Annotated in this window: 41 protein-coding genes (1 of these 41 only partly in view); 23 read left to right on the top strand and 18 right to left on the bottom strand. The window is 55.9% G+C overall.

Features of this window, described 5'->3' with window-relative positions; genetic code table 11:
• Both OSO_RS0128390 and OSO_RS0128385 read left to right on the top strand, forming a co-directional pair.
• On the top strand, window positions 1–343 hold the 3' portion of the coding sequence (locus OSO_RS0128390) for a LolA family protein (RefSeq protein ID WP_010586371.1). 1,049 nt of this gene lie to the left of the window's left edge; the window shows 343 of its 1,392 coding nt (coding positions 1,050–1,392); the start codon falls outside the window, past its left edge; the stop codon is at window positions 341–343.
• Between the two features lie 170 nt (window positions 344–513).
• Window positions 514–1,026, top strand: coding sequence for a hypothetical protein (locus tag OSO_RS0128385; protein ID WP_010586370.1), 513 nt, complete (start codon window positions 514–516; stop codon window positions 1,024–1,026).
• A 103-nt stretch (window positions 1,027–1,129) separates the two neighbouring features.
• Here the strand turns inward: OSO_RS0128385 and OSO_RS0128380 are convergent, their stop codons facing one another.
• Both OSO_RS0128380 and OSO_RS45500 read right to left on the bottom strand, forming a co-directional pair.
• Window positions 1,130–2,053, bottom strand: a complete 924-nt coding sequence (locus tag OSO_RS0128380; RefSeq protein WP_040593333.1) for a DUF1559 family PulG-like putative transporter — start codon at window positions 2,051–2,053, stop codon at window positions 1,130–1,132.
• A gap of 154 nt (window positions 2,054–2,207) precedes the next feature.
• The gene (locus OSO_RS45500; protein ID WP_157605498.1) at window positions 2,208–2,690 is read right to left on the bottom strand and encodes a leucine-rich repeat domain-containing protein; all 483 of its coding nucleotides are present in this window, start codon (window positions 2,688–2,690) and stop codon (window positions 2,208–2,210) included.
• A gap of 379 nt (window positions 2,691–3,069) precedes the next feature.
• Between OSO_RS45500 and OSO_RS48710 the strand changes: the two genes are divergently transcribed.
• Both OSO_RS48710 and OSO_RS0128360 read left to right on the top strand, forming a co-directional pair.
• Window positions 3,070–3,684, top strand: a complete 615-nt coding sequence (locus tag OSO_RS48710; RefSeq protein ID WP_010586366.1) for an SIS domain-containing protein — start codon at window positions 3,070–3,072, stop codon at window positions 3,682–3,684.
• Between the two features lie 220 nt (window positions 3,685–3,904).
• A complete protein-coding gene (locus OSO_RS0128360; RefSeq protein WP_157605497.1) occupies window positions 3,905–4,621 on the top strand; it encodes a DUF2334 domain-containing protein in 717 nt (238 codons plus the stop codon).
• 3 nt (window positions 4,622–4,624) lie between these two features.
• Here the strand turns inward: OSO_RS0128360 and OSO_RS48705 are convergent, their stop codons facing one another.
• Complete coding sequence (locus OSO_RS48705) at window positions 4,625–5,860, bottom strand: glycosyltransferase family 2 protein (RefSeq protein WP_010586364.1); 1,236 nt, start codon at window positions 5,858–5,860, stop codon at window positions 4,625–4,627.
• Between the two features lie 344 nt (window positions 5,861–6,204).
• Window positions 6,205–6,915, bottom strand: coding sequence for an ion channel (locus OSO_RS48700; protein WP_010586362.1), 711 nt, complete (start codon window positions 6,913–6,915; stop codon window positions 6,205–6,207).
• A gap of 321 nt (window positions 6,916–7,236) precedes the next feature.
• Here OSO_RS48700 and glpK point away from each other — a divergent pair, with 321 nt between their 5' ends.
• Entirely contained in the window at window positions 7,237–8,733 is a 1,497-nt protein-coding gene (glpK, locus tag OSO_RS0128340; RefSeq protein WP_029247573.1) for a glycerol kinase GlpK, read from the top strand.
• The gene (locus OSO_RS0128335; RefSeq protein ID WP_040592674.1) at window positions 8,733–10,313 is read left to right on the top strand and encodes a glycerol-3-phosphate dehydrogenase/oxidase; all 1,581 of its coding nucleotides are present in this window, start codon (window positions 8,733–8,735) and stop codon (window positions 10,311–10,313) included. Before glpK ends, OSO_RS0128335 begins: the two co-directional genes overlap by 1 nt.
• Before the next feature lie 162 nt (window positions 10,314–10,475).
• On the opposite strand, the gene OSO_RS0128330 is transcribed toward OSO_RS0128335, so the two are convergent.
• Window positions 10,476–11,657 carry a hypothetical protein gene (locus OSO_RS0128330; protein WP_010586359.1) on the bottom strand — a complete coding sequence of 394 codons (1,182 nt, stop codon included), beginning with the start codon at window positions 11,655–11,657 and terminating at the stop codon, window positions 10,476–10,478.
• A gap of 359 nt (window positions 11,658–12,016) precedes the next feature.
• Here OSO_RS0128330 and OSO_RS0128325 point away from each other — a divergent pair, with 359 nt between their 5' ends.
• Entirely contained in the window at window positions 12,017–12,292 is a 276-nt protein-coding gene (locus tag OSO_RS0128325; protein WP_010586358.1) for a hypothetical protein, read from the top strand.
• On the top strand, window positions 12,289–12,726 hold the full coding sequence (locus OSO_RS0128320; protein WP_010586357.1) for an STAS domain-containing protein: 438 nt from the start codon (window positions 12,289–12,291) through the stop codon (window positions 12,724–12,726). Before OSO_RS0128325 ends, OSO_RS0128320 begins: the two co-directional genes overlap by 4 nt.
• 54 nt (window positions 12,727–12,780) lie before the next feature.
• Here the strand turns inward: OSO_RS0128320 and OSO_RS45480 are convergent, their stop codons facing one another.
• From OSO_RS45480 to OSO_RS0128290, 5 genes are all read right to left on the bottom strand, one after another.
• Window positions 12,781–16,071 carry an efflux RND transporter permease subunit gene (locus OSO_RS45480; RefSeq protein ID WP_010586356.1) on the bottom strand — a complete coding sequence of 1,097 codons (3,291 nt, stop codon included), beginning with the start codon at window positions 16,069–16,071 and terminating at the stop codon, window positions 12,781–12,783.
• Between the two features lie 182 nt (window positions 16,072–16,253).
• Window positions 16,254–17,513 carry an efflux RND transporter periplasmic adaptor subunit gene (locus OSO_RS0128310; protein ID WP_157605496.1) on the bottom strand — a complete coding sequence of 420 codons (1,260 nt, stop codon included), beginning with the start codon at window positions 17,511–17,513 and terminating at the stop codon, window positions 16,254–16,256.
• Window positions 17,514–18,858: 1,345 nt separating this feature from the next.
• On the bottom strand, window positions 18,859–19,275 hold the full coding sequence (locus OSO_RS51035) for a hypothetical protein (protein ID WP_157605495.1): 417 nt from the start codon (window positions 19,273–19,275) through the stop codon (window positions 18,859–18,861).
• Between the two features lie 275 nt (window positions 19,276–19,550).
• Window positions 19,551–22,034: a secretin GspD/PilQ domain-containing protein gene (locus OSO_RS0128295; protein WP_010586354.1), complete on the bottom strand. Its 2,484-nt coding sequence runs from the start codon at window positions 22,032–22,034 to the stop codon at window positions 19,551–19,553.
• Between the two features lie 46 nt (window positions 22,035–22,080).
• Window positions 22,081–22,605 carry a hypothetical protein gene (locus tag OSO_RS0128290; protein ID WP_010586353.1) on the bottom strand — a complete coding sequence of 175 codons (525 nt, stop codon included), beginning with the start codon at window positions 22,603–22,605 and terminating at the stop codon, window positions 22,081–22,083.
• A gap of 592 nt (window positions 22,606–23,197) precedes the next feature.
• Between OSO_RS0128290 and OSO_RS0128280 the strand changes: the two genes are divergently transcribed.
• The 4 genes from OSO_RS0128280 to OSO_RS0128265 all read left to right on the top strand — a co-directional run bounded on the left by OSO_RS0128280 (window position 23,198) and on the right by OSO_RS0128265 (window position 25,586).
• Window positions 23,198–23,539, top strand: coding sequence for a DUF3467 domain-containing protein (locus OSO_RS0128280; protein WP_157605494.1), 342 nt, complete (start codon window positions 23,198–23,200; stop codon window positions 23,537–23,539).
• A gap of 98 nt (window positions 23,540–23,637) precedes the next feature.
• A complete protein-coding gene (locus tag OSO_RS0128275) occupies window positions 23,638–24,480 on the top strand; it encodes a hypothetical protein (RefSeq protein ID WP_010586351.1) in 843 nt (280 codons plus the stop codon).
• 15 nt (window positions 24,481–24,495) lie between these two features.
• On the top strand, window positions 24,496–24,789 hold the full coding sequence (locus tag OSO_RS0128270; protein ID WP_157605493.1) for a hypothetical protein: 294 nt from the start codon (window positions 24,496–24,498) through the stop codon (window positions 24,787–24,789).
• Window positions 24,786–25,586 carry a hypothetical protein gene (locus OSO_RS0128265; protein WP_010586349.1) on the top strand — a complete coding sequence of 267 codons (801 nt, stop codon included), beginning with the start codon at window positions 24,786–24,788 and terminating at the stop codon, window positions 25,584–25,586. The genes OSO_RS0128270 and OSO_RS0128265 overlap by 4 nt, the downstream gene beginning before the upstream one ends.
• Before the next feature lie 240 nt (window positions 25,587–25,826).
• Here OSO_RS0128265 and OSO_RS48695 read toward each other — a convergent pair whose 3' ends face one another.
• Window positions 25,827–30,464, bottom strand: coding sequence for an amidohydrolase family protein (locus OSO_RS48695; RefSeq protein WP_010586348.1), 4,638 nt, complete (start codon window positions 30,462–30,464; stop codon window positions 25,827–25,829).
• 971 nt (window positions 30,465–31,435) lie between these two features.
• Here OSO_RS48695 and rho point away from each other — a divergent pair.
• From rho to OSO_RS48690, 5 genes are all read left to right on the top strand, one after another.
• A complete protein-coding gene (rho, locus tag OSO_RS0128245; RefSeq protein ID WP_010586346.1) occupies window positions 31,436–33,481 on the top strand; it encodes a transcription termination factor Rho in 2,046 nt (681 codons plus the stop codon).
• A gap of 243 nt (window positions 33,482–33,724) precedes the next feature.
• On the top strand, window positions 33,725–34,372 hold the full coding sequence (locus tag OSO_RS0128240; protein ID WP_010586345.1) for a hypothetical protein: 648 nt from the start codon (window positions 33,725–33,727) through the stop codon (window positions 34,370–34,372).
• A 148-nt stretch (window positions 34,373–34,520) separates the two neighbouring features.
• Complete coding sequence (locus OSO_RS0128235) at window positions 34,521–35,681, top strand: S1C family serine protease (protein WP_010586344.1); 1,161 nt, start codon at window positions 34,521–34,523, stop codon at window positions 35,679–35,681.
• A 176-nt stretch (window positions 35,682–35,857) separates the two neighbouring features.
• A complete protein-coding gene (locus OSO_RS50435) occupies window positions 35,858–36,034 on the top strand; it encodes an RNA polymerase subunit sigma (RefSeq protein WP_086013398.1) in 177 nt (58 codons plus the stop codon).
• Between the two features lie 229 nt (window positions 36,035–36,263).
• On the top strand, window positions 36,264–37,862 hold the full coding sequence (locus OSO_RS48690; RefSeq protein WP_010586343.1) for a DUF6798 domain-containing protein: 1,599 nt from the start codon (window positions 36,264–36,266) through the stop codon (window positions 37,860–37,862).
• Between the two features lie 37 nt (window positions 37,863–37,899).
• Here the strand turns inward: OSO_RS48690 and OSO_RS0128220 are convergent, their stop codons facing one another.
• The 6 genes from OSO_RS0128220 to OSO_RS51030 form a co-directional block, all read right to left on the bottom strand.
• On the bottom strand, window positions 37,900–41,052 hold the full coding sequence (locus OSO_RS0128220) for an efflux RND transporter permease subunit (protein ID WP_010586342.1): 3,153 nt from the start codon (window positions 41,050–41,052) through the stop codon (window positions 37,900–37,902).
• Window positions 41,053–41,133: 81 nt separating this feature from the next.
• A complete protein-coding gene (locus OSO_RS0128215) occupies window positions 41,134–42,528 on the bottom strand; it encodes an efflux RND transporter periplasmic adaptor subunit (protein WP_010586341.1) in 1,395 nt (464 codons plus the stop codon).
• Window positions 42,529–43,166: 638 nt separating this feature from the next.
• Window positions 43,167–43,475, bottom strand: coding sequence for a hypothetical protein (locus OSO_RS0128205; RefSeq protein WP_010586340.1), 309 nt, complete (start codon window positions 43,473–43,475; stop codon window positions 43,167–43,169).
• Entirely contained in the window at window positions 43,476–44,306 is an 831-nt protein-coding gene (locus OSO_RS0128200) for an HAD-IIB family hydrolase (protein ID WP_083842980.1), read from the bottom strand.
• A 27-nt stretch (window positions 44,307–44,333) separates the two neighbouring features.
• Window positions 44,334–45,635 (bottom strand): glycosyltransferase, encoded by a 1,302-nt coding sequence (locus tag OSO_RS45465; RefSeq protein WP_010586338.1) that lies wholly within the window; start codon window positions 45,633–45,635, stop codon window positions 44,334–44,336.
• Window positions 45,636–45,840: 205 nt separating this feature from the next.
• Window positions 45,841–46,002, bottom strand: a complete 162-nt coding sequence (locus OSO_RS51030; protein ID WP_157605492.1) for a hypothetical protein — start codon at window positions 46,000–46,002, stop codon at window positions 45,841–45,843.
• Window positions 46,003–46,475: 473 nt separating this feature from the next.
• Here OSO_RS51030 and OSO_RS0128180 point away from each other — a divergent pair, with 473 nt between their 5' ends.
• Both OSO_RS0128180 and OSO_RS0128175 read left to right on the top strand, forming a co-directional pair.
• Complete coding sequence (locus tag OSO_RS0128180) at window positions 46,476–47,879, top strand: sensor histidine kinase (protein ID WP_010586337.1); 1,404 nt, start codon at window positions 46,476–46,478, stop codon at window positions 47,877–47,879.
• Window positions 47,876–49,225 (top strand): sigma-54-dependent transcriptional regulator, encoded by a 1,350-nt coding sequence (locus OSO_RS0128175; RefSeq protein WP_010586336.1) that lies wholly within the window; start codon window positions 47,876–47,878, stop codon window positions 49,223–49,225. Before OSO_RS0128180 ends, OSO_RS0128175 begins: the two co-directional genes overlap by 4 nt.
• 295 nt (window positions 49,226–49,520) lie before the next feature.
• Here the strand turns inward: OSO_RS0128175 and mfd are convergent, their stop codons facing one another.
• Complete coding sequence (mfd, locus tag OSO_RS48685; protein WP_010586335.1) at window positions 49,521–53,225, bottom strand: transcription-repair coupling factor; 3,705 nt, start codon at window positions 53,223–53,225, stop codon at window positions 49,521–49,523.
• A gap of 431 nt (window positions 53,226–53,656) precedes the next feature.
• Between mfd and OSO_RS0128155 the strand changes: the two genes are divergently transcribed.
• The 4 genes from OSO_RS0128155 (at window position 53,657) to OSO_RS0128140 (ending at window position 57,669) form a co-directional block, all read left to right on the top strand.
• Complete coding sequence (locus OSO_RS0128155; RefSeq protein ID WP_010586333.1) at window positions 53,657–54,271, top strand: sigma-70 family RNA polymerase sigma factor; 615 nt, start codon at window positions 53,657–53,659, stop codon at window positions 54,269–54,271.
• Complete coding sequence (locus OSO_RS0128150; protein WP_010586332.1) at window positions 54,261–55,736, top strand: serine/threonine-protein kinase; 1,476 nt, start codon at window positions 54,261–54,263, stop codon at window positions 55,734–55,736. The genes OSO_RS0128155 and OSO_RS0128150 overlap by 11 nt, the downstream gene beginning before the upstream one ends.
• A gap of 124 nt (window positions 55,737–55,860) precedes the next feature.
• Window positions 55,861–57,276, top strand: coding sequence for a hypothetical protein (locus tag OSO_RS0128145; RefSeq protein ID WP_029247567.1), 1,416 nt, complete (start codon window positions 55,861–55,863; stop codon window positions 57,274–57,276).
• A 99-nt stretch (window positions 57,277–57,375) separates the two neighbouring features.
• A complete protein-coding gene (locus OSO_RS0128140; protein WP_010582138.1) occupies window positions 57,376–57,669 on the top strand; it encodes an IS3 family transposase in 294 nt (97 codons plus the stop codon).
• The last annotated feature ends 2 nt before the right edge of the window (window positions 57,670–57,671 follow it).

The raw sequence follows: 57,671 nt of genomic DNA, 5'->3' as shown, positions 1-57,671 counted from the left end.
TGGAGATCGAAAGTGCGAATTGATTCCGCTGCAAACGCATCTTGATGATGGACATTTCTGGAGATGGTCTCTCGCGGTTCCCACCGATCGAGGGCCTGTGCGTGACGGCGAGTCTCTCGAATTGATCTTTAAGTCTGAAAATCGACGCGAGGTCACGTATTTAGCAAACGCTGCCTTAAAGCTGACTGATGATCGTCTCATCGCCATGATTGCGCACATGGAGGGATTGGGAAAACCGGTCGATAACTCGTCACCTCGTGTTTCGTTGAATCGCTTGCGTCGATTGGCGGAGCGATATGCGAACGGGGAAATCAGCGATGAGGGAACTTCCGACAAAAAGTGATCCACCGCGAATCGTCCACGCGCCGCGCGTTCGCCAGGAAATTGTCCGGATGGCGTTCGTTCGACTCTTCACCGCTTGGCACACGCGGGGGCTTTTGCCATCCGAACGAACGCTGCTAAGATTCCGTTGGAGAATCCTCTTTCGGCCCGACAGACGGTAGAAGAAAGTTCATGAAGCCACAGCAACTTTTGACCCCGACACAGCAGATTGCCAAGCGGCGCGTTCGACGACTGATCTTTGCGGTCACGATCACGATGACGGTGATGGTCAGTGTCTTCGTGTACGAGCAAAGTAAGAATGAAGTCTTGCTGGTAAACAATCGGGCGGAACCTGTCACGTTCGAAACGTCGGTGGTCGCTTATCCGATTCGCGATCAGGCGGTGCCGGGGATTTCCGTTGAAGGCGATGGCCGGCAAGTGCTGAGTCCGACGACGACGGTCGTTCCGGCCAAATCCAAGTCAACCTTGTCATTCGCTCGTGGCAATCACGAGATTCTTCGTGTTTCGACGATCGTTCGCGAAGAGGCGGGACCCCGCAGTCAGATTCTGTCTCGCGCGACGTGGGGGCTGCGGATGCGTTTCGTCCGTGGTGACGAATTGTCTCTCGCCGCTGAACCTGCGTCGTCGGCCTTACGACGCTGGTTCGACGAGAACCGGAAGTGGATTCCATTCATTGGAGCATGAGGCGTGAGCGTTGTGGCTCGTGTTCCATGGTGACGAGAGCAAGGAGGAGTCACGAGAGCAAGAAGGACCATCGAACGAAGTGCGAGTGTCGGCGCTGTCGTGTTCAATAGGAGCTGTCGGACACGATCTCGCCACCGGCGCGGGTGACCAGACCGTCGTAGACGACCGCACTCAAATTCTGAGACAGGTAACGCACGCTGCCGTCTCCGAACAGGTGGTGGGCTCCGCCGAAGTGCTGGCTGGAAGCGGCCCACAGGCAATCGATCCCCTGCCCCGCCGCGTTGTAGTACGGCGTATAGTTGATGGCGATTTCGGGGGCGGCATAGCTGGGGGCATTGCTATCGTCGTATCGTCGCGATGTTAATGCGGCGGTGCCGCCATCGATCCAGACAGCGGCATTTTCTTCGCGCGTTTCTGCGACCAGCACAGTCGATGACGTTCCATCGGTGATGTCTGCCATACGGGTTTTTGACTGGGCGTAAATCACGCCGTCAGGACTTTTCCACAGATTACCAACGGTCGTTGATCCAATGGCCACATAGTTTCGCAAGGCGTACGTCGGTGACAATGCGACGTAGAGCGGGTCTTGAGAATAGTCATTGCCGACGTAGGTCGGACATCGATAGCTGGCGATCTTTTTCGAGGCGGCGGTGACATTTTGCGGGTCGAGAGCCGAAAGATTGTAGTTCACCTGATTCTGCAGATTTGCCTGATCGAGGTACGGCAAAATCAGGCTGGCCCAACTGTGCAGATGATACTGGCTGGGATTCGAGCTCCAGACACCATAATCAATGATGCTCGTGCTGCCGGGGGGAAACGTCGTGAACGAACCGACGTAGTTGTGCAGTGCCAGACCGATTTGCTTGAGGTTGTTGCGGCACGTTGTCCGCCGGGCGGCCTCGCGTGCCTGTTGAACGGCAGGGAGCAGTAACGCAATCAAGACGGCGATGATGGCGATCACGCACAGCAATTCGATCAGAGTGAACGCGCGCTTGCGATTCGCGACACGTTGCAAGGCACGGGGCATGGCGAGTCCTTTGATGGATGCCTTCTGGGGTCTGTGTCGAACGGGATGGAACTCGTGGAAGTGCATTCGGTGCGATCGCTGAGGCGCCGACAGTAGCAAGCCGCGGGCCGACATTCCACAATTTTCTTGTGTCTCATTGCCGCTCACGTGTCGACTATCGAGCGATCGTGGTTTGGGGCAGCGCTTTACGCAGGGATGCAATTCCCGTTGTTGTTGTCGCGGTTTCCTGCAGATTCAGGGTCTTGAGCTGAGTCAGCGTTCGAAGCGATTTGAGGCCCGCGTCGGTGCTTTGTGTCGAGTTCAAACTTAACGTCTGCAATTCGGTGATGCTGCTGAGGTGTGCGAGTCCCTCGTCCGAAATCTTGGTCTTGCCCAAGAACAGATTTCTGAGTTTGGGAAGCGTCTTCAATGCCGTTAGATCGCTGTCCTGGACCGAAGTGCGATGCAGATAGACTTTCGTCACGCGCCGATCAGGCCCTGGGCCGTCGTATTCCACTTTTCCGCCCAACTTCTGAATCATCGCAACGGTATTGGCCTCGTCCGTGTGTCCCTTTGAATCCTGACTGCATCCGAACACGCCGAATGCGATGATCGTGAGGATCTGAAGTGGCGATCGCATGGCGCCTGCATGTGACATGAACGACATTTTCTGAAGAACGTGGAATCAATGGGGACGCACAATTATGAGCGTGGACCGCTTACCACGCCAATCGCTGGCATTCGGCAACGGGCGTTCTGCGCAATCTGTCGGCACGTCGTCCGTGAAACTGGTTGATCCAGTTGAGAAAACGTGACAGACTAGTGTGCTTCGCTCGCGTATGAACAACCACAGGACAAAGCGACGGTCTTGAGGCATTGATGTGACGGACCAAAGTCGCCAACAGACGTTCGCGCGATTTCCCGAACGAGGTTTGTGGAACGTCACGGTGACCGCTTGCGTTTTTGGCAATCTCCGCCACACTGCGGATCGCCACTTCATCTCATCCTACTTTTTGACACGAGGAATTCACAGACCGATGTACAGCCAGAAATATCTCCAGTCATTGTCGTCCGTTCTGGAGCAAACGGAATCGTCGTTGGGCACCGAGAAAACGGACCTGCAAACCGCTCTGGCTCAGTCGGTTGAGATTCTGAAAGCCGTTCAGGCCTCGAATGGAACCCAGTTCTTTCTGGGCAACGGCGCCAGTGCCGCGTTCGCTGAGCATATGGCTCTGGACTGGACGAAAAACGGGGGCGTACGTTCGCTGAATCCGTCGAGTGCCGTCTTGCTGACGGCGCTCGCGAATGACATTTCGTACCAGGATTCGTTCGCGACCTTTTTGGATCGATACGCGCGAGCGGGTGATCTGGTCGTGACGATCAGCAGCTCGGGAAATTCCGAGAACGTGTTGCGCGCGATCACGAAGGCCCGTGAGATTGGGATGAAGGTCATCACGCTGTCTGGTTTGAAACCAGACAATTCCAGCCGCAAGTCGGGCGATGTGAACTTTTATGTCCCGGGCCGGACCTATGGAATTGTCGAATGTGCGCATCAAGTCCTGCTGCACATGATGATCGACGCGTTCATGGGGATTGAAGAGTGGGCGCGGACCGGTTACCAGAACATGAACGTCTCACAATTTCAGCTGTAGTGACGGCTGTGCAGACAGGTTGAACATTGCGCGCAGGCTCGTTGGGCTGCGCGCCGCGGGATTCTGAAAATGCCTTTTGAAGTTGCAAACCGATTGCCGATTTGAGGGATGATGTCTGGGGATGAATCGTCGTCATCTTTGTTTTTTCAGAGACTGACGGATGTGGAATCCGTGATTCGCGAACGTGAAAAGGGATGACGTGAAAACTGGCGGCGTTCCTGTGTCATTCGATTCCACTCAGGTTTTTAGTGTCGTCCTGCACGATGTCACTCCACGATTTGAGAAGGAAGTCGATCTCTTCGTCGAGACGCTGTCGCCACGAATCGGAACGGCAATCGCTGGTGCCGTGGTGCCTTGCTGGGGCGGGGAACCGTTAACGGAACGCGACCGGCCTTTTCTTTCCAGGATTCAAGCCCGTTTCGGCAACCTGTTGCTGCATGGATTCACGCACACGCGAGCGCGAGGACGTGGTCTCGTCTCGCGTGTCGCCGCGGGTTTGGACGAAATGAACGGGCTGACCCCGGAAGAAACAGACCAGCGTTTGAGCGATGGTCAGGCAGAAATGCAGCGCTGGCTGGGATCTCGCGCCAAAGGATTCATTGCCCCGACGTTTCAAGTGGGACATGCCAGTCCACAGAGGTTGGCACGACACGGAATTGACTACACGATCGGCTACCGAAAACTCGTTCGTGCGGATGGAACTGCCGAGCGGTTGGCGACCTGGTGCTGGGACGTTTCTCCACGCCCAGTTTTGAATCACGCCGGGTACTGGCTGGGAGAACTGCAGTACCGATTACAGCGCGCTGCGATTCCGTGTCTTGCACTCCATCCGCTGGATGTTGGACGCGGCTTCTTGCCCCAGATCTGCCAAACGGTCGACAAGTTGCTGGACGCGGGTCGCAAACCGGTTCTGTTCGAAGGCACTCGCGCGGATTGATGGCTACGACAGGTTCTTTTCCGTCCACATCGCAAACGCAGGCCGTACGATCTGTCCGCGATGGAACACCGTTCCCCGCCATTGGAGTCGTGCCAGTCCGGCATGATTGAGCATCGCTCGAAACAGCATGGCGACCATAATCACATGGCCAATGGGAATCGTCAGCGACCACAACAGTCGGCTGCCTGTTGCTCGGAAGGCGATTGCCGCCTGAATCTGTTGGAACGCGACAATGACACAGAGCCCCGTAAGCCCGGCGTTCCAGACCACCTGCGTGTCAGGCGGCTGAAGGAAATTGCCGATGAGCGAAGATGCCAGAATCCAAGTTGGGATCATCGATAAGAGCAGCAGTCTCGCAATGGAAACAGCGATGACTGTGGGAGACAGCGTTCCATAGAAAATCCGCGACCAACCGTTCCAGGAGGCCCGAATGGAATCGTACATGCGCGTTTGGAACAAGCCATCACTTTGCATGACGAGCAGGCGGCAGCCATTCGACTTCGCAATTCGTGCAATGGCAACGTCTTCACCGATCTGCGTGCGAACGCTGGCCCATCCACCGACTCGATCAAAGCAGACGCGATTCATCAACATGAATGCGCCGTTGGCATATGCCGTCGCGACCGCCGGGTTGTTGACACGACCAGGTTGGAACCAAACCATCATCAGCCACGAACAGACGGGAACAGTGAGCTTTTCCCAAATCGACGTCATGGTGAACTGCGGTGTCAACGTGAGCATATCCGCGCCCTGATCAATCGCTTCACTGACGGCTACGGTCAGTGTCTGATCCGACGTCTGTTCGCAATCGGCGTCGGTAAAGCAGAACCATTCCCCTTGTGCGAACTGCATTCCGAGATGCATGGCGTGTGTCTTCCCGAACCAGCCCTCGGGCAATGACGGCACACGAATCACGCGTAGCCGTCCGGCGAACTCGCGTTCAAGGCGATCGAGAATCTGCCCCGTCGCATCCGTGCTGCGATCATTGATCGCGATCACTTCAAAATCAGGATAGTTTTGCAGGCACAATGATCGTACGCACTTCTCAATGCAGTCTTCCTCATTGCGTGCTGCGACGAGGACCGACAGCCGTGGAAGGCGGGCTGATTTGAGTGACGAATTGGCCTTCAGGAATTTTCGGTGTCGGAACCCCGCGAGTACCAGGCTCAACTGAATAATCCACAGGGCGACCAGACACCACGGGAGGAGTGGGGAAAAGGTCGAACTGGTAAGCCACATCTGTTGGGAATCCAGAATCAAGACAGTGGGGGGGGATTGAGTCGTCGCGGGTTGCATTCGCAGACTGTTGAAATCAAGAGAGAGGCAGAGGCACCTTGGTCTTCGCGATGCCTGACGTTCTTGTTCGGAGCCAGTCTCCGTGATTTCAGCAAACTGTTAGGCCGGAATCTTGTCGAAGATTCGGTATACGCCTGTGCGGCGTTCTCTGGCCTGATGGTCGATGTCGCCACGATTTCACGTGACCTAATGACTATCTAGTTTGAGAGATCGCGAACTCAATTCTTTTGTGCAGTCTACGGCGGTGATTCTGTGGTTCCGCTCGTCGACGTCCGGTGGTAGCGGTGTTAGCGAGTTTTCAGACGTTCGCTGCCGGAATCGAGAGACGAGACCATGCGTGATCCGCGCAGGTTGACCAGACCAGCAACGAGAACCGCAAGGTAGAACTGGCCACAGATGGCTTCCCATACGGTCAGGCAGCGCGCGATTGGGGACGCGGGCAAGACATCGCCAAACCCGAGAGTCGTCATGGTCGTAAAGCTGAAGTACTCAAGCATATACCAGCGCGAAACAGGGTCATGCGTCCAGTCGGACTTCAGGTTGCCAACTTGGAACGATCCTGGAGCGAGTGTTTCCAGCAGGCAATACGCCTCGGCGAAGGCCACTCCGATCAATGTGTAGCCGCAGAACGCCCCCGCAATGCTGTCTCGCGTTACGGTTGGTTGTGTGATGAGGGTTCGCAAGATCACGGCGATCGTGAACACGAGAAATACGATTCCGATGATGCGTCCCAGGTTTGACACAAGCAGTTCCGTGTTTCCTGTGAAGAAGTTGCGAAAAAGCGTCAAGCCAATGGCGGGCACGCCGAGAATGAGCGAGATGGCGCGTGATCGGGGTTCAAAACTCAAGGCAGAAATGGCGAAGACGAGCACACCCATGCCAATGAGGTTGAGGAACAGTGGGTGATCAATCACTCCCACGGACGCCGTGCGCGTGATGTTCAGCACAACCATCGCGACGAGCAGGATGGAAAAGCGATACTCCGCGAATGAGTTCATCTGATGCGTCCAGACAGGATTGGGGCGCTGCGGGGGCGAAAGCGGCGGACGTGGGAACTCGGGCGACTGACGGTGTCCGCGGCAACTCGGAATGGAAGTGCCATACACTAGCGAACTCGATGTCTCTGGGACAAATGATTGACTTCGGTGCGGGGTGTGCCATGACGAAAGATTTCTTTTGCGGCCGTTTGTCCGTGCCTCGCGATTCTCGGGTCTGCGATCTTCATTCAATTAAATGATTCACCATTTCGGTGAATCATCGGCGTGCTGTATCATCTCATCATCCCGAATTATGACCGTTGTTTTCGGCTGGAGATTGCCATGCCATTCGTGCTTGCGCTCGACGAAGGTACAACCAGTTGTCGCGCGGTTGTGTTTGACCAGGCAGGTGTCGTTCTCGGCATCGCGCAGAAAGAGTTCACTCAACATTTCCCCAAGCCAGGGTGGGTTGAACACGATGCCGAGGAGATTTGGACGAATCAATTGGCAGTCGCCAAGGGGGTGCTTGAGCAGACAAAACTGAATGCGCGCGACATTGCCGCGATTGGGATCTCGAACCAGCGTGAAACGACGGTCGTCTGGGATCGGGACACGGGGCATCCGATCTGCCACGCCATCGTCTGGCAGGATCGTCGGACGGCGGATGCCTGTGACGTGCTAAGGAAACAAGGGGCTGACAAGGTAATTCAAGAGAGAACGGGACTGGTGCTCGACGCGTACTTCTCGGCCACGAAAATTGCCTGGATTCTGGATCATGTTCCGGATGCTCGAAAGCGGGCGGAGGCTGGGCGATTGGCCTTCGGCACGATTGATAGTTGGCTGATCTGGAAAATGACGAACGGCACACGGCATGTCACCGACCTGACGAATGCGTCGCGAACACTGCTCTTCAATATCCATACGCGCCAGTGGGACGATGAACTTCTGACGCTTTTCCGGATTCCGCGTGGGCTGTTGCCGGATGTCTGCGGGTCGTCTGAAGTTGTGGGAGAAGCTGTTCCGCAACTGTTCGGTTCGGCGATTCCCATCGCGGGGATCGCCGGTGATCAACAAGGAGCCTTGTTTGGACAACTCTGTCTAAAACGCGGTGAGACAAAGACGACGTACGGCACGGGATGCTTCATGCTGCAGCACACCGGCGAGGTGGCCGTCGCGTCAAAGAATCGCTTGATTACCACGATTGCCGCGACCTCAAGCGGCCAAATTGGCTACGCGCTTGAGGGAAGCGTATTTATCGGCGGGGCGGTTGTGCAGTGGCTGCGCGATGGACTGGGCGTCATTGAATCGTCGGTCGATGTTCAGGCGCTTGCGAGTTCTGTTCCAGACAGTGGTGGAGTGACGTTCGTACCTGCGTTCGCCGGGCTTGGCGCTCCTTACTGGGATGCGAATGCACGGGGGATGATTATCGGACTGACTCGCGGGTCAACAGCGGCGCACGTGGCGCGGGCTGCGGTTGAGTCGATTGCCCATCAGGTTGCCGATCTGGCGGAAGCGATGCAGCGTGATTCTGGGGTTCGATTGCATGAAATGCGAGTGGACGGCGGTGCGACTCGCGATGACCTGCTGATGCAATTCCAGGCGGATCTGTTGGGGGTGCCTCTGATCCGCCCGTCCAGTAGTGAGATCACGGCACAGGGGGCTGCCTTTCTCGCCGGACTGGCGGTGGGGGTCTGGACCGGTCTGCCTCAATTGGCGGAACTCGAACAAATCGACAAACGTTTCGAACCGCAATTGGCGGCGTCGCAAGTGGCCGAGTCTCGCGAGCGTTGGCGGCGGGCCGTCACCCGATGTCAGGGTTGGGAAGGCGGTGAATCATGATGAGCCGAACCGAGATGCTCGCGCGAGCGACGAATCGAAAGACGCCCTGGGATCTTGTCGTTATCGGCGGTGGAGCGACGGGAGTCGGCGTTGCTGTTGATGCCGCCTCGCGCGGTTATGATGTGCTACTCGTCGAGCAATACGATTTCGGCAAAGGGACTTCGAGCCGTAGCACCAAGCTGGTGCACGGGGGCGTTCGCTATCTCGAACAGGGTAACATCTCGCTGGTCATGGAAGCTCTCAAAGAACGCGGATTGCTTCGCAAGAACGCCCCGCATCTGGTCCATGATCTGGCGTTCGTTGTCCCCAGCTACACCTGGTGGGAATCGCCTTTCTATGGGTTCGGTCTGAAGGTTTACAACATGTTGTCGGGGCGATATCGATTCGGCCCCACGACGGTGTTGTCGCGTGACGAGATCTTGACACGATTGCCAACGATCAAAACGGAAGGTCTGAAAGGGGGCGTTGTTTACTACGACGGTCAGTTCGATGACTCTCGGTTGCTGATCAATCTGGTGACAACGGCCGTCGAGCAAGGCGCGACTCTCGTGAATTATGCGGAAGTCGTTGACTTAAGGCGTGACGACGATGGATTTGTGAATGGCGTTCGCGTCCGGGACTGCGAAGGGAACGCCGAGTTCGAAGTCTCGGCGCGCGCGGTGGTCAACGCGACGGGGGCGTTTTGCGATCGCGTGCGGCGGATGGCCGATCCTGATGCCGCCGCCTTGATCGCACCCAGTCAGGGAATTCATCTGGTTTTTGATCGATCATTTCTGCGGAGCGACAGCGCCATTATGGTTCCGCACACGCCCGATGGGCGCGTGATGTTTGCGATCCCCTGGCACGATCACACGGTTGTTGGAACCACCGATGTCGCGATTCCCGATACTCCGATCGAACCGCGTGCCACCGAGGATGAGATCAACTTCATTCTCGAAACTGCGGGCCGCTATCTGGAGAAGCCGCCGACGCGAGCCGACATTCTGAGTGTCTTTGTCGGCATTCGTCCCCTCGTTCGCAGTGGCGACGCCAAAAGTACGGCAAAGCTGTCGCGCGACCACACGATCCACATCGATAGTTCGGGGCTATTGACGATTGCAGGGGGGAAATGGACAACTTATCGCAATATGGCTGAAGACTGCGTCAATCATGCTGCCACACTGGCGCAGCTTGAGGATCGGCCGTGTGTGACAAAGGCGTTGTCGATTCACGGATCGGACCGAAACGGAGCTCGGCCGGCCGGAGAGTATGCGAGTCACCTGGCCGTCTATGGAACCGATGCGGAACTGATTGCGCTGCTGGCAAAGTCTGATTCACGGCTAGCGGCTCAATTGCATCCCGCCCTTCCCTACATCCTTGCGGAAGTGGTTTGGGCCGTTCGTCATGAAATGGCACGAACGGTTGAAGATGTCCTCGCACGACGTACTCGTGCTCTCTTTTTGAATGCTCGAGCCGCCCTGGAAATGGCGCCGATCGTGGCCGAGATCATGGCGAAAGAATTGCAGCAGGATGACGCCTGGCAGCGTCGGCAAATCGAAGAATTCCAGCAAGTGGCCGCAGGGTATCTGGTTGCTCCCTAACCGCTTATTGGAAGCACTAGGACTGGTTTCGCACGGATTCGGCAACGCGATGACATTGCGAATCCCAAGGCGCCCGGTCGTCCCCCGTTCCAATCGTTGGTCACCGCTGGTGTGTGCCAAGTCTGTTCAACTGTGCTTCGCGGAGTGGCCTTGAATCATCCATCAATAGTCCGATGAGATTCGAATCATCAGACTGTCGGTGGGCGAATAGTTGCCGATCTCTGAGCGGTAGCTGACCGACCTGTTGAAGACCCAGCCGGCTTCGACACGCGTGGCGTGCCCCTTGCTCGATCGCGCTTCAAAACCCGTTGTCAGTCGGTAGTCGCGGTAGGTGACGACATCGTATGAACGGTCGGCACGGCTGATCGCCCACGAGCCGCCTCCCAGTTCGCCGCCCATGTAGAGCCAACCTTCATCCTTTCCTCCGCGATAGCAACGCCAGGCGACGCGAGGTTTGGGAAAGACGAGATCCAGCCGCAGGTCGCTTTCAGGGGTGGCAAAGATCAGACCGACGACGGGAAGCAAATGGATGTCATCTCGTGCCAGGTCGGTGACACCGAGTACGGTCTGGCAGCTGTCAAACGTTTGGGAGTACGAAATGACGTGCCACGGCAAGCGAAACGCTTCAATTCCCTTATTGGAGAAGTCGGTGTACCAACCGGGGGAAAGCATCGCATCAACGATGGTTCGACGGCTGATGCGATGCGTCGTCCCCAGATTGATCAGGATGTCGAAGAGTTGTGGTGGCAAATCCGTGGTGCTTGGGCCGTTCAGCCACTTCGCGCCAAACGTCGTATCGATCGAAAATGTGCGTGGATTGGGTGGGACGAAACGTGTTCGCGAGAGCGGTTCAAAGTCGAGCTCCAGCATTCCCAATTGATCATTCGAGCCAGCGATCCAGCCAAATGATGTGCGGTTCGCGGCAAGTTTCTTGTTTTCGTCCTGTTCAGAAGCCACATCGAACTGGCGCGGTGCATTGTCGAGCGGTATGGCTTCGGTAGAGAATGTTCGCGGAGGATCCGCAGCTCGCGGTGGAAAAATCTGTTCAACGACCCCGTCATCGATCGGTGCGGGGGCGGAAAATTGACTGGAACCAGCCTCTGCGAAGCGGCGAACGGCTCCCGATTCCTCATCCTGTGTCGACGCGACGAATCGGACCAGCTGATCGTCCGCTGCGACATTTGTTGTCAACTGAAATGTGGCGTTGTTCGCGATGGGCTTCAGACCGTCGAATGACGAGCGACGAAACGAAGTGGCGCGGACGACCCCTTCGAGATCGTCGTCGGTCGCATCGGCCGCCGAACAAAGGCCGAGCAGCCATGCCAAAACGAGGCACTGTCGCATGGAAACGGTCTCAGCCGGTGATTCAAAGGGGACTGGGTTTTGCGAGCCGGGTTTCGTATCAGTCTGCGTCAAAGTGGTCAAGACGGAATGACACGCGGCGGTTAGGTGTGGTTCTTGGTTGCTTCGTCGTAAGGTGTTGATGCCAGATGGTCTATGGCAATGCGCTGGTTGTTTCGGTTCGACGGCGTCGGTTGAGTTCTGGCGAGATTCGCACGTGGATTTCTTCCAGAGCCGCACTAACTTCTCCACCTTTTCACCGGCGCTTCCTCATCGGTTCACATTCCCGGGTTACGTTGTCGCTTCAACGGATTGCTCCATTCCACACCGCAACACGGTCCCGCGATCTTCAAAGGTCGGCTATGTCATCACTCCGCACGTCGTCTGCACTGCATGAATCGCCTGTCGTGATTCACGAACTGATGAGTCACATTCGTGATCGGACATTTGGTCGATTGCACGATCTGAATGTGAGTCAGGGCTTTGATGGTCGCTTGCGCGTTTCGGCGATCGCTCATTCGCGGTTTGTGGGACAACTGGCCGAGTGGGCCGTTCACGAACGAATTGCACCAGCGGACGTTTCTCTGACGATTTCCGTACGACAGCCCTCACAACGTTTCCGGGAGGTTCAGAAATGACCTTGGTCACTCATCAATCGTTTTATCTGGAGCAGGTTCGCGAAGTCACGGTGGTCAGTTTCACCGTTTCTGGCGTGGTGGGATCGAATTTCGAGCGTGTCTCTGATGACCTGTTTGAGTTGGTCGAATTTCTAAAGCTGACGAGTGACCCGATTCAAGTCGTGCTGGATATGAAGGCACTTCGCCAGATCGATGATTGGGGACTTGCGATGCTGCGTGCATTTTCGGAGACGATGTCGACGTATGGCGGAACAGTCATCCTGTGCCGAATGATGCCAGGAATTCTGGACACCATAGCGGATACGGGGATGCAGGCCGCGTTTCAAATCCGCGAGACACGTATGGAAGCGATCAGCGCCTTTGCGGACGATCAGAATCTACTCCGTCGCCCATCGTCGCGCATCTTTGCTGCGATGACTGCCGCGATTCAGTAGTGGTTTTTGCCGTGACGTCGGCAGGCAGAGTGTGTTGTCGCACAATTCCACAAATCACTTGGAAGGTGGTTCGCTTGAAACGAGCGACCTTGTCGCACTGCGGGCCAGTCGGCGGCGTAGCGGTGCCGCCGTGATGGTGTTGAAAAGCCATTGCCTGATCCGAACCGGCGAGAGTGCCGCAAATAGTTTCCAGTCGGTCATACGATCGATCACGTAGAAAAAGACCGGCGTCAGGAAGATGCCGAAGAATGTCACACCGAGCATGCCGCTGAACACGGCTGTTCCCAAGGCACGCCGCATTTCCGCCCCTGCCCCGCGTGCGACGACCAGCGGTACCACGCCCAGGATGAATGCGAACGAGGTCATCAGAATCGGCCGCAGTCGAAGTTCGCACGCCTGAAGCGTGGCGTCACGTCGATTGACACCCTCGTCGCGGCGGAACTTGGCGAATTCGACGATCAGAATGGCGTTCTTACATGCCAATCCGATTAGCACAATAAAACCAATCTGGGTGAACAGATTGATATCCATCTCGGCGACAGCGACGCCGGTGATCGAACTGAGCACGCACATTGGCACGACAAGAATCACGGCCAATGGCAGCGACCAGCTTTCATACAGTGCGGCCAGCACGAGAAAGACGAAAACGACGGAAAGTGCGAACACCAACAGACCCGTGTTACCCGTGAGTCGTTCCAGATAGGTGATCTCGGTCCATTCGTACGCCATATCGCTGGGGAGTTCGCGACGACAAAGTTCTTCGACCTGTGCGATCGCCTGTCCGGTACTGAACCCCGCGACAACGTTTCCGTTGATGGCGGCTGCGGGGTACATGTTGTAACGGGTCAGCACCAGCGGCGAGCTAATTTCATTCACTGCCGCGACGGAGCCAATCGGGACCATTTCTTGGTTACGATTGCGAACTCGTAGCCGGCTGACGTCGCGAATTTCGTCGCGGAACTGGGCATCGGCTTGCACGACAACCTGCCAGGTCCGACCGAATCGATTGAAGTTATTGACGTATCTCGATCCGAGATAGGCCTGAAGCGTACCGAAGACGTCGTTCAAGTTGATTCCCTGCGTCAGGCAGGCGCGACGATTGATATCAACAAACAACTGCGGTGAGTTCGCTTTATAGACGGTAAACAATCCAATCAATGACTGGGGTTTGTCCGATTCACCCAGGTTTCCTTTATTCACGATGTTGTCGGTCTGCTGCTGAAGATTCTGCAGACGGACATCGCCGCGATCCTCGATCATTAGCTTGAAGCCCCCTGCTCGACCGAGTCCGCTCACAGCCGGTGGCGGGAAGACGTTGACCACGGCGTCGGGAATTTCGGCGGCATACCTCTTACGCAGGGTCTTCAGGATTTCATCGGCCGACATCGACTTGTCATGGCGATCCTCAAAGTTCTTCAGAATGATGAACATCGAACCGAAGTTGGAGCCGTATGCGCTGAGCACGAAGGAATTGCCAGCGACCGAGTTCACGTTTTTGATACCGGGCGTTTCCAGGGCAATTTTTTCAATCCGGGCAATCACGTCGCGCGTTCGGACCGCGGCCGTCGAGTCTGGCAATTGAACGCTGGCAATGAAGTAACCTTTGTCCTGTGTCGGGATGAACCCCGTTGGCAATCGCTGAAAGCCCCAATAAGTCAGTCCCAGCAGGCCGACATAGACGATGAGAACCAGCGCAGGAACTCGCAACATGCGCCCGACAATCGAAATGTAAACTCGAGTCGATGCGCGGAACGTACGATTGAACAGCCAGAAGAACCAACCGAACAGAACGTCAATCAGCCACGTCAGTGGATCACGGCCTTGAGACTTTGGTTTCAGCAGGAGTGCGGCTAGGGCCGGGCTGAGTGTCAGCGAGTTGAATGTGGAGATAATCGTCGAGATGGCGATGGTGAGCGCAAATTGGCGAAAGAATTGCCCCACGATTCCGGTCAGGAACGCGCACGGGATAAATACGGCACTCAGCACCAGGCCGACAGCGATGACAGGGCCCGAGACTTCATCCATCGCGCTGATGGCGGCCTGTCGGGGGGACAGGCCTTTCTCGATGTAATGTTCAACCGCCTCGACGACGACGATCGCGTCGTCGACCACGATTCCGATCGCGAGTACCAGTCCGAACAGCGTCAAGTTATTGATGCTGAATTGAGTCATCGCCATGGCGGCAAAGGTGCCGATGATCGCCACGGGGACTGCAATCAGGGGGATAATGGCTGCACGCCACCCCTGCAAGAACACCAGAACCACGATGGCGACCAGAATCACAGAATCGCGAAGTGCCTTCACGACTTCTTCGATCGACTCACGAATGAACGGGGTTGTGTCGTAACCAATGTCATACCGCACACCATCGGGAAACGTCTGCGATAGAACATGCATCTTTTCTTTGACCAGGTCCGCCGTTTCAAGGGCGTTGGCGTCTGGCAATTGGAAGATGGCCAGACCCACGGTCGGTTTGCTGTCGAAGCGGTTGCTGACGTCCTGTGACCTGGCTCCCATCTCGACCCGGCCGATATCTTTGATGCACAAGAGTTCGCCGTCCGCGCCGGAGCGAACGACGACCTGTTCGAACTCCTCGACCGTGGACAAGCGGCCCAGGATATCGAGCGGCATCTGGTGTGTGGGTGCACCTCCTGATTCGGATGATGGAGTTGGCGACTGTCCGAAATAGCCCGATGCCACGTCGAGGTTTTCCTGACGCAGCGCGTTCACGACATCACTGACCGCAAGACCCAGCGTCGAAAGTTTATCGGGATCAACCCACACGCGCATGCTGTAGTCGCGCTGGCCGAAGACCAGCACTTCGCTGATGCCGGGCAATCGGGACAATTCGTCCTTAATCCGCATCAATGCGAAGTTGCTCAGATACAACTGATCATAGCGCTCATCGGGACAGTTAATGCTGACGGTTAATAGGATATCTGGCGAGCGTTTCTTGGTGGTGACGCCCGTCTGCCGGACGACATCGGGCAGCAGCGGAATCGCCAGGCTGACACGATTTTGAACCAGCACTTGCGCCAGGTTCAGGTTCACACCCGGCTTGAAGGTGACGGTGAGTGTGTATGACCCGTCGCTGGTGCTTTGCGACGACATGTAAAGCATGTTTTCGACACCGTTGACCTGTTGTTCAATCGGCGCCGCGACGGTCTGGGCGACCACTTGCGCGCTGGCCCCCGGGTAGTTACAGTCGACCTGTACCGTTGGCGGTGCGACGGGGGGATACTGTGCAATTGGCAGTTCGAATACGGCGATCCCGCCAGCCAGTGTGATCAGGATCGAGAGCACAGAGGCGAAGATCGGTCTGTCGATAAAGAATCGCGAAAACATGTCAAATTCGCCCGCGTGTTCCGTCAGCGTCACAGTCTGATGACGTGTCGGGGATTGACTCCGTCACGTCTCGATTCTCGCATCGTGCGACACTGGCAAGCCCAGTGCGTTTCTTCGGAAGGTCTGGTCTCTTGAGACGCTGGCGTTTCCAGTCGAACCGCCATTTGCCGTTGGGCAATCTGTTACGGACGTCCGACGACGCCGGTCGTGGCTTTGGCTTCCACTGGAGGTTTCACATCAGATGTACTGGGGGTGACCGGTTTGGGGGCGGCCGGCTTCTCTTTGGATTCCGCGAACTTTGGGCTGACTTTTGCTCCTACGCGGACGCGTTGCAAACCTGAGACGATCACGCGGTCGGTCTCTGTGACACCTTCTTCAATGACCCGTCGACCTTCTTTAAGCAATCCGATCCGGACCCGTCGATAGACGACTTCGTCTTTGTCGTTCAGCACATAGACATAACGCTGTCCCTGATCCGAACCCAGGGCTTCTTCGGGGATCAGCAATGCCGGATGCGGTTTGCCAATCGGCACATGCAAGCGAATGAACATCCCAGGCGACAGCAGCAAATCGTCATTCTCGACAGTGGCGCGCAGACGGAGGGTACCGGTGGTGGGGGAAATATGGTTGTCGAGGAAATCGATCATGCCCTTACGCGAATAGTCATCCTCGTCCGCAAGTGAAAACTGAACCTCGTAGGCGGCATCTCGAGGCGACTTGATCTTTCCTTCGCGGATCAAGCGTTCGACACGCAGCACGGTTCGTTCATCGATATCGAAATACGCGTAGATTGGATTCAGCGACATCACTGAAACCAGCACGGTATCGTCCGCCTTGACCAGGTTGCCCGGATCGACCTGACGACGGCTGATTCGTCCCGTAATCGGCGAGGCAATCAAGGTGAATTCGCGATTCAACTTCGCGACATCGCGAGTGGCGATCAATGCTTCGAGTCCGGCTTGTCCTTCGGCGAGGTCGGCCGCCGAGAGATCGAGATCTTCTTGCGTCGCGTTTTTGGTGCTGAACAGTTTCTTCTTTCGTTCGTCATCGCGCTTCAAACGTGAGACGCGTGCCTTTGACTGTTCCACGTTCGCTGTTGCGTGAACGAGCTCGGCTTCGTAAGGACGTGCATCAATCTGGAAGAGCGGCTGTCCTTCCTGAACATTGGTACCATCGGCGAAGAAGACTTTGTCGAGATAGCCACTGACTCGGGAGCGGATGTCGACCGCTTCTCGTGCGACCAGACGACCTGTGGTTTCTTCGAAGTCGAGGACATCTTCCAGAGCCGGAGTCTGGATCACAACTTCGGCTGGCTTCGGGGGGGCAGGCGGAGCGGCCGCTTTCTGACACCCCATCGGAAACAAGAGGCCATAGCATCCGAAACAGAACAGCACTCGCTTGATGATCCGTTTGGAATCATCCATCCAAGGCTGCGCATTCATGGCGAGATCGTCCATTCTGATTGAAACCTCGCAAACTCTATAAGTCAGGCGGGCGGCAGGCGGCAGGTCCATACAAGAAGACATATATCTTAGGGGGTTAGCCCACCTGCCGACAACTGGAAGCGCAAATTCTGCCGCTGTCATCCTCGCCGACCTTGCCCGCGCGATTCGTGATCGAAAGCACACAAAATCCAAGGTTTTGTCTGAGCAATCGCTTTTCTGACACGAATGTAATCCACCTTTGTCAGAAAACTCTTGGTAGATTTCAGGTTCGCGTTGACGACTCTACAACCCCGTTTTCGCTGAGCCCTGTCGAAAGTGACTTTGTTTCGAACAATCGTACAGCAGTTGCCATGAGTCGTTGACGGAAGGTCCGAATACGGCACCACGGAGAACGAATTGTTCGTTCTCCGTTTCGGTTTGGGAATACTTCGGGCTCCCAAAGGTGCTGAGGCCACGTTCCCGTCGTACAAAAAAACGAAATTATACGAGGCTGTGCCAAGCAGGAGCCCTTGAATCTGCGCTCGTCAGTATTTTCCCCTCGTTTCCACGCTCAGCTCTGGGAATGAGTGGTGCGACTTTCAGGTATTACCCGAGCTGAGGACGTCCATCAGGCGCCGGCGAAGCGTCTCAAAAGCGGGAGTTCGGCAGCGGGGATCAAAAACCGACACTGCCACTCATTCCTATTGGCTCATAAAACGTGAGTAGGGCTACAATTAGAGCAACATCCGATGTTTTTGAATCACGCCAAGTTGATCATCTGATATGGTGATCAACTTGACGGGCGACGCGGCGAAGTGGATGAAATTGGTGCTTTTCTTATACCGTCCAGACGACGTTGGTGTTTCAAGCTTGGAGCGAAATTTTGAGCGGGTGTGGCCATGCAATCCGGACGTTAAATTTAAAACACTCTGACATCATTTCGGATTAATTCAGGCGAGTCGAGAGTTGGTAATCTTTGTTTTAACACGTCGCCTCGCTTTTGGATCTTCAGGTCTGGTTTCTTTCGCTATTCGGCAACACAGCCTAATTCGAGGCGGAGGAACAGAAGGCGGATGCTTCTCGGTTCGCCGAACGTTTTTCTTTCCTGCGGTATACGATACCCAAGCAAGTCCTTCGTAACGTTGCCCGTCGCAACTTGACTGATTGCGCCATTTCGATCACTGCTCTCGTACGCAATATTTTCAGAATCAAATCAGTATTTAATGCTAATGGTTTGGACGATGAGAAACGCGATAAAGTGCCGTATTTGTCGACAATCTCGGCTTCGAGCGTCTCTTGGGGCAATGGTGCAAGCACTCGTGTGGCCTTGTTTTAATCGCGATAAATCTTTCGTTTCCAACAGTCACGGAATATCTCGGGCAATTGTAATATTCGCGGCATGGAGTGGCCCAAGAACGCCATGATAGAGATCGATGCTGCCTTCATGCTCTAAGATTGCGCAAATAGCTGCTTTTCGGGAGTCGTGCCAATTCCAACCACCGGCTGGATTTGGGACAGCATCACTAAAAAGTTGATAGAGACTTTGATTTGGGGGCTCTGCGAATGGCGGTTGGCCAGTCAGTCGGAAAGAAGCTTGTTGTGCATTCTCTATCGCCAGCAATATCGTTGTCCACTCGGTGGTGCTTAGCGTGGCGACGGGTGGAGTTACAGATGCAGACCCGATTGAGTTATCAATCACGACGCCATTTGTTGATCGCTTGTATTGAAAAACTCCTTCTTGAGCTCCGCCATGCCTACCAAGTGTTTGCAATACCTTCACAATCAACTCCAAAAAGATACGTAGTGTAGATTTGTTCAAGTGGATCGAGATCAGTATTGAGTTGTAGTCACGTATTTGTCAATTCAGACGGTCGCTAACGGGTTTGTTGCCTGCGGCGGGCGAAGTCAAAATTACTTACGTGAAGGACGTCATGTTGCTTGATTGGGATTGCTGCGATTGCCCTGGCTGCGATTGATGACGAAGTAACATATTGGCGAGCCGAAAAGCGTTTGCTCTCAGCTTGCCAAGAGTGTTTTTTGGGGGCTGCGCGTGAACTATCTTGCGATGTTGTATTGCGCCAATGACTGATCGATCGCAGATCGCAGACGGTGGGCTTCGGCGTCGTGTTGATTGTGGTGCAACGAAGCTTCGATCTGTTGACGTGCCTTGACGGTGTTTCCCTCGTGCAGATAGGCGGTGGCGCGCGTGTAGTGGGCGCGGGCGAGTTCCAAGCGATCGATTGAGTGCTTGTCCTGGGGCGTCTTTGGCGAACGGATGTGCGTGAGACCGACTGCCGGTCCGGCGTCGGAAGGTGGTACGCAATCCGCAACGATGTGTGGCGTGACCAGAAGGATTAGTTCCCTGCGCTGAATCAATTCCTGGCGGTGACGGAAGCGTGAGCCGACCACGGGGATCGCACCGACGACGGGGACTCGCTGAGTGGTCTCGATCGTTTGCTCGGTGATTAGGCCACCGATGGCGAGTGTAGCGGCGTTGGGCACCATCACGTGTGTCGACATCTCGATGGTTCGTTGGCGTGGTGTCTTGCTGCGTTTGTCCCATTGAATGGAGTGATGTTCTGGTTGAACTTCCAGTTTGATCCAGCCATCGGCCGAGATCGATGGGCGAAAGACCAGCCGCGTGCCCGAGTCCAAAAATTGAATCGCACCACCGGCACAAGACTGATAGCCAATTCGGTCACCAATCAGCATTTCGGCGCGGTGTTTGTTCAAGACTTGAATTCGCTGGGTCGTCAAAACTTGCGTCTCGCCCAGTGACGAGACTGAGTTGACGAACGTCGGTACGCTGCAAGCGAGAGTCGCTTGTTTGAGTTCTCCGTCGGTCGAAGAACAGTGGAGTGTGTTTGCGCCCGGAACGCATGGAAGCTTTCGTAGATCGATTCCGTGCGGCCCGGCCTCGGGCAACGCCACGGACAGAATCCGGGCTTCGATTTCGACCTGCAGTGGAGGAACGTCCATCTCGACCAGAATTTGTTGGATACGGTCGTGAATATCGGCCACATCTTGAACGATCACAACGTCTCGCTGGGCGGTGTCTGAGTCCTCGGTCTGGTCCCCTGCCCTGTCTGGGACTGCACTCGACGAATGCCGTCCATCGCTTGAGAGCAACGGGATGATCAAACGATTGAGTTCTGCGGCGCTGAGGAAACTCGGTTGGTAAACGCGCATCACCAGCGTTCGTTTTTGACGTTTCAGTTGTGCGGCTTCCGCGATTGTCGAAATCTGCGTGATCTCGCCCTCGCGTTCGACGACGTATCCTTGCGACTTGGCGATGGCATTCAAGGCGGTTTCGAGTCGCACATTGCGCAGTGACAGCGTGATGGGGCCTGAAACTTCGGGGCTGACGAGAATGCTGACGTGCGCCGTCTGGCTCAGTCTGTGGAAAAATTCTCGGACATCGCCGTCGCGAACGTCCATTGTGAAGACATCTGTCGCCTGCGCGCTGGGTTCGATACGAATTGCGTCTCTGGGCTGTAGTGGTGGCGCGATGGCCGGATTTTTGAGACGATCGGGGGATTCCACTTCAACGAACGTGTGTGCCGCTGAAGGTGCAGGCGTTGCTGGAGTTTGTTCTGCTACTGTTCGTTCTGGTTCTGGGACTATGGCAGATCGTTGCTTTGCCGCGGACTGTTGAGGTGCGGCAATTCGAGGTGCGGCTGTAGGCTCTGAGGAAGATCGCGCAATGGCTGGGGGGATTTGAATCGTGGGCGGTGTCTCGCGGCGTGGCGTGGGCGCGGGGTGGCTTCCCACAGACGTGTCAGGATTGAGTTTTGTTTCCTCACGTGGCGAGATGGATTCGCGTGGTGCAACGAACGTAGGCTCCGCGTCCTGACTATCTTCCTTCAACCAAGCTCGCAGTGCCGCGATGGATTCATGCTTTTCCGATTTGAGCTGTGCTTGACGCAATCTCTGTTCGTTTTTTTTTGCATCTTCGGTTCGCTGCCGGACCAGTTCCTCTTGCCGCTGTGACAGACGATCCAACCGGCGTCCGACGTCACGCAGTTGCATTTCCAGGCGGACGGTTGTTTCGAAGTTGTCCTGACCCTGGGCTTCGTCGATGGGACGGAACAGGATCAGTTGGCGGACTGACGGTATCTGTTCTTGCGGAATTGGCTCCGCTTTCGAGGCTGCCTGTGGCGGTTCGGGTTCGGCGGCAGGTTCAGGGGTGGTTGCCGACTTGGTTCCAGGCATGGCACGGACAGGCATCTCGATCGTGCTGTGTCCTGCGACGGAACCGGTAAAGTCCAGAGATGCACGATGGCGAACAGGGGGTGAATTCGAGAATTCATCCGACAACAGGCTTGCCGTTTTGACCGGCGTCTTGTGGAGCGAGTTGTGCTGGTCTTCGCTTGTTGGTTTAGGGCCAGAGAGTTTGGCGAATTGCGCCCAACGTGGATTCGCGGTCGACTGCAACTGCCGCGCGCGTAACCCCGCGAACATCAGCATCACCAGTGGCACACCAATGGCCAAGGCGATGGCCAATTGTGCCTTACTGAATGAGGATTGAGGTCGCAGCATGACATCGTCCCTGACCACTGCCCATCACGAACCGTGATTTTCGTGATTATTCCTGCGGCATTTCTGATTCGGTTCCGAAACTCAGCGCGAGTGGCAGGTGAAAACGAGACTCGGCGATCGTCAGGTCCACGCCTGATTCACTGATCGCGGTCACTTTGAAGGAGTGGCCCTGCAATGCGACGAGTTGACCTTCGGAAACCAGGTGATCGCAGATCATGGCGATTCGACGCGTTGGACTCAGGAGGACGCTTTGCACAGTCAGATCGGTTGTGACGCGGTTGACGTCATTGCGTGGAGTTTGTGTTTCGGATGAATTGTCGTCCGGATTTTCGTCCACCTCAAAAGTGGGGGCGGCGAAGGAGGACGCGATCACAGAGGTTTCTGAAGCATTGATTCGATTCGAATTCAGAGTCACGCGAGACGCCGAGGTGAAGCGGACGACGGAGCGAACGAAACAAGTTCCCCAGCAAATTATTCCAGTCAGCAGAACCAGAAAGAGTGTGCCCTGCAGGCGACCTGAGGCCGCGCGGACGTGGTGCTTCGGGCGGACAGACGATGCAAGGGCGAGCATTCAACAATCTTTCCACTTCGATTCAGCGAGCTTCGAATGTTGGGATCGATCAGGACGGTTGAATCGAATATCGGGTTTCGACCGGCTGAGACTGTTGTGAATCTCGGTAATCCGAGCAGGATTTGAGGAGGTCGTTGAGATTTCTGTTGCGGGCACAGCCGTATCAGGAACGGGTGAGGCCCAGAGTTGCGAAAATGCAACGAATTCAGAGCGGCGAATTGCGCGTTGAGACAGCGGAACTCGCTGGCGGTACAGAGATTGTGACGCGGATAAAAACGAAAAAACGCGGCAAGGTCCCCTCGAAGCTCCCAGCTTCTCCTTGCCGCGTTCGGATGTTCAACCTCTTTCGAAGTTGAACATGTTTCATTGTTTGCGTCGAATTCGTGTCGGGTGTCGTTCCCCCGATGCCAGAAAGATAGATCGGACTTGAGGATTGTCAAATGGGATATTTGCGTTGAGTTGGAGTTTTGGGTGAAGTGTCGCGATTTCTCATCAACGGTTCCGTCATTGACAACCAGAGTTTGTCGAAGAGATGATGCTATTTCGCCTCAATCCGTTCGAATGTTCACCAATCGCATGTGAGACAAAAAGTATGGCAGAACTCGAAAATCACGCATCTGACCAAGAGCGCACCGCGGCGACTCAGCAAGTTCAACAAGTGGTTGAACCGAGCGATTTGGAGCCGCTTTACGCGAACTTCGCACGCGTCTCGGGACTTCCAGAAGAAATGATTCTGGATTTTGGCTTGAATCCGCAGGCGGCCGGGGCACAGCCAGTTCCTGTCAAAATCTCGCAGCGACTGGTTGTCAATTACTTTACCGCAAAGCGGTTGTGGTTGGCGCTGGGCGCATTCCTGCAACGCCACGAACAAGCGTTCGGCGAAGTGCAGATTGACGTCAACAAGCGCGTCGTTCCTCAACGTGCGGCGCGATAACGCGCGGTCGCTCGTGGAACTGTTTCAGTCTCGCACTGGATGATGGATGAGGGGCGATCCCTGTCATCCAGTGCGTTCTGTCACTTGGGAAGAACGTCATGGAAGAGTCCTACCTTCCCTGGTGGCTCATCGTGCTGCTGGGCATGTGGGTCGCATCGTTCGCGGTTTGGCAGCATCCTCGTGTTCATCGCGAAATCCGTGTCTGGTCTGGAATCGCGTCCTGGGTTTACCTGCTATTGATCTTCGTGGCGCTGGGAATTGGACTGACGAATTCCGGTTTCAGTTTCCTCCCGCGTGACATCATACAGGGCGGGCTGGCGATCTGTATTTCATTGGGGCTGGCGGCGTCTGTTTGGATGCGAGGCCGGTTCACCGCGGACAGCCAATCTATCAGTTACGTGTTGATGACCCTGGCCAGTGCGGGGTTTTGCCTCTCCGTCGGTGCGATGTGGATGGCTGCGGGACTTTGTCTGGTCGCCGCGATTGCTGCGAAACCGCTGATGGGCGAACTGATTCGGATCTGGCGAAGCGTCAGTCCAGACGAAGGGCGACAGAGATGGCGGAATCTTGTTCGGTTCCGGCCCGCCTCGCATTCTTCTGAATGGTCTGACACGTTTTGGTTGTCGGGGATCTTGAATGGTGTTCTCGCCTGCGTTCTGGTTGGAACGCTGGCCTATTCGATTCGTGTGGAAACAACGCGAATCAATCGCAGCCCGCGACATTCAACTCTTCCCTCGCAGGAACAATTGATGCGTTTTCATCGTCGGCACAGTCCATTGCCCCCGGAATCACCGCGGCTCGAGTTGTCGATCGGATCGAGAGTCGATCTGATCGTGCTCTTGTCGGGGATCGTGTTTTTGTGCCTGTCGATGTCGCTTGACGAGTTTGCGTCATTGAAAAGCGCGCGGCCCGAGACGGATCTCAGTTCACCCTCAGTCTGACGGAAAGGGATTGGCGTGAATGGCATGATGACCGTCTGGATCTGCGGATTGCTTTATTCCTGCTGGTGTGTCGTGATCGGGATTTCCGGTTTGATTTCGGCACGAACGACGGGCGAGCGATCACATGCGATCGGCCAGTTTGGCCAGGGGATCTTGCTGACATTTGTCGCCGGGGGCGCTTACTATGGCGACTCGATGGCCATCGGTCTGGGCGCCGGGGTTGTGCTTGGTCTACTGATCATTTATGCCCTGCTTGGCCAGGCGACGATGCCGGACGACGTGACCCTCAGCAAGGATGAATCCGCATGATTTCGGTGTCTGCTGGCTGGCTGCTGTTCGCCGGCGCATCGCCGCTCCTTGCCGCACTCGTGGTCATGGTTGCCATGCGATGGAAGCGGCATTGGCTGGCGCTCGTTGGCACCTGGCTCGGAATCGGGGGAATGGCATTGGGGAGCGCGATCGCGACAGCGCTGCTGGCGAATGCGGGCGATTCTGCCGAGGCGGCGCTCGCGTTGCCCCTCTGGACCTGGCTTTCACTCGACTCACCGCAGTCTCCTTCCATCACCTTCGGAATCGATGCGACTGCGGCGAAGGCGGGTTTCGTTTGCATCGTGGGTTTTGTGGCTCTGTTGATGATGGGTATGCAATCTCGTCGCTGGAAATCGGCGCTTTCGCTGGATGTCATGATGGCGACGGATCTGGTTTGTGTTGGAGCGATGTCATTTCTGCTCGCTCCGAATCTGGCCCAGGCGATACTGGGTTGGGCGGTTGGAAGTCTTTCTGCCGTGGTTCTCATTCGACGTTCGCATGCAGATGACATCGTCACGTCAGGGCCAAGCGTGGGGCGACTTCCATTGTTCCCGGCGGCGTCTCAGGCGGGAGGGGGCGAGATTCGAGGCGACCTGGGATTGCAACGTTTGAATACCCTGACGAGCGTGTGTGAGCGGGTGTTTTGTGAACGAATCTGGCAACCATTGACCTGTACGTTTCCTGACTGGATCGGTGAGCAGATCGAGTTTCTGGAAACTCGTCCGGCGTCGATTCAACTTTTGGCGGGAACGCTGGGGACGTTTGCGATTCTGCTAACCTGGCTGATTGGAAGCTAACTCATCCGGCGTGCGATAGTACCAACGAAAGCCGTCAAGTGGTGATGGTCGAAGAGCACCGTTTGAACATCCAGGGGTCTTCAGTGAGGGGAGTGGTTTTGTTTTTCCTCATGTCGCCGCTGGCACCGGCATCCCCTGTGGTACACACCGTCCTGCGGAAATCGTGGTCGGGACGCACGCGCCTGTTGGCTGGCGAAAATCGCGATCCACATTGGGTGGCGTAGCCCTTCCCTTTCCAAATTACTTCGGCTGGTCATGCAATCGAGTCCGGTATTTGTCGTAAAATTTTGTCTGACGGCTTTCAGGCTGAAACGCCTGTCCGTCGATCACAATACCCTTGATCTGCGTGGTCGGCTGAAGTGGTGAGCCATCGGTGAGGATCAGGTTGGCACGTTTTCCAACGGTGAGCGAGCCAACCTGATCGGCAATCCCCAGGATTTCGGCCGAGCTGAGCGTGATTGCGCGTAAGGCGGTGGACTCGGGAAGTCCATAGGCAACCGCCATTGCCGCTTCGAACGGGACGTTGCGACTGTTTGATGCAGTATCGGAGCGAAAGGACAATGCGATCCCGGCTTCGTGCAGCCGTCCGGCGTTCGCATAAGGAGCATCGAACGGATCAAACTCTTCGATCGGCTTTCGCATCACGGGTCCAACGATCACCGGGACATTCGCAGCGCGAATCGAATCGGCAACTTTCCAGCCATCGGTGGCTCCGCACAGCACGATTTTCAGCTTTTCTTTGTTCGCAAATTGCAACGCGTCGAAAATTTGCTGTTCCGTTTCGGCTTCCACGAAGACCGGTTTGTCTCCACGAAGATAGGGACGAAACGCTTCGTAGCGAGGATCGAGAATCAGTGGCGAAGATGGGGGCTCGGACTGTGAATTCGGTTTCGATTCCGATTCCAGTTGTCGAGCTTTGTCATAGACCCGAGCCTCTTTCAGATATCGTGCCAGATCCTCAATATCGGATTTACGGTTTTTTCCGCTGGGCCAGATCACGTGGAGGCCCGCTTCCATATTGAAGACCATTTCTGGCATGGTCCATCCGGCAAGTCTGATCAGCGATGCCTGTCCGGAGATTGTCGGCCCATACGTTGGATAGTGCGAGGTCATGTTTCCCGAGCCGGCGGGCAAACAGAGAATGGTGGTGATGCCACCGGCGCGTGCGACCGGAATCAGTTCCGAGTCCGGATTGACGGCGATGCCTGCGCGGAGATCCGCTTGGAATTGGCCTGAATCACTGAGGTCGTTCGTGGCCCTGATCATGCCGATTTCGATTAGGCCGACAGACGTGCCTGCATCGATCAGTCCGGGATAGAGATGAAGTCCCCGTGCGCGGATGACTGGGATGCCATCGGGTAATGGGACGCTTTGACCCAACGCGGTGATCTTGCCGTCCTGGACGATCAGCATTCCTTCGGGGATGTCGGCCGCATCGATCGGGTGCAGGGTTGCGCCGACGATGGCGTATCGGGTTGCTTTGGCAGGATCAAGCTCGATTCGTGTGAGACGCTCCTGCGGTGGGATCAGCTTGAGTTCAGACGGCGTCGCTGACCGAGATGCCGTGGTGGGCGTCATGATGGTCGGTTGCTTGTCTCGCGTGAAATAAACTTCACCGGCGATCAGCGTTTGTTCGCAGCGCGAGAAGGCGTTCAGGGGATGTCCGCTGAAGATGGCAAGGTCCGCCTGTTTGCCGACTTCGATTGATCCAATGCGATCTGAGAGACCAAGTTCCCGGGCGGGGTTCAATGTAATGGCTTGCAGGGCGACATCGGGCGGCATGTTGCCGTAGCGGACGGTTTTTGATGCTTCCTGGTACAGATGGCGGATCAGTTCCCAGTCGTCGCTTTTGATCACGGCATTTGCACCGGCTTCGTGCAGAAGGGCCGCATTCTGCGGGATCGCGTCGAAGGCCTCCATTTTGTACGCCCACCAATCGGCAAACGTGCTGCAACTGGCCCCGTGCTTGACGATTTCGGGGGCGACTTTATAGCCCTCAAGCACATGCTGCAGCGACCAGACTCGGATGCCGTGATTCTCGGCGACACGAAGCAGCATCAGGATTTCATCAGCACGGTAGCAGTGTGAATGAATGAATTTCTGGTGATTCAGGATCTCGACGAGCGCCTCGAGCCGCAGGTCGCGTCGCGGAGGCAGCAGGCGATCCGCGGCACCACCGGCTTGTTGCTTGCGTTGTTCATATGCCAGCCACACGCGGCGGTAATCGAGCGCTTCCAGGAATGCTCGATTCAATGTCGCTTCGACGCCCAGTCGTGTGTTGGGGAACCTTCCGCCACGAGATTTGACGTTTTCTCCCAGGGCGAATTTCACGCCGGAATGAGCACCGGGAAAGAGGTGTTCGGCGGCGGTCAGGCCGTGCTTGAGTTGCACGACAGCGTCCTGCCCGCCGATGCAGTTGGCAGACCCATGGAGGAGTCGGGCCGTGGTCACTCCGCCGGCGAGAGCCCGATATTCACTGGGATCGTCGGTGCTGACGACATCACGAATCCGAACGTCGCAGACAATGGAGTCGGTGTATTCGTTGATGCCGTTCGAAATCATGATATGGCTGTGGGTGTCGATGATTCCAGGCATGACATACCGCCCGGCGGCATCGATGACCGTCATTCCTGAGTCAGGCTGAAGATCGGGGCCGATGGCGACAATCGAGCCACTACGGACCAGGATCGAGGTCTTGGGTAGTGTCGCACCTGTTGCGGTCAGGACTGTTCCGTGTTGGATCAGGACGCTGCCGCCGGTGATGAGGGGCCGTGCGCGGCGGTCTGCGGGAAATTCCAGCGGCTGATCACGCCGAGCGGCCGGGGCGGGCTTGGAGTTCGATTCGACATTCGCGGGTGTGAGGGCGCTGACGCCCGTCGGGGCGGCCTTCTGGGGCTCGTCGGTGTCGGCCGTGTCGATTCCCGACAATTGGACAGCCGTGGTTTGCGGCGGTTGGGCCGGGATCACTTTTTTGGCCGACCATTTCGTGGTTGATCCGAAGGGGGACTTCAAATGTCCGTGGATCTCGGTTGGTTGAGCCGCGTTCGTGTCGACTGGGCGATCGGACGCGGGAGGCGTCTTGTCTTTCGGGGACTGCCAGTTCCATCCGACAGAATCAAACTTGAGTTGAATCGTGGCATCACCGGCGCCGATCGAGACGGTGAAGTCGAAGCTATCGCTTGTCGCGGTTCCTGATGAGACACGTCCGTCGCCCTGCTCGCTCTGAAATCGTCCTCCCAGCGTCCGGTCTGTCTGTGTCAGCTCCAAAGATGCGCGGAGGGCTCCCTCTGTGGTTTGAATATCAACGGCCCAGGCGCCCGCTAAGTTCAGTGTTCGCGAGTCGCCTGGTTTCGTCAGAGGTACCGGCTTGGCATCTTTGTGGTATTCGAAACGCTGTCCATTCACGATGACGTGCCGCACCTTGGACTGTTCATGATCAAAGGGGCCGGTCATTGCAATGAGATTGGCGGGTTGGCCCACGGTGATGGTGCCGAGGTCTTTTTCCAGACCCAGGATTGCGGCGGGATGAGTGGTCAGGGCGGCCAGGGCGGCATTTCGATCAAGGCCAAAGGTGATCGCCTGTCGGATTGATTTCAGCAGGTCTTCCGGTGCCTTGCCATCGCGGGAGGAAATGGCAAATCGGACACCGGCCTTGTGTAGATCGGCCAGGCCAGTGATGCGCCGTTTCCATTCGCTGAGTTTGTGTTCGCGGACACGTTGCAGTTCGGGCAGTTCGGGGAATTCGGAATCGCTTGGTTTGGGGGGATCGAGTTTGGGTTCATTGCCAAAATCGACATGCAGAATGACGTCGGTTTCCGTTTTCTTCAGTCGGTCGGCGACGCGCTCGGCTTCCAGTCCGCCCCAGATGGTAATTCGCAATTGATGTTCAGCGGCGAAATTGAGTGCGCGTTCGAGGTCATCGCGTGCATTTGCGAGGAAGAGGGTACGAAGTCGTCCTGATTTGATGGCGGTAAAAGTGTCAAACACGGGATCGGCGGCGGGGCGTTCCATTCCCGTGACGTTCTCAGAGAAGAGCCGCCCTTGTCGGGTGTGCCGTTCGGCATCCAGAAAGGTCTGACGAAGATGGCTGTGAGCGCCCATTTTCGTGGATGGATAGGTGTCGCCTCCACGTGCGAAGAGCTCGAGCGTGGCGAACGAATTCGTCGAGAGGAGTGATTCGCGGGGGGGCAGCGAACTAAGATTCACGACGGCGCCCTGACCGCTGGCAATTCGTCCGCTGGGCAGAACGTGTACGGCGACAAACCCCGCCTGTCGAAATTTATCCAGTTCGGCGGTGGCCAGCTTTAGGTGTTCGGCGGCGGCGAATTCGGGGGTGAGTCCGCTGTGATGATCGACACGCATGCCGGCCAGTGCATATTTGGAGACTTCCGCTTTGCGTCCTTCGATGGGAACGGGCTTGGTGTCGTCGAGAAAGGCGGTGGTTCCGGCGTCGACAAATCCCGGGTAGACAGTTAGTCCGTCGCCACGAATCACGTCGGCGTCGGCGGGAATTTCGGCCTGATTTCCCACGGCGGCAATCCGGCCGAATCGGACGACAATGTGACCGGTTTCGGGTTCGCGTCCTGGGGCCGTGACGATCTGGACGTTCGTGATGGCGTAGGTGTGAACTTGGAATCCGGAGGAATCGGCGGCCGCGAAATTCGAGGTCATCAGGCCGATCGTCGCGAGCATCAGCAGGATTGCGCGTGCCCATTGATGCGGTGATTGAGGTCGTTGTTTCACGTCAGAGGTTTCCTGGAGGGCCGTCGTCGGTTTGGGACCGTTCGGGAGCGTGTTTGTCGAAATCGGTCCGTGATCGAGGTGAGGATTGGCTTGGGATGAGTGGCGAGTGATGATCTGGGGCCGTGGCAGATTCATGTTTCAGGTCCGGGAATCGCGAGCAGTGCCATTTTGGCGGTGTTTGGAGGCGAGGGGTTAAAGACAGCCTAATCGGTACAGCTACCCAATCGCCACCTGAAGGCGAAAGGGTTTCTTCATTCGCGTTGAATTGCCGAGTGAGCACCGTCTACCTGACCGTCAGAAGATGACTGATTGATAGGGTGAACGCGGTCGCAGGTTTTTAAGAACGTTGACAGAATTTGCCATTTTCAACAAAAGACTTGAATTGACATAACTCTGCCGCTCGATATGATCCAAGTGTCGATTCGTGCTTTCCGATAGGCACAGGTTCATAAGCTCTGCTTTTGAATCGGCTCGCTTCGCAAGATGTCCAAGTGTTCGTGACGGCCTGTGTTCGTAGTGAACCGTGAGGCTGCGGCATCTTGAGTCCATCGTCTTCAGGCTCCTCGGTTCGGAACGCTTTCTGTTTGCGTTGCGACACAGCTTCGGCGATCACTCAACATGTCGTCATGTAATGGCACTCAGGCATCCGCTCATGGTTGTCCGTTGTTTCGCCGTTTTGTGGTGAATCGTTTTTGTCACCATTGTTTGGCGTCAGGCTGACGGAATCTATGACTGGTGAGTTTGCCTGGCAAAGTGTTTGTCGGTTTCGGGCAAGAGATTTTCCCGGATCGCCATTGCTCTGCTTGCGTGAAACGCTCTGTTCGAATGAAGGAAGTTGATTCGCGGCGCGAGTCGGCAGGGAGGCTTGTGGCAGTTGAGTCTGCCGTTTCCGCGTCTCGTTAAAGGGCTTCGGAAGCTGTTTTTCGTCTAGTTCTAATCTCCGATCCCGTATGACGGGGTCAGACCTTGTGAGCGGAACCCGCCTGGATGCGCTGGGGATTCCATTCTGGACCGATTTGTACTCCGCTGGATGGTTCATCCATTCGACAGCGTTGAGCTGTTCTTGTCCGCGCCTGCTGATGTTCGTTTAGTCAATGGAAATGTTTATGACCGCTGAGCAAAGTTCCGGTTCTCCCAAACGTGTTACCCGTCGCCGAACGAAAAAGGTCGAAGCGACGGAATCAAATGACCTGCGAGAATCGGGCTTGGCCGAGGCGCAATCGCCGAAGCCGCTGATCGAAGATGTCTTCGATGAAATCCGTGCCGTCCGTGCGGAAACGGAAGGATATCCGACCGAGCAGGACATGGACTTCGAGTCGCTGGAACAGGCGCCAGCACCTCGTCGAACCCGTGCTCGTCGGACCGAAGCCGCGGAGCCGCAAACGCGCTCCGCCGGTGAATCCCGCGCGAGTGGCGAGACACGAGCAAGCAGCGAAACACGGGCAACCAGCAGTCAGCCACGACGGACACGGGCACCTCGACGATCGGAAGCCGTGGCAGAGACTCCTGCTCCCAGTGAGTCCGGGACGCGAGAAACCAGTGCACGCGAGTCGAGTGCTCAGGCGGAATCGCGTCAAGAATCCGAAAAAGGTTCAACGGCGGATTTTCACGACAATGTTTCGGAAGGTCGTCGTGCCGAGTTTGCCGCCGACGCTCAAGGCGATGTGCCGGGCGGAGCGAGTGGAAATCCGGGTGGACCTAACGATTACCCCACCGGTCCAGAAGGGTTCCAAGATGGTGGGCAAAATCGCCGTCGCCGTCGTCGTCGCGGTCGCGGGCGTGGAACGGGGCCTGCCGAGAATTCGAACTATGGCGGCCAAACGTCGCAGAGACCACCGCAGGGCCGGTACAATCAGGGTCAGGGTGGTGGCGGTGGTGGTGGTGGTGGATATGGGCAACAGGCACAAGGACGCGGTGGTCATCGACGTCCTCAGCAAGATAATCGCCGTCCACAATATGGCAATAACAACAACAATAATAGTGGCGGCCAGAATGGGCGATCTTATTCTGAACCACGCGGAAATCAGGAACGCGGGCCTGAAACCGTTACATTGGTCCAGGGAATTCTGGAGCTGCATCCAAAGGGATACGGCTTCTTGCGTGACCCTAAGGCGGGATATGTTTCACAAGAAACGGATTCGTTCGTCTCGGGTTCATTGCTCGAAAAATATGGTATTCGTGAAGGCGTGCTGATTACTGGCGAAAGCATTCCTGGTGGACGTGGCCAGGGGCCTCGCTTGCGTTCGATTCAATCGATTGAAGGTCGCCTGCCGGAACTGTATGCCGAAATCAAGAACTTTGATTCGTTGACGCCGATCAATCCGAATGTCCAGATCAAACTGGAAACGGGTGCGACCCCGATCACCATGCGGGTGATGGATTTGCTGACGCCGATCGGTAAGGGCCAGCGAGCTCTGATCGTGGCTCCGCCTCGGTCGGGTAAGACGATGCTGCTGCAGGAAATCGCAGATTCGGTCAGCACCAATTATCCAGATATTTATCTGATCGTGCTGCTGATCGACGAACGTCCCGAAGAAGTGACCGAAATGCGGCGACGCGTGAAGGGCGAAGTTGTGGCTTCGTCACTGGATCGTGAAGTCGAGAATCACATTCGTGTCAGTCAATTGGTGTTCGAACGCGCCAAGCGGATGGCCGAATCGGGCCGAGATGTCTTCGTGCTTCTGGACAGCATTACACGGACTGCACGTGCGTTCAATAAGTGGACCAACACGGGCCGAACGGGTACGGGTGGTCTGGATGTAAAGGCGATGGACATCCCGAAGAAGATGTTCGGTATGGCGCGTCAGTTCGACGAAGGTGGTTCGATGACAGTCGTCGGCACCGCGTTGATCGAAACCGGTAGCCGGATGGACGAAGCGATCTTCCTGGAGTTCAAAGGTACCGGCAACATGGAAATGGTGCTGAGCCGCGAACTGGCGGAACGTCGGATTTGGCCTGCCATCGACATTTCCCGGTCGGGCACGCGACGTGAAGAGAAGATTCTGTCTCCCGAAGTTCTCGAAGGGGTGACATTGCTGCGGCGCAGTCTGGTCTCACTCAGCCCTGTCGAGGCGATGGAGCAATTGACTCGGATTCTGCAAAAGTATCCAACGAATGCCGACTTCCTGGCGAAGGTTCGTTCGATCCTTTAAGCCACGATCCGTTGTGACCGTCACGATTCAAGATTGCCCGGTGTCTGTCCGTCAGGATGGGCCCGGGCGATCCTGTTTTTCAGGCGGCCGAGATTCTGACCTTCGGCGTGCGTGAGTGCGCCCGACCAGTTCGTCTTCCGCTGATCAGGGTTTTCCCATAGATTGCCGCTCGGACTCTGATCTGATGCCCGGGACGCGGTCTCGGTGGCTCAATCATGTCGTGACGCACAAGGATGTGGTGTCATGCTCGATGCATGCTTACTGGCGCTGATCTGCCTGGCTGATCCGTCGGTTGCCAATTTCGACGCTTCGAATGCCATCGTGAACGGCATGGTCCCGTCGCCGACATGCGCGCGACCCATTGCCTTGATGTTCGAGATCCGTGCTTCGTGTGCCGCAGCCTCAATTCGGCCGCTGAAAAACTCAGCCGTGGATGCATATCTGAACCGCTGGGAGCAAGGTTCGCGCGAGCGACCTGTTTGCAGTCGCTTTTTACGGGAAGAGTTTCGCCGTCTCAATGACGGAGTGAACGAACACACATTGACTGCGGCCGAAGTTCTTTCTGGTCCGGTTACGGCGAAGGCGTTGCACGAATCGTATAGCTGGCAGATCCACTCGATCAGTTCCGACCGGATCTGCCTGGAGGGAGTTCCTCGAGAGGCTATGGAATCGCTGTTCTATCGTTCGATTCAGGTCACATTTCAAATGACGGAATCGGTTCCCGAGCAGATCGTGATCTTGGGCCGTGATTCCCAGCAGCGGACGGTTTGGAACTGGGATCGTGTCACGAGTCAGGAAACCGTCGCGTTTGCGAATTTCATCAATTTCGAATCAGAAGTCCCCCCTGCTCCGACGGCAATCCGTCAGACGGCAAGTCGAGTTCTTGAATAGTGGTTTCGTTGTCTGAGATGTCCTGAGCCATGATGTGAACGACACGCCAATCTTGATGCATTCTTCAGAAGCTTTTACATAGGTGATTTCAGGGCTGGACCTTCGACATCGGGGGCGAAAGTCTTGAACGACCCGTTGAGACCATTTCATGCGTTTTTTTCTTGGTTGTGTCCTCTCGGCAATGCTCGCCAGCGTCATGACGATCTGGTTGACGAACCCATCTCGCGATGGCGGGCTCGTCGCGCAAGATCGCCGAGTTCGCGTCGAGTCGCCCGTCGAACTCGTTCGTCCGGCGACGGCCAACATTTATGATTCCGATGGATTCACTCCGGAAGAAGCTGTCGCGGTTTCGGTTTACGAGGCCGTCAATCGTGGCGTGGTCAATATCACTGCCAAAGCCGTGACCGATCGTCTGCTGACGAAATCGAGCCAGGAGGATACCGGTTCGGGTGCCATCATTGATCATGAAGGCCGGATTCTGACGAATTTCCACGTCGTTAACGGTGCGAAGGATGTGGCCGTCACGCTGTACAACGGCAAGACCTATCCCGCGACATTGATCGGGGCCGACCCGCTGAACGATTTGGCGGTCATTCAAATCGAAGCGGCTGATGACGAACTGTATCCGATCGCTTTGGGTGATTCGCGCGGACTTCGTGTCGGGATGCGCGTCTTTGCCCTGGGGAATCCCTTTGGTCTGGAGCGAACGCTGACCACCGGAATTATTTCCAGCTTGAATCGATCGTTGCAGATCCATGGGCACTGGAAAATCAAATCGATCATCCAGATCGATGCCGCGATCAATCCAGGAAGTTCAGGGGGGCCGCTGTTGGATTCGCATGGATGGCTGATTGGAATCAACACGGCGATTGCGACCACATCGGGGCAAAGCGCGGGGGTCGGTTTTGCGATTCCCGCCAGCTTGATCTCGCGCGTCGTTCCGCAACTGGTGAAGTACGGTCGCGTCATTCGTCCAGAGAGCGGCATCGACAAGGTGTATCAGACGGAAAAAGGATTGTTGATCGCGGAGATGCGACCGAACGGTCCGGCGGAACGCGCGGGGCTGCGTGGACCCAAGATCACCCGATCGCGTTTGTTCCCGATGAAGGGGCAAGATCGCACTGCGGCAGACCTGATCGTCGCGATCGATGATCAGAAGGTGGTCACCGCCGAAGACTTTCTGGGCTATATCGAGGGCAAGCGGCCGGGTGACGAGGTGACGCTGACCGTGATTCGAGAAGGTCGTCGTGTTCCGATCCCGTTGCAATTGGCGAATTCGGAGCCGGTCGAGAGCACCAGCAGTCGCTAAGCGACGGTCTCGTCATCGCCTTATGCTGGCTGCTGCGCGATCTCGCTTGACAGGCATTGCGTTCACGTAAAGAATCAGCGCGCATTCCGCGTGGATTTATGTAGAATGCCCATTCGAGCACCGCGCCGCGGTCATCGACGAACCGATTTCACATTTCTATTTGACAGGAGATTTTCATGGGTGGCCCGATTGTTCGTACCGGAACAACTCCAAAGTTCTGGGAAAACTACGATCGCATTTTCAATAAGGCAACCACCAAGAAGTCGGGTGAATCCAAAAAAGACGCTGTGAAGTCGGAAGCCAAGACCGTGAAGAAGTCGGCCAAGAAGGCAGCTGGCAAAAAGAAGAAGTAGTGGTCGAGGGCCCGTGTTGCTGGAACAGGTCCAGTGCGATTGGTACTTCCAACTTGAATTGACACATTGACGGACTCGCTGCGAGCAGGCCCACGAGCCTGCGGGCGATGTTTGGGAATCTGTCAGGGCAAATTGCCTGTACCACTCCAGCGACTTGACGGGGTCCTGCCTTTCCCCAATGACTCTGGCCCGTGGGTGGCTCCAACATTGATGATGCAGTGAGCCTTCCATGAGTGGCCAGCGCAAACACGATCCGTGGCTCGTGCCTGTTCTGATCTGGGTCACGTTCTTCGTGTATGGAGCCATCGCGGCCCCTGTTCCAGGGGTGAACGAGCCGCATTATCTGTGCAAGGCGAAGCATTTCTGGCATCCCCAATGGTGCGCAGGCGACTTCTTCTTAAGTTCACCCAATGCGCACCTGGTCTTCTATCTAACGATCGGAAGTCTGACCACGATCCTGCCACTTGAAACGGTGGCGTGGATCGGTCGTGCGGCGGCCACGGGTGTCTTGGCGATTGGCTGGACTCGTTGTTTCTCAAGGCTGTTTTTCATGTCTTGGGCTCCGCTCTGGTGCGCATGGGTCTTTTTGGCGTTCAGCGCTTGCGGAAATTTCTCTGGGGAGTGGTTGGTTGGCGGAGTCGAGGGGAAGGTCTTCGCCTATGGGTTCCTGCTGCTGGCGCTCGGTGATGTTTTTCGCGAGCGCAATCATTGGGCCGCGATCTGGGCCGGGCTTGCGATCAGTTTTCATCCAGTTGTGGGAATCTGGGGGCTGATGGCATATTTTCTTCTGCGCGGAATGGAACTCGCGCGTGACGTTCGTCGCAGCTCTGTGGGTGCGCCGGGACAGAGTTTGCTCGCGTCGGCCGGTCCTGCAATTTTCGCGACCTTTCAAGAACTGCTCTTATTGACTGTGGTGGCCATTCCGGGCCTTGTTCCCGTCGTCCAATTGTTGACCGAGTCGGTGTCGCCGGAAACACGATTCGCGGGAACTTACCTGCAGGTCTACTTCAGGCTCGCACATCATCTCGATCCAATGCTCTTTCCGTTGAGATCTTATCTGGGTTACGCGGCTTTGCTTCTGGTCTGGATTGCGAGTCTGTCGTGGGGCGGTCGCACGAATGAACGGCGACGATTTGATGTGATTGTGTTCGGGGCGGTCTTGTTTATGGTGGGCGGGATTCTGGTGGGATATGGACCTCGTCCGGCCAGACTGATGCCCTACTTTGCCGAACGCATGAATCTGCTGAAGTTCTATCCGTTTCGTCTGGGTGATCTGCTCTTGCCCGTCGCAGTCTCGGTCAGTTTGATCGGCGTCCTCGAAAGGACGGCTCTGTTCACTTCGAGCGAATCGTCGCGCGAACGACGAGCCCTTCTCCCACAGATTATGATGTTGCTGGTCTTTGTCGCGGCGCTGTGTCGCGCTGATTCGACGGGCGAAAGCAATCGCTACGCGACGATTGACCGTGCGGACTGGCTGGACGTGTGCCGGTGGATCGATCAGAACGTGTCCGTCGATGCCGTCCTCCAATCACCCACCAACGGCTGGGCGTTCAAATGGTTTGCACGTCGAGCAGAATATGTGGCGTTCAAGGATTGCCCACAAGATGCAGCGGGCATCGTCGAGTGGAATCGACGGCTGAACTTCTTGCAGAAGTGGTACGAGCAGAACTATGCCGATCAATTGTATTCGGCGAGTGAACTTCGTGGATTGCGAGAGCAAACCGGAATGACACATCTGTTGACCGACCGCCTCGGCCCGCTGGAGATCGAGCCGATCTATCGGAACGGAACGTTTCAGGTTTATGACCTGACAACACTGGATCAGTAGCCGAGCGTTGGGGGGCGTCCGGTTTTGGGTTTCGGCATCATGCCCGGATCGCCGCTTTTTCGGCCGGGGCGTTTGGGTTACCTCGCATGCCGAACAGGATCGGTAGCACGAAGAGCGTGAAGAACATACTGCTGATGACGCCGCCGATGACCACTGTGGCGAGCGGACGCTGGACTTCGGCGCCTGACCCTTCGCTGGTGGCCATGGGAATAAATCCGACACTGGCAACCAGAGCTGTCATCAGGATTGTTCGCAGGCAGTTGACCGAAATCTCTGTGATCGATGGGCGAGCCGGAGCCTCTTTGGGGTCATCGGCAATCCCACCATGGTGCGACAATTCCGGTTGGTGATGACTGTCGAGTGTGTTTCCCGCACGCCATGCCGACGCGAGAATCATGCTGCTAAGCACGGACACGCCGGACAGTGTGATGAAGCCCACGGCTGCCGAAATCGACAGCGGCATTTCTCGCATCGACAGCGCCATGATGCCACCGACGCAGGCGAACGGAACACTCGTGAAGACGATCATGGTGTCGGGGATGCTACGGTATGTCAGATAGAGCAGTCCCACGATCAGACTGAGCGCCAGTGGTACCACGATCATCAGTCGCTGCTGTGCCCGACGCATATTCTCGAACTGACCGCCCCATTCAATGCGGAATTGATCCTTCGGGAGATCGATCTGCTTTTGAATCTTCTGCTGCGCTTCGGTGACGAAGCTGCCGACGTCACGACCGCGAACATTGCACTGGACGGTGATTCGGCGTTTTCCCCATTCGCGTGTGATCATCTTGGGTCCGCTGAGGCGTTGGATGTTTGCCACGCGTGACAACGGCAATTGTGCTCCGTTGGGTGCTGACAACAAGATACGCCCGATGACTTCGGGGTTCTCGCGCAGTTCATCAGGCAGTCGCGCGACCAGCGGGAATCGAAGCTGTCCTTCGACGACTTCTCCAATCACTTTGCTGCTGATCGATTCGACCACATCCAGGACCGCCCGGGCCGAAATTCCGTAACGGGCGATTTCGTCTTGTTCGAGGGAAATTCTCAGAATGGGCTGTCCCGTGACCTGCTCAACGGTGAGATCGCTGCATCCTTTTAGTTCGGCGAGGACCGATTGCAGTTCTTGTGCTTTCGGGATCAGCGTATTGAAATCGTCACCAAACAGCTTGAGGGCGACGTCGGCTCGCACACCAGACACCATCTCGTTGATTCGCAGTTCAATTGGCTGCGTGAACCACGTGATTTGTCCCTTGAATTGGTCGACCTCTTTGACCATCAGATCGACAAGTGCGGATTGCGTCGTGGCTTTTTTCCATTCCGACCGCGGTTTGAGCGCCACGAACATATCGGTCACTTCGACGTTCCCGGCGTCCGTCGCCACTTCCGGGGCTCCGACGCGGCTCCAGAGATGCGAAATTTCATCGGGAAATTTTTCGAGTAGCAACCGCTCCATTTGCGTGTTCATCTTGGCGGATTCTTCCAGGCTTGTGCCGGGAGCTCGCATCACGCCAATCACAATGTCACCTTCGGACAATCGCGGTACGAATTCCGATCCCAGGTCTAAGGCGGTCTTGAGCGTCAATCCAAGTCCCACGATCGCACCGACCAAGACCAGCCAGCGGCAACGCAGGGCCAATCGGAGCATCGGGCGATAGATCCACTGTGCAAACCGGATCAGCGACACGTCTTTTTCTTCCACTGTCCGCGGCAACACCAGACTGGCCAGAACCGGTGTCAACGTCAGTGACAGGATCAGTGATCCAATCAGGATGAAAATCACCGTGATCGCCATGGGGCGGAACATCTTTCCTTCAATTCCTTCCAGGGAAAGAATGGGCAGGTAGACGATCATGATGATCAACTGACCGAAGACGGTCGGAATTCGCACTTCTGAGGCGGCGTCACGAATGATGCGCAGACGCTCTTCGCCCGAGCAGGGGCCGCGATGCGCCAACCGTCGAATGATATTTTCGATGACGACCACCGAACTATCAACGACGATTCCGAAGTCGATTGCCCCCAGGCTGAGCAATGATGCGGCAATCCCCGTGGACCACATTCCACAGAATCCGACCAGCATCGAGAGAGGGATCGCAACGGCCGCAATCAGGCCGGCACGAAGATTTCCGAGCAGCAAAAACAGCAAGACGACGACGAGGTACGCCCCTTCGCACAGGTTGTTCTTGACCGTCTCGATCACACGGTTCACCAGGGCCGTGCGGTCATAGACGATATCCATGTGGAATCCGTCTGGCAGCGTCTGCTTGACTTCTTCATATTTTTCCCGCAAGCGGTTAGTGACGGCATAGCTGTTTTCGCCCATCAGCATGAAGCCCAGGCCGAGGACAACTTCGCCCTGTCCGTTCGCTGTCACGACACCACGTCGCATTTCGTGCGAGACGACCACGTCGGCGACATCACGAACGCGAATCGGCACTCCATCCACGGCGGTGATGACGATTCCACGGATCTGATCAATATTGATGGTCCGGCCGACGCCGTGGACCAGGACCGAGTCACCCGATTGCCGGATGCTTCCACCACCAACGTTCAGATTGTTGGCCGAAACCGCCTCTAAAACTTGCTCGAACTTCAGGCCATGTTTGACCAACCGGACGGGGTCAAGCCGTACCTGATACTGCTTCTTCAGGCCACCCCACGAGTTGATTTCCGCCGAACCAGGAACGGTTCGCATCGTGGGTTTGATTTCCCAGTCGTGCAAAGTCTTGGCAGCGGTCAGGTCGCCATCTTCGGAAGTCAGGGTGTAGTGGAAGACTTCGCCCAACCCGGTTGAGACCGGACCCATTTCGGGGCGTCCAATTCCAGCCGGAACTTCGACGCCGGACAGTCGCTCGTTGATGAGCTGGCGGGCGAAATAGATGTTGGTTCCGTCTTTGAACGTCACAATGACTTGCGAGAGTCCAAACTGTGAAACCGATCGCAATTGTTCGAGTCCCGGCAGTCCTCCCAACGACATCTCGACCGGGAATGTGACTTGTCGTTCGACTTCCTCGGGAACGAGAGCGCCTGCGACGGTGTTGATTTGAACCTGAACCGGCGTCGTGTCGGGAAATGCATCGACATTCAAGGCATTCCCGGCGCAATACCCGGCGAGGCAAATGATGCCAGCACCGAGCAACACAAGCAGACGGTGGTTCAGCGACCAGGCAATAATCGATTGAAGCATGGGAGGGCTTGGCTACGAAAGAGGAGAGCGCACTGATCCACCGCGGCCGTCACATGAGGGGTGACCGGAAACAACCGGGCATCACGGTGCCGCAGAGGCCACGTGGTTCAGCATCCATTCCGACTTCAAAACGTGGCACCCTTCCACCACAACTTCTAGTCCTGGTTTCAGATCCGGGGATTGGACTTCAATGTAGCGTTTCTCGCGCACGCCCATCTTGACGTTCATTCTTTCGAACGTCAGTTCACCCGTCTTGATGAAGATCATGGGTTGACTGTCGGCATGCAATAACGCGGTGGTTGGGATTACGAACGCGGCATTCGCTTCGCCCAGCGTGATCATTCCAATTCCGAACGTGTTTGCGCGCAACAACCGGACTTCGTGCCCTGTAGCCGGGTTCGTTGAGATCACCGGATTGTCGACTTCGGCCCGCACTTGCAGTGTCCGTGTCTGTTCATTCATCTCGGTGCTGATCCATGTGACCGAGCTATCAAGTTCTCGATCGAGACCATCGGGGGTAAATCGAACACGTTGACCTGGGGCCAGTTTTGAAGCATCTTCCTTCGCAACGTCCAGCTTCAGCCACATTTTCCGAAGGTCGGCAAGTTCCAGGAAGGGTTGTCCCGCTTGAACCATTTCACCCAAAGCGGCCCCCTGGCGAATCACGACACCATCGAATGATGCGGTGAGGGCCAGCAAATTGGAGGTTGTTTGCGAGGAATCCAGTTCCTTTGTGATCGATTCGGGAAGTCCCAGAAAATGGAGTTTCGCGGATCGTTCGTTGTCGCTCAGTTTTTCAAACGCTTCCATGCGGACGCTTAGTCCCAGGTTGACCAGTGCTTGCTCGGTATTCTCGAGTCGAATTCGTGCTTCTCGCAAGGCGACGCGGGCTTCACGCACTTGCCGTCCCGATACCGCACCGGTGATGGACTCGAGTGTCAGCAGCAGTTCTTCTTTTGATTCGACCGCGACAAGATCACTTAAGAATTCTGCCTTCGCGCGGCCCACCTCCGCGGCGTCGATGATGACCAGTACGTCTCCGCGACGGACGGGATCACCGACCTGCTTTACCACGCGCCAGACTGAACCCGACACACGTGCGGATAGACTGGCACTCATACGTTCGTCATAAGTGATGACGCCCGTCGTCTTCACCCGTTCAAGCATCGTTCTTTGTTCGATGACGGCGGTTTTTACGCCGGAACGCTGCATCGAGGTCTCGGAGGGGAACTGAACTTCCCAGCCATCGGTTTGAGGCGTACTGTCGACGCCCGCCTCGGCGGTCACCGCGTCATGTTGGGCTTTCTCGTCATGCTTCGTTAATCCGAAGCTCCAGTGGGTCTGATGACCTGCGGCCCCGATCGCCAAAAGACCGAGCAGGATGCCAAAATATTTCGCATTCGCGATCGTCGTCGACACAAACTCTGTGAAGCGATTTGTACGCTCTTTCGACGAAGAAACGGCGTCAGCCGACATGTCTGTCTCCCGATGTTTCCGCTGATTTTCAGGCTCTGAACGCGTTCCTGATCCAATTCGGATTGGATAACGGCTTCGTCAGAACACCCTCAAATTCCACCAAACGCGGAGCCTCTCCGAGTTTCTTAAGGTCATGTAAGCAATGCGCATACCGAAGCAAAGAACTCGCGCATTCCTCATGGATTACAGAATTGATATCGTCCCATCAATCGCTTTGGAACGAGCTTTCGTGCGAAGATTACACTTTCTTAATGTTTATGTGTATATCCAGTAAAGACTTAAATTTTATTTCAGGTTTGTAAGCTGTTTATGCGAGCTGGACATCAACGAATGAACATTGCGTTGTGATTTGCGGAAGGTGGCGTTTCGCTGCGGCAGAATGGAAAGAAGATTGGCAGCAGGGGCAATTCTTTTGTCGAGATCCTGAATTTGGTCTGAAGTTTGCTGTCGTGCGAACTGCCGGTCCGAGCGTGCGAATTGCGGTGCGATGATTGAGCAGCGTGTGTATTCGATGCGGCGTAAAGTCATCTGTGGGAAAGTGTTGCTGGAGATGAGCGACAACCGGCGCGAGAACACAGTTCACGACGTGGTCTGTCGCTGGACGCCCCTCGCCCGATCGACAGACCACGATCGTGAAATCAGCGTGAGATGCGTGAAAGCAGGCGTTCGGGATTAATCATTTCAGGTGCGGGCGGATTTCGTTTCTCGAAGCCATAGCGTCGAAGGATGGATTCGATCGCTTCGGCCGAGACCTGATTCAGGTCAAATTCCACAACCGGATCGAGGATCAAGAAGTACACGATCTGGGTTCTTCTCGATTTTACGGGGGGCGAACAGTTCAGAGGGAGCTGAAATTTTGCCCCGATCGCGTTCAGATCATTTCCCAGTGCGGAAAGATTCTGTTCGGAGAGGAACGCGTGCTGGAATTCGATGGCCCTGAGCTGCATTCAATGAACCTCTGTAGAGACGTCACGTGAAGCGACGTCGCGTTGGAGATGAGATGGTTTCTGGAAGGCGTTGGCGCCGGCCGGGCCGCGTTCGAGCCAGAACTCCAAGCCGTCAATGACCCCGTCTGCAAATCGTCGGATTGATCGATAAATATTCGGCCCGGTGAGATGATCCAGGTCCAGTTGGGCATTTCCGACGACAATTCCACGAAATCCTTGCACGAACATCGACACATCGTTGCCAGAGTCTCCCGCGACGAGGACTCGCGAGCGGGGGATACCCCAGCGTTGGGCCAGAAATTCAGCCGCCGATCCTTTATTAGCCCCGGTGGGTAAGACATCGAGGTCGCGATCGGAGCTATAGATCAGATCTGCGGACAATCGTCGTGCACGAAGTCGATGGCGTATCTTTGCCAACCAATCGGTTGGCGGGTTCTGGACAAAGTAACTGCGCTTGAACGCCGACTGGCATTCAAGGGGTTGAGGTTTGAGTTCAGGTTGCGTGTCCAGCACGGCGCAGATGTCGTCGAGCTGCCAGTTTGACCACCAGCGACTGGACCATTCCGTGAAGGGAATTCCAGATGGAAACGCACGCATGTCGGTCCCGACATCGGCAATGACGGCATCAGGGGTTGGCAAGTCAAACTCTCGGATCGACGCCCCGACGGACGCATAGTGACGACCCGATGAATAGACCAGATACATGGGGATATTGGTGGCATACCACCATTGCCGAAATCGATCGGTGGCATCCGCGTTTCCGAGGATCGTGCCGTCCAAGTCGCTGACTACCATCCATGGCGGTCGCTCAGTTGTGGCTAGGGGTCGCATTGTCGACCTGAACTCCTTCCTTGATTTTCAGTATTCGTTCATGACGAGATCAAAGCTCGCAGGCGATCGCAGCCAGCGCTGGTCGGTGCAGCAGTTGAGGATTTGTCGGGCAACTTCGTTCCAGGTATAGCGCGAAAGTGCGGTCGAGGCGCCTCCCGAAGCCAACTGCTGACGAATTCGTGGCTGTGCCAACGGCGAGTAGATTGCCTGGGCTAACGCGTCGCTGTCGAGCGGATCACAATAAATGCAGTCTTGACCCCACGTCAGTTCTTCCCAGAGTCCACCATGAGTACTGACGACAGTTGGAATTCCGCTGGCCATCGCTTCGATCGCCGTCATTCCAAACGGTTCGTTCCGGCTGCAGAGGACGAAGACATCCGCCGCGCGATACCAGTCAGCCAGCTCCTGCTGATTGACACTGGGGGTAATTGTTGTGCTGTCAGCGATTCCAAGTTGCGCGGCCAAGTCAGCCAATTCGTTGAGCAGCACTTGTTCTTCGCTTGTGGGATCGGCGCTTCCGATCGCCAAGACCAGTTTGGCATCGGGAATTCGCTGTACGACGGCGGGAAAAGCTCGAAGCAGAAGGTCGTATCCTTTGCTGCGTGCGATTCGTCCGGCGGCAAATACGGTGGGTGTGAACCAGCCCAGTTTCTGTTTCAGGGCCTGCCGATCCTCTTCGTGCTGCGGATGAAATAACGTGTGGTCGAATCCCGGCGGAATCTGCACGATCTTTTCATCGTTGACGTTGTATTCATCCGATTCGTTCAGGCATCGAGATTGTTCGGCGGCCGTCGTGATGACAAGATCGGCATGATGATAGACCACTCGTTCACTGCGAATGCGTTCTTCGAGATGGTCGGCGGATGAGGCCCCCGCCTGACCCCAGCCTCGATTCTGTTGTTTCAACAGCCCGAGCGAGTGTGGTGTATGGATATGCGGAATGCGAAGGTGCCGGGCGAGCCAGACGCCGGCAATTCCTGCGTCCCAGTAATGACTGTTAATCAAATCATAGTCGCGCTGCACGAGATCAATATCGCGCAGATAAGATCTCGCGAGTTCTGGCACAAACCGAGCCAGCAGTTCTTTGGGGCGAAACTCGTCGCCACCATACCTAACTCGCCGGATGCGCACCCCCTCCGCGACAGGCTCGTATAGCGGCTGATCTTCAAATCCCCGAGTCAGGATATCGACTTCGAAGCCGCGTGCCGCCAATGCCTTGGAAAGCTCCAGCACATAGACGACTTGCCCTCCCGTATCGGGCATACCCAGTTTCGGAGAGGCAGAGACATATCCGTGAGTCGAGATCATTAATAAACGTTGTGAAACCATGGACAAAATCCTTTTTAGTTCATGGAATAAATGAGTCTGAACATACTTCGCGCCTCATAAGAGTGTTGCGCTGCGGAGCGGACCTGATGGTGAGCCACGCGCGCCTGACGATCTGCTTGACGGCCGAATCAGGTCGTGCCATCTGACAAGTGGCAGCTGTGTCGAGCTCAAAACGACGTCGAACTCACTGCAGGCCATCGTCGATCTAAAACATCCCCAATGTTCCGGATGGAACAACTTGGGGTCTCATTCCCCAATAAAGCTGTTGGCCTTTGACGCAGGCCGCGTCGCAGGCAGCGTCCTTCTGGGCGCGACGGCGACGAACGGGGGACCAAAGTGTGGCAAGCAGCAGAAGCATCGTGATCATTGAGGACTCCTTAATGGCAGTAAACGCGAAAATCCGTCGCGTGGAAGATGCTCTTCGCAGACATCCGCCAATGACCAGCGATGGCAATCACTATGCCGACAGAGCAAGGTGATTCGTGAATTGCCCCAACCCATTTGAGGCACGGCTTTAAGAAAATTGTCAAAATTCCATTTCTAAAAATGCGACAACGACTGGGGCGACAAACTGTCGTACTGGAAGGGGCCGTCGCGTCAGCTTGTCGTGGCTGCGAACCTGAAATCCAGCTCGAAAGTGATTGAGGTGACGTGTACGGCAGCGACAGACGATATGAGAGCTTGGTCGATCCATTGCGGCTCAGTGGTACCCTTCTTTGCGATGCGGCACACGCTTCGCAGAGAAGTCGTCGTCAGTCTCGTTTCAGAATGTGTGGGGCCGTTTTGATGCCGTTTGACGCGGCAATCTGCTTCAATTGATCCGCGAATCACGACAGGCACATGATTTCCGAACTTGTTCGAAAACAATTTCATCCTCGGGCCCCTGCACTGTGCATCTCGATTGCCTTGGTCCTGGTCTTGTTGCTGGGGGGGTGGGGGGCGTATCAGGAACGTGAATATGCACGAGAATCGGTGCTGCGCAGTGAGATCACACGCATTCGATCACACGCGGAACGAACTGCAAACTGGATTGAACGCCGATTAAGTCAATCGATCGATCGTCAGGAATTGGCGATTGTGGCGCAATCAAACGTGCTCAGAGAGCACTGGGAGAAATTTGTACCCCCTCCCGACAGCGTTCATGGTGCGGTTGTGGACAGCGCTGGAAAAATTCTTTCCCACAGTGATCCCGAGCGCGAGGGGGGAATGCTTTGTGCCGACTGGAACGCGCAACCCGTTCTTGATGCGGGAGACGACGTCTATTCCACGAATTGTCGTGCGTTGACGGGCGGGCTGTGGACGCTGGACATTCCCATTCCTATTCGGATCGACGGGGTCACGATCGGCGCCTATCACGCGGGCGCGAATCAATGCTGGATCGATCAGCAGATCTCACAGGCATTGCGGCACAGTGATCTTGGTTGGACAATTGTGATCGGGGGAATTACTGCCGTGGTTCTCTTATCAAGTCTTGCGCTCTATCAGATGACACGTCGTTCGTTCTTGTTGGAAGATGCCTTAAAGCAATCCGATGCACGTCGCTTGAAAGAGCTCAGTTCCCTGATTGTCGGCCTCGCTCATGAGGTCCGCAATCCACTGAATTCCGTACGTCTCAATCTCTTCATGGCCGACCGCGTGTTTCGTGGGGATGCCGGATTGGATCATGACGAAATGATCACGATGCTCAGTGAATCGGTTCGCGAGATTGAACGCGTTGACAGCCTGATGACATTGTTGTTGGGGTTCGCCCGTGTCGACGATGCCGAGAGTGTCGTCGTCGATGTTGCCGAGGAAGTCGATCGTCTGGTCCAATTTCTCGCTCCAACCTTGAGTGCGCGGGGAGTTTCGCTGACGGTGAATTTGTCAGAGGATTCAGGTTTTTTGATTCGCGCGGGCCGAGGGCAGGTGCGACAGGTGCTATTGAATCTGCTGACGAATGCACGGGATGCCGTTCCTGCGAAAGATGGGCAGATTCAGATTGAGCTGGCGCACAGCGCCGATTGTGTCGAAGTCACCGTAACCGACAATGGTGAAGGCATTCGCCCGGAATTTCGTGAGCGATTGTTTTCCCCTTTTTTTTCGACCAAGGACGAAGGGACAGGACTCGGGCTGGCCTTGGTTCGAAGCCTTGTCGAGCGAACTGGTGGAGACGTCGAGTGCGTTGTCGCCGACGCCGGATGCTGCCAGTTTCGCGTCAAATGGCCCGCTTGGCATGACGACCATCATCGGAAGAGGACCGCGTGACCAATAAACCTCGTATTTTGATCGTGGAAGATCAACCTCGCGAACGTGACGCGCTGGCACGACTGTTGCGCGCCGAGGGATATCAGCCGCTGACGGCAAAGAACTGCACCGAAGCGCTGGCCTTCGTGACAGACTCTGTGTCGCTCGTGATTTCCGATCTGCGACTCGGGCAGGAAAGCGGCGTCAATTTGCTGCAAGCCTGGAAGTCGCGTCGGCCGGAAACGCCCTTTGTCGTCGTGACGGCCTACGGTGAAGTCAGTTCGGCCGTCGGTGCGATTAAGCTTGGTGCCGAGGATTACCTGCAGAAACCGTTGAACCCGGAAGGCCTGCTGCTGCTGATCCGCCGTTTGGTTGTCCGCGAACCAGAGCATTCAGAGAATCGAAGTGGCGATTCCGATTCCGTACCGGAACTGGCAGCCATCATTGGACAATCGCCGCCCATGAAGATCTTGAGCGAACAAATTCAGCGCGTGGCCGTCGCAGAAGGGTTGGTTCTGATCCTGGGGGAATCGGGAACGGGGAAGGAACTGGTGGCAGAGGCGATTCACCGCTTAAGCCGTCGAGCGAACGGTCCATTCGTCGCCGTGAACATGGCTGCTGTTCCGGAAAGCCTTGCTGAGGCAGAACTGTTTGGAGCGGTGAAAGGAGCGTTCACGGGCGCAGACTCGGACCGAATTGGCCGGTTTGAAGCCGCGCATCAGGGAACGCTATTCATCGACGAAATCGGTGATTTTCCGTTGGCGGCGCAGGTGAAGCTGTTGCGAGTGCTCGAGAACCTGACGATCAGTCCCGTGGGAACTAATGAAGATCGCCGTGTCGACGTGCGTGTGATCGCCGCAACCAGCCGAAACTTGCAGGAGTTGATCCAGCAGAATCAGTTTCGCGAAGACTTGTTCTATCGATTGAATGTATTGACGATCGAATTGCCACCCCTTCGCAACCGCCCCGGCGATGTCGCACTCTTGATCGACCGGTTCTTACAGGAATGTCGTGAACGTCACAATCGACCAGGGATTGAGTTGTCGGGTGAGCTGCGCGAGTTCCTGCAGAATTACGAGTGGCCCGGCAATGTTCGTCAGTTGCGAAATGCCATCGAAAACATGGTCGTGATGGGCAAGCAAAATCCGCTGTCGATTGAGGATCTTCCCGCCTATCTGAGCGGGAATCCGGCGGCGCCAAAATCAGAATTGTTCGTGGGAGAAAGTCCTCTTCAAAGTCTCGAACGGTCGGCCATACTTTCGGCACTCGATCGATTTCAAGGGAATCGGACACGTGCCGCGGAAGCGCTGGGAATTTCGGTTCGCACCTTGCAGCGAAAACTGAAAGCGTGGCAATCGAACGAGTGATAGTGTGTTGAACGAAAGGGGGGCTGGCTCCCCCCAGGTACCTGTCCCCTTTCTTACAACCATGCGAGAGGTAAGGAATGAGGGGAATTCTCGATGTCACTACGGATGCTCGGCGATCAGCGCTGGGATCTTTTGACTTCAATTTCTGCGACGGAATCTTCATTCAAAACCGAAGATCCGATTGCTGGCCGGCGATTTGGAATAATGGGGACAGGCACCTGGCAGAGCCAGTCCCCATTATTCCAAATCGCCTGACGCAGTCCGCATCAAATCCGTGGCATCTCAGTCGCTGTGGTCAGTCGCTGTGGTAAGACTGATCCGCAAAGGTCGGCAGTTCGGATTCGAGGACAGTCTTGAGCAACGCGAGTATTTCTTCGGGGTCTGTCAGCCGTGGTGGCAGCACCAGGCAGGCCTCGCGATCATCAACAACGCGGACCGGCACAGAACTCAAGCGTGCCAGCTTGTTGATTTTCTTCGGATTGCGATATCCAAAGACTGCGTAGTTGGGTTCCAGATGGATGTCGTCGATTTGCCAGCGGATCGCCAGAATCTGCAACTCGCGAATCTGAATCATCTTTTCAACCGGCTCAGGCAACGGACCGAATCGGTCGCGGAGTTCTGTTTTTAGTTCCTCAAGTAGTTCGCGTGTCGAGACCAGCGAAAACTTGCGATAGATCTCGATTTTCGGTCGGCCTTCGGGGATATAGTCGGGGGGAAGATACGCCGTCACCGGAAGATTGACTTCGACGTGCCGATGCTCGCGCAACGGCTGTCGTTTTGCCGCCCGAACGGCGTTCTCCAACAACTGACAGTACAGTTCATACCCGACGGAGGCGATGTGCCCTGACTGTTCCGTTCCCAGAATATTCCCTGCACCGCGGATTTCCAAATCGCGCATGGCGATCTTGAAGCCCGCACCGAGTTCACTGAATTCTTCGATAGCCTTCAGTCGTCGCGATGCCTGAGGTGATAACGTCTTTCCGTCATCGAGAAGCAGGTAACAGTAGGCCCGGTGCTTATAGCGTCCCACGCGTCCACGCAACTGATGCAGATCCGAAAGGCCGTAGTTATTCGCCTGATTGATAAAAATGGTGTTGGCATTGGGGATATCCAACCCACTTTCGATAATCGTCGTCGCGACAAGAATGTTGGTGCGGCCTTGAACAAAGTTCATCATCGCCGCCTCCATCGGTTCTTCCGCCATCTGTCCATGCACGATGTCGACGGTGGCTTCTGGGACGAGACTGCGAAGGTCGTCTGCAATCGACTCGATGTTATAGATCCGGTTGTGGACGAAATAGATCTGTCCATCGCGGTTGAGTTCGCGCACGATTGCAGACCGCAGCAGCTCTTTGTCCCAGCGGCAGATTCGCGTCTCGACCGCTTGCCGGTCTTGAGGAGGCGTTTCCAGATTGGAAATGTCACGCACGCCCACCAGCGACATGTGCAGTGTTCGCGGAATGGGCGTTGCCGACAGAGTCAGCACATCCACTTCGAGCCGTAGATGTTTCAGCAGTTCTTTCACTTCTACGCCGAACCGTTGTTCTTCATCGATGACGAGCAGCCCCAAATCTTTGAACTTCACATCTTTACTGACAAGTCGATGCGTGCCGATGCAAATGTCGATGGTTCCTGTGGCCAGTCCTTCCAACGTTTCGCGGACTTCTTTCGCAGACTTGAACCGATTGAGCGACGCGATATTGACCGGAAACTCGGCCATTCGTTCGCTCAGGCTGCGGAAGTGCTGTTCGCACAAGACTGTCGTGGGAACCAGAATCGCGACTTGTCGTCCCGCATCCACTGCTTTGAAGGCAGCTCGCATGGCGACTTCGGTTTTCCCGTATCCGACGTCACCACAAATCAGGCGATCCATGGGGCGAGGGCGCTCCATATCTTTCTTCAGATCGCCAATCGCCCGCAGTTGATCGTCGGTTTCTGTGTAGGGGAAGGCTGCATCGAACTCCTGAACCCAGTGGCTATCGGGCGGACACTGCAGCCCCGGCTTCATGTCGCGTTCGGCCTGAAGCTTGATCATGTCCGAGGCCATGTCGCAGACGGCTTCGGTGACACGTTTCTTCTTGTTGGCCCAGCTTGTGCCGCCCAGCTTTGAAAGTTCGGGCGACGCTTTGCCTCCACCGACATATTTCTGCACGAGATGAATCAGCGAAACGGGGACATACACCTTGATTCCGCCGCCAAATTCGAGCGCCAGATGATCTTCGGTGTGTTCACCTTTCTGTTGAACCTCCATCCCGCGGAAACGCGCAATCCCGTGCGACAGATGGACGACTAGATCACCTGGGTTGAGATCCAGAAAGCTGTCGATCGCGCGCGATTCGATCTTGCTGCGCCGCGGCGTTCGTTGAACATCGGCACGTCCGAACAGCTCGTTGTCGCTCAGGACGATCAGCTTTTCCGATCGCAATCGAAAGCCCTGCGCGACATGTCCGATGCACAGGCGAATTCGTGAAAGGAACGGATGCGTCTTGATCGGGTCGTCTGATGAGACGGCCTGGATTGGCGTGGAGGACGCTGCCGTTGAATTGGAGATTTCTGCCGATGAGCCAACTTGTTGTTCGGCCGGTTGTTGTTCATCAGGCTTTGGGGCGTCTTTCGCGGGGCCACGCAGGAACCGCTTCAGTCCGCCCCCCGTGCTGGCGCCCATGGCCGGACGACTGGCGACAGGATTGATTGGCGGCAGAGGGATCTCTTTTTTTGCAGGCTTCTTCGGAGGTGCTGCAGGTTCATCAGTCGCAACGAGATTCTTGTTCGTGGTGCTTGCCGCTTTTTTGGCTGCGGTACGCAAGGGATTTTGCGCTTCCGGGGGAGCCCCCTTCCTTTCTCCGCCGAGAAAGACTTCGGTCAAGAGTTCGGCCAGTCGTGTTCGCGCGGCCTCGTTATGACAGGCGATCAAGACCATCTCGTCTTGTTGGACGATTTTTGCCAGTTCAGGCAGGGCTTCACTCTTGGCACCGCCGAATCGTTCGATCGACTCGACTTGCAAATGACATGTGGGCTGTTGCGTGTCCGCCAGCAATGGGGCAATCGTCACATGGGCATGTCGCGCGCACCGTTCCAGTGTCGATTCGACGCTCAATAGGCCTCTCGGATCGGCCAAGCGGTCGAGATACCGCTTTCCTTCGCCAACGATTTCACTAAGTTGGACGAAGACGACCCACGAGGATGGTGGCAGCGATTCCAGGGCCGAGGCATTGAGCACCGTCTGTGCGGTGTCGGCCGGCAAAGGAGTGCTCGTTGCATTGTCCGAATCGGGACTGCCATCGTGAGAAATGGGGGAAACGATTGTGATATCGATCTCTTGGAGATCGCTGACTTTGAGCTGCGATTCGACATCGAACAGCCGAATCGATTCGATTTCGTCACCAAACAGTTCGATGCGAACCGGCGCACTCATATCTGGTGAAAAGATATCGACGATGCCGCCGTGGATGCAGAATTCACCGGGCAATTCAATTGCAGTGACGCGCTCAAATCCACGTTCAATCAGCCAGGCGATCAGTTCTTCTAAATTCAGCTCCTCGCCGAGACGCATCGTACGTGATGCGACGGTCCGATCCGAGTGGCTGGGGACCGGCTGAAGCAGAGCATGGATTGTGGTGATGACCAGTTTGGGCGGAGTCGACGATTCCAAGGCGCGCAGCACTCGTAACCGGCTGGCGAGGATGGGATCGATAATACTGAGCTCTTTGGGGATTGCCGCCCACGACGGAAAGAGCTGTGGACTAAGGCCGAACGCGGCCACATCCGCCTTGAATCCATCGACATCCTTCTCATGCGGAAGAACCACGAGCAGGCTGCCGGGGGCCTTTTCGCTCAGAGTGACTGCGGCGAGGGCCGTGGTTGACCCCCAGGCTCCGTCGATTGTGGCTTCCTGTCCCTGTTGAAGGAGGTTGACGACGTCCGTCATGCCCGGTTGTGCCAACAAACGGGCTGGCAGATCGGTCAATTGTGAGATGGGATTCTCTGCGATTCCGGCCATAACTGAGCAAATCTCTCATACAGAGCAGAACGTGAGCGCAAACACCTGCATCCCGCAAGAGCAAAACAGGGCTCCTCGGGATTCGACAAACAACAGAACGAGTCGGCGGATTGTAGAGGAGATCGCATCGGACAGCGAGAGGTCTGATGTGGATTGGGGAGAGGGTGAAGTGGAATTCGGACGCACCATCACTCGGATTGTTGCGCCGGGGACGGCGGCATTTGATTCTGATCGGTGACAGGGAGAACGCCGACGAGCGAACACCACAGGGAGAACACCGCCCTCCCCTGCGAGTCTGGGTTAAACGATCGAGGCGGGGCGAACGGCCTGTTCAACGAATCGCGGACCGAAGAAACAACGAGGATCAAAATAATTTTGTGTAAGATTCTTGTGCGGCGTGGAATAGATCTTGTAACCAAGGAAAATCGTTGATGGTGGAACCACTGACACGCGCGAGTTTGATGCTGCGGTTGCGAGATCCCCAGGATCAGCAGGCGTGGACTCAGTTCGTGTCAATTTATGAACCACTCATCTTACGATTGCTTCGCCAGCGCGGTTTGCAAGAGGCTGATGCGCGTGACGTTGCACAGCAGGTTGTATTGGCTGTCACGCAAGCAGTGGATCGCTGGCAACCCGACGGTCGCGACGCCTCGTTTCGTCGCTGGTTGTTCGCCATTGCTCGGAAGATGGCCCTTAAGTTTCTGCAGCGCGGCGCCAAGGTCAATGGGCCTGCGCGTCGTGGCGCTGGTGGAACGGATATGTTCGAATTGCTGCAGAATTTGCCAGAACCCGATCATCGCACGGTGGCCGACTTTGACGAAGAGTATCGCAACGAAGTATTCGCGTGGGCCGCGGAACAAGTGCGACAGGAATTTCGTGACTCAACCTGGCAAGCGTTCTGGCGGACATGCGTGTTGCATGAACCAATCGCTCAAGTTGCTGAAGGCTTGGGGATGACCGCGGGGAGCATTTATGTGGCAAGGACGCGCGTGATTGCGCGACTTAGAAGGTTTGTCGAAGACTGCGAGGCCAATCATGGCGGCTGAGACTCACTACGAAAAATCGGTCCTACAACAACTATTGCAAGAAGCATTGCCAGAACGAGAAGAAAACCTTGTCTCGGAGCATCTTGAAGCCTGTCAGACCTGCCGACAGGAATTTGAGATCCTTGCTGCGACGAATGAATGGTGGATCGAAGCGGCAAAGCGCTTGTCGCGTAGCGCTGAACGCCGCCAAAACGATGTGGTTTCGAGCTCTTCACGGTATGACGACGACGACGATTCCCAATTTTCGACTGATTTCGCGGTCGACTTTTTGGAACCAAGCGACAACATCCGTGCGCTGGGCCGGCTGGGAGAGTATGAGATTGAAGAAATCATCGGTCGCGGCGGGATGGGGATCGTCCTGAAAGGGTTTCAAAAGGAACTCCATCGGCATGTGGCGGTGAAAGTCTTGTCACCGCATCTGGCCACCAGTGGTGCCGCTCGTCGTCGATTTGCCCGTGAAGCTCAAGCGACCGCAGCGGTGGTGCATCCGCATGTCATGGCAATCCATTCGGTGAATGCACAGGCCAAACTGCCCTACCTCGTGATGCCGTTTGTGGCGTGCCAATCGCTGCAGCAACGACTCGATCGTCAGGGGCCGCTTGCAGTCGCCGACATTCTGCGGATCGGAATGCAGACGGCGCAGGGGTTGTCGGCGGCCCACTCGCAAGGGCTCGTTCATCGCGACGTCAAACCTGCAAACATCTTGCTGGAAGACAATGTTGATCGCGTGCTGTTGACCGACTTTGGTTTGGCGCGGGCGGTTGATGATGCGACGTTGACGCGCACCGGAATCATTGCGGGCACCCCGCAATACATGTCGCCCGAACAAGCGAACGGTGACATCGTTGAGCATCGCTCAGATCTGTTTAGCTTGGGAGCCGTGCTCTATGCGATGTGTACCGGCAGACCTCCCTTCCGAGCCGAGACGACATTTGGCGTCTTGCGTCGCATCCGCGAGACTGTGCCGCGTTCTGTGCGCGAGATCAATTCGGAGATTCCTGAATGGCTCGAACGAATCGTGCTCAAATTGTTAGCCAAGGACCAGGTCGATCGATTCGCAACGGCCCAGGATGTGGCGGTGCTGCTCGAACAATGTCTGGCTCACGTGCAGCAGCCGATGTCTGTTGCGCTGCCCACGGTTGTCGGTGATTGGGCACTCGTTCCCACACAAGCAGCCGAAGGTTGTGGTCGCCAAACGATCTGGCGGCGAGTGAGGTTGATTGCTGTCATCGTCGTGATCGCATTGTCAGCAGGCCTGCTCACGAATTGGTTTCGATCTCCACAAGAGTCCGTTGCTACTCAGCGCGGTCTTGCTTCGAGCGAGGCGAACGCGTCGGACACCCAGACCTCTACGACCGCGAACGAAGCACCCGCTTGGAATGAGGTTGATCAGGAATTGGACGAGATCAGCGAACAAGTGGAAGCCTTGGACCTTCGTATGGGCGATCATTCGGGAATTCAATAGCTGTCCGCTTGGACGAGTTCATCAAAGTGCCCCTCCATCGCTGCTTATAAGACGGTCTGGAGTTCCTACATGCCTCCTGAAGCGAACGCCTTAATTTTAGAAAGTCAGAGTCATGGTGAAATGCATGTGGACCTTCTTGTTGTGTACGAACCTCGTCATTTGCTGGAACGCAGTCTTCGCGCAGGATTCCACGGACGAAGTTGCCGTGAACGAAGTCTCGTCGACGGGAGACACGATCGAGGGGGAAGAAGGAGCACCGCAATCAGAAGCTCTTTCTGCAGAGCTTGGCGAGAACCCACCGCCGATCAGCAGACGCGAGCACGATGCCGCTGTTTCCGCGATAGAGCCTCGTATTTCAGGGACATGGCTGATTGACCGTCGAATGGGTGGAGGGGAATGTCAGATTCGGCGTTCGGCGGATCAGGAAATTGATTTCGAAGTTTTTGACTATACCCCTTATCCCGATCAAGCTCAGAAGTTATTCCGATTCTTGTTTTGGAACGACTCGACGCAGCAGTTTCAGGCGAGCGTCAAACGTGACGACACGTTTAAAGGGACCGTTACATATCTTCTCAAGCTGAATCCCGCCGGAACTGAGCTCACCGTCGAGATGACGTTCGATGAAGAAGGGCAAATGGCGCTCGAAGACTTGAAACCCAAAATGAGTCGGGAAGAATCGGATGCCATTTTTCAGAAGAAGGTCTGGAAGCGAAAGGATGCAAGCCCACCCATTCTGACACAATCTAGAAAGCCGGATGCAGACACGGATGCGGCAGATGAACGAAAGGCAACAACGGAACGAACAACCGCGGATGAACCTGCCGAAGAGGGTGTTGTACCGCTCCAGGGCGCGATCTACGGACGAGGAATGGGGGTTGATCCCATGCCCAAGAATAGCATTCAGACCCGAGAACTGCTGATCATCGAAACTTCGGATGGATTGTCCGCGTACAGTACGACCGCGGGAGCTTGGGCTCGAGTGACAGTTGGCCTTCCCAAAGATGGACGACCTCGCTTGAAGACTGCCATTGTGGGGACGCGATTTGCGGTAGTCGTCATTGATGATCAGGTGCTGGGGTTCGGCAGCCAAGCGTGTCATTGGGGCGTCTTGAAGATCCCAAGCGGTGTCACAACCCGCGCGATTCCAAATGTTGGTGAGACAATGGCGATCGTTCAGGTTGGGGATCGGACGTATGCGTTGTCTCCCACTTCGGGCGAGTGGACTTCTTCGGACGGTGAGATCGATTCCTCCACTGCCACTGCACAGTCCACCGAACAGAAAGTTCTTCTCGAGCGTTTCGCCGCGAGAAGCGGATCGGTGACGAAGCCCCCTCGAGGGCCAGGCCGTCCTCAAGAAACGGCGCAATTGATGAAAACGCTTGCGGAAGTCGAATCTGCCGCCGCGAGTTTGGCCAAGCAATTGCGATCGGTCTCAACGGCCGACGAAACAAAGCAATCACCGGCTGCGAGTGACTTGCGTCAAAAACTGGAAGCGGCGTTGAATCGTGCCTTCGATCTTAAATGTCAGTTGGAACAGTGAAGTGGACCCCGTTTTTCGGACCACCGTCTTAGATAGAAAACGGAGTTTGGATCGAGGATTATTGAGGCATCGTGTCGAGCAATTGAGCGGGAGACAACCGTGCCTCGGAGCAGACGTAAATTCGACGGACCATTTAAGGCGAAAGTTGCCTTGGATGCGATTCGTGGATTGAAGACGACGAGCGAATTGGTATCGATTCATAAAGTTCATGCGACGCAGATTGCACTTTGGAAAAAGCAGCTGTTGGAAGGAGCGATTTCGATTTTCGAGAGTCCTTCAGCGAGCAAGGCCACCACCGACGAACCGAGTTCCGCAGAGCTCTATGAACAAATCGGTCGACTGAAGGTTGAGCTCGATTGGCTCAAAAAAAAAGTGGCCGAGCACGGTGGCTGAAC

The sequence above is a fragment of the Schlesneria paludicola DSM 18645 genome, assembly GCF_000255655.1.
In the GTDB taxonomy this organism is placed as follows: domain Bacteria; phylum Planctomycetota; class Planctomycetia; order Planctomycetales; family Planctomycetaceae; genus Schlesneria; species Schlesneria paludicola.
This window is presented reverse-complemented; position numbering and strand designations above follow the sequence as displayed.

Excerpts from the sequence above, each read along its gene's own strand:
- OSO_RS0128385 (WP_010586370.1), top strand. The coding sequence starts at position 514 with ATGAAGCCACAGCAACTTTTGACCCCGACACAGCAGATTGCCAAGCGG.
- OSO_RS0128380 (WP_040593333.1), bottom strand. The coding sequence starts at position 2,053 with ATGCCCCGTGCCTTGCAACGTGTCGCGAATCGCAAGCGCGCGTTCACT.
- OSO_RS45500 (WP_157605498.1), bottom strand. The coding sequence starts at position 2,690 with ATGTCACATGCAGGCGCCATGCGATCGCCACTTCAGATCCTCACGATC.
- OSO_RS48710 (WP_010586366.1), top strand. The coding sequence starts at position 3,070 with ATGTACAGCCAGAAATATCTCCAGTCATTGTCGTCCGTTCTGGAGCAA.
- OSO_RS48705 (WP_010586364.1), bottom strand. The coding sequence starts at position 5,860 with ATGTGGCTTACCAGTTCGACCTTTTCCCCACTCCTCCCGTGGTGTCTG.
- OSO_RS48700 (WP_010586362.1), bottom strand. The coding sequence starts at position 6,915 with ATGAACTCATTCGCGGAGTATCGCTTTTCCATCCTGCTCGTCGCGATG.
- glpK (WP_029247573.1), top strand. The coding sequence starts at position 7,237 with ATGCCATTCGTGCTTGCGCTCGACGAAGGTACAACCAGTTGTCGCGCG.
- OSO_RS0128335 (WP_040592674.1), top strand. The coding sequence starts at position 8,733 with ATGAGCCGAACCGAGATGCTCGCGCGAGCGACGAATCGAAAGACGCCC.
- OSO_RS0128330 (WP_010586359.1), bottom strand. The coding sequence starts at position 11,657 with ATGCGACAGTGCCTCGTTTTGGCATGGCTGCTCGGCCTTTGTTCGGCG.
- OSO_RS0128325 (WP_010586358.1), top strand. The coding sequence starts at position 12,017 with ATGTCATCACTCCGCACGTCGTCTGCACTGCATGAATCGCCTGTCGTG.
- OSO_RS0128320 (WP_010586357.1), top strand. The coding sequence starts at position 12,289 with ATGACCTTGGTCACTCATCAATCGTTTTATCTGGAGCAGGTTCGCGAA.
- OSO_RS45480 (WP_010586356.1), bottom strand. The coding sequence starts at position 16,071 with ATGTTTTCGCGATTCTTTATCGACAGACCGATCTTCGCCTCTGTGCTC.
- OSO_RS0128310 (WP_157605496.1), bottom strand. The coding sequence starts at position 17,513 with ATGAATGCGCAGCCTTGGATGGATGATTCCAAACGGATCATCAAGCGA.
- OSO_RS0128295 (WP_010586354.1), bottom strand. The coding sequence starts at position 22,034 with ATGCTGCGACCTCAATCCTCATTCAGTAAGGCACAATTGGCCATCGCC.
- OSO_RS0128290 (WP_010586353.1), bottom strand. The coding sequence starts at position 22,605 with ATGCTCGCCCTTGCATCGTCTGTCCGCCCGAAGCACCACGTCCGCGCG.
- OSO_RS0128280 (WP_157605494.1), top strand. The coding sequence starts at position 23,198 with ATGGCAGAACTCGAAAATCACGCATCTGACCAAGAGCGCACCGCGGCG.
- OSO_RS0128275 (WP_010586351.1), top strand. The coding sequence starts at position 23,638 with ATGGAAGAGTCCTACCTTCCCTGGTGGCTCATCGTGCTGCTGGGCATG.
- OSO_RS0128265 (WP_010586349.1), top strand. The coding sequence starts at position 24,786 with ATGATTTCGGTGTCTGCTGGCTGGCTGCTGTTCGCCGGCGCATCGCCG.
- OSO_RS48695 (WP_010586348.1), bottom strand. The coding sequence starts at position 30,464 with ATGAATCTGCCACGGCCCCAGATCATCACTCGCCACTCATCCCAAGCC.
- rho (WP_010586346.1), top strand. The coding sequence starts at position 31,436 with ATGACCGCTGAGCAAAGTTCCGGTTCTCCCAAACGTGTTACCCGTCGC.
- OSO_RS0128240 (WP_010586345.1), top strand. The coding sequence starts at position 33,725 with ATGCTCGATGCATGCTTACTGGCGCTGATCTGCCTGGCTGATCCGTCG.
- OSO_RS0128235 (WP_010586344.1), top strand. The coding sequence starts at position 34,521 with ATGCGTTTTTTTCTTGGTTGTGTCCTCTCGGCAATGCTCGCCAGCGTC.
- OSO_RS50435 (WP_086013398.1), top strand. The coding sequence starts at position 35,858 with ATGGGTGGCCCGATTGTTCGTACCGGAACAACTCCAAAGTTCTGGGAA.
- OSO_RS48690 (WP_010586343.1), top strand. The coding sequence starts at position 36,264 with ATGAGTGGCCAGCGCAAACACGATCCGTGGCTCGTGCCTGTTCTGATC.
- OSO_RS0128220 (WP_010586342.1), bottom strand. The coding sequence starts at position 41,052 with ATGCTTCAATCGATTATTGCCTGGTCGCTGAACCACCGTCTGCTTGTG.
- OSO_RS0128215 (WP_010586341.1), bottom strand. The coding sequence starts at position 42,528 with ATGTCGGCTGACGCCGTTTCTTCGTCGAAAGAGCGTACAAATCGCTTC.
- OSO_RS0128205 (WP_010586340.1), bottom strand. The coding sequence starts at position 43,475 with ATGCAGCTCAGGGCCATCGAATTCCAGCACGCGTTCCTCTCCGAACAG.
- OSO_RS0128200 (WP_083842980.1), bottom strand. The coding sequence starts at position 44,306 with ATGCGACCCCTAGCCACAACTGAGCGACCGCCATGGATGGTAGTCAGC.
- OSO_RS45465 (WP_010586338.1), bottom strand. The coding sequence starts at position 45,635 with ATGGTTTCACAACGTTTATTAATGATCTCGACTCACGGATATGTCTCT.
- OSO_RS51030 (WP_157605492.1), bottom strand. The coding sequence starts at position 46,002 with ATGATCACGATGCTTCTGCTGCTTGCCACACTTTGGTCCCCCGTTCGT.
- OSO_RS0128180 (WP_010586337.1), top strand. The coding sequence starts at position 46,476 with ATGATTTCCGAACTTGTTCGAAAACAATTTCATCCTCGGGCCCCTGCA.
- mfd (WP_010586335.1), bottom strand. The coding sequence starts at position 53,225 with ATGGCCGGAATCGCAGAGAATCCCATCTCACAATTGACCGATCTGCCA.
- OSO_RS0128155 (WP_010586333.1), top strand. The coding sequence starts at position 53,657 with ATGGTGGAACCACTGACACGCGCGAGTTTGATGCTGCGGTTGCGAGAT.
- OSO_RS0128150 (WP_010586332.1), top strand. The coding sequence starts at position 54,261 with ATGGCGGCTGAGACTCACTACGAAAAATCGGTCCTACAACAACTATTG.
- OSO_RS0128145 (WP_029247567.1), top strand. The coding sequence starts at position 55,861 with ATGTGGACCTTCTTGTTGTGTACGAACCTCGTCATTTGCTGGAACGCA.